Below are 57,671 nucleotides of genomic sequence, written 5' to 3'. Positions count from 1 at the left end.
CTTTGAGCAACCTCATAAATCTCATCCAGAAAATACATTTCCTTCTCTAGGTCATTTATCTCAAAAACGATAGCGACTTCTTTAGATGGCCACACCCAGGAATCTTGTTGATCAATTTCTTTGTAATAAAAATCAACACTCTTTCCCTCACGTTCCAATCCGCTCTTAATTTCTTTGATTTTACTGAAATATCTTTTCTCTGAATTCTGAAGGCACCATCTCTCAGCCGCGAAAATACGTTTTCGTGTACCGCCCTTCTTAGCTGCACGTATGACTGCATTCGTACAAGCAATCCTATCAAAGTCCATCTCATGCAAGATATTGGAAACAGCTTTCAAACGTTTTGATATTGCTATCAACGTTTCTTCGGGCTTTTTATCTACAACACGCCAAATTTCAGAGTTTCTGTACCTTTCTGATTGAGCAACAAGATCACTAGCAAAAACTGCAGTACCTTTTGTATTTTCACCATTTCCTGCTTTTAGCAAGCGAGGCAAAAGATTTCCGAGAATACCACTAATTAGAGAGCTAAAACTCTCATCACTCCACCTTTTTTCACCCGGCGAAAGCATTTTTTCGGCCACCTGTACTTGGCTTGCGTATGCATGCTTTTTCACTTCTTCCAATACATAATTTATCTCTGACGCGATTTGATCAGTGCCCGATATTGGTTTTCCTCTGATCCACTTTTCAGTGTACTTGCCAAAAACCTGTTCTGTTTTAACAAGCAGGTCGCTCATAACGAGAACGTAACTCGTTAAACTTTCTTCGGACACTTTCGCCAACAACATCTGCCTAAATGCGACATTCCAAGCAACTATTGTCTTTGGGTGTAAATTTTCACGCGGAATTTCCTTAGACCATGAAAGGCCTAAGCTATCATCTATCTTATGACCTAAAGGCGTAATAACCTCCGATGCCAAAACATCAGAGGTTGGCGAAATTGCCTTTAGCGTTTCACATATTTCAACGATTTTTGCATGAACATCATCTTGCTCTTCCTGAAAGATAAAATGATAATCTGCCCTCGCGATGATTTTACCTTCATCATTTTCTGTAATCTCCGGATAAGTGACCCAAGGAGTTTGTTCATAGAACCATCGAAATAGATTATCGTTCCCACCGAACGCTTGATGGAGAGCCTTTGCACAATCTAATGAGATTGTCTCTGCAACCGACAATAAATCGGCCACCTCATAGATTTCAAAATCATTCTTCAGCTCAATATCAGGAGCCATAGTAACGTTAATACCGTTGAGCCCCACAATTGGAACACAGCACGACATTAAGTGCAGTGTTTCCCCCAAATTCGAACATTGAGGAATGGCTGTATCTCTCTCAATTTTATTTAAACATTCTAGCCGGAAATCAACTTTGTCCTTCATCCTGTAAGCCAAAACAGCTTGCCGCAGGTTGCCCCATTCAACAAATTGATCCATCTCAGGAATATTCGTTTTAGGGTCAACAAACATTGACGCAAAACTCCATAACGAACGTGGTACTTCGTGTCCAACAAGACATTCAATAAATAAATCAACACAATATGAAATTGCAGCTTGGCCCACGCCTGTCAGAATTGCTGAGAACCCCTCAGCACTCTCAGCATCTTCCAGAATTTTCCCGACCGCTGTGTATGTGTACTCTAAATCTTCAGGCGGCACCTCGAAAGCTGAGCGCACGATAAAAGGTATCGTTTCTTTAGTCGCTGCACCGATAGAACTCCAGTAAGTATCACGCCATCGATATATCAATTCGTCATGAGAGGCGTTTCTGAGAGCAAGGGAACGCAATTGATGAGCTCCTCCCAAAACTCCCGGCCTATTTTCAAAAATCAAATGCTCATCAATCAACCTTTGAAGAGCTTTTCGTCCTTGTTGCTTTGAAAGCCCTATTTGAACGAGAAGCTTATCAATATCTACTTCTGCACCTTGCGAACATATTACTGAACAGCTCCGGATAATCGAGAGTTCATCCTCCCTATCTTCTTTTTCACGTTGGAGAATTTGCTGATTAATCACCTTTTGCAGCCGTTCACCTTTCGTCAACAAGTGAACATATTCCAACATCAAACCATCTGAGTTTTCAAATGGTTCCCTCCAGTGTTCCCAAGGGCTTGAGCCCTCCACTTTGAGTTTTTCCCAAATTGATTTCGCCAAAGTCTCTGAGAGGGCTATAGACTCAAAAGAGATATCGGCTGAATTTCGGATCAAAAACTTGTCTTCTTCACGGATAGAACCCAACAAATACACCTTTGGAATACATGATATTTCTTCATATAGAGCGTTAAATGCATCTTTGTTCACGCTTCCAATCTCATCAAATGCAATACCAATGGGAGCCGATGTGACAGCAATCTTACTTTTGATAAAACTCACTACAGATTGAACAGCATCGACATCAAGATTGATATTGATACTAAACCATCTTATTTCCCTCGTGAGTTTTGCGCATGCAGACCATAAAAATGCGGATTTCCCAGAACCCGACGGCCCGGAAATCAGAAGAAATCTTTTCTGCTTTAAAGTTCTTTCAACTATTTGGTATTCTTCCGGCCGCTCAACAATAAGGTTTTGAGCAATATGCCCTGGTTGTGCTTTCACGCCTAAATAAAAGCTAGGTTCTTGCAGCGGTGTCTTGAAATCAATCGGCTTAATAAAATGCCTTTTAAGCGCTTCTTCAATCACTGAAGGATCAGATGCCTCAAGCAAGTTAACAATTCTATTTTCAATATCAGAAACAGAAATTCGTCCCCTTAAATCATAACTCAAACTCGCATTTCGCTCTGATATTTCCGCAACGTAGCGATATATATCACTTATAATTTTATCGGCAATTACATCATCTATATTTAAAGTTGAAATTATAATTTCAAGAGCTTCTTTAACTGGCGAAGAACATACAATCAATGAGTCGGCTGGAGCTTCATGCAAATTATCAAAAGATTGTTCAGAGCAATCAGAGCAACTTTTCTCAGCAACAATTAAATGCACAAATTGCTTCGCCATATTTAGCGAAGAAGATTTCTCTCGCATTCCTTGATGAATACCTTTGATTTCTTGAGCTCTAAATTCACCTTCTTTTCTAGATTTGACCTGAATCCAGACCTCTTTCTCCGAGTATTCAACAACGCAATCCTCAAGTCCTTCAGGAATAACAAAACCACATTCGGCTTTCCCTGCCCATTGTCGAAGCAACAAAACTACAATTACCAAATGTTGATAGTGGAAACCCCGACCAGCCCAAGCCCCATGGCGGCTCTTTTTCCAGCTTTCTTCGAGATCAATTTCATCAACACTCATACCACGGTCTCTCCAAGCAAATTCAAACGTTCGCAAAACATTCATAAGAAATATTATGCACAATAAAACCACCTAAGATATAATCAAATTTAATTCCTACTAGACATCAATTTAGAAGCTGCCTATCTCAAATAAGTTAATCCGGTGTGGCTTTGTCGTAGACCTGAGGCATCGCCATGACTCCCTATTGGGAGAAATCCGATGTCACAGTTCGAAAAACGCTATTACGAAAAAATATCAGGTGTCTAGAATACTAGGGGCTTGCCAGATCCAGAATTCTCGAGTAATTCAGCGAGGCTTGCATTAATTGAAACCCGACTACACTCTAGTACGCCCCATCAAGTTTCAGTCTTACCTATAGTTTTAAAATCCGCTTTCTCGAATGAGGACAGCCCCCATGGTATCTATGAAGCCTTTCAAGATGCTTTCTTGACGAACAGGGAGTGAGACACTGCCGAAGGTGACTTGATCAAGACTCGGAAGGTTTTCTATGGGTTCAAGCCGAATTTTATAGATACCCTCCGTGGGGGTATAAAGGCCTTTTCCGATTTCTCTCGCAGCGAGCTGTCCGCCAAATTTTTCTATGAGAGCTGGGTGTTCCACGGCATTGGTATTTACCTGTGCAACTTCAACAATTTTCAACTCCACAGAAGAAGAATAAACGTTTTTAGGCGTAAAACGGGCCGTCTCCCCTTTTCTCAGCCTGTGATAGTCACGTTCTCCAACATAGGCCAAGATCTCCTGCTTTTCTGTGTTTACCAACCTGAAAACACTTTGTTCTTTTGATAGCCAGCGTTGGCTATGAAGGTGAGGTGAAATATCATAAACAACACCTTGGTGGGGCGCCCTGACAATCAACTGTTCTTGTTGATTTATTAATCCATCAAGGCGCGTTTTTTCCTCACGTATTTCGCGCAAGACAACTGGCCACCTTTCTGTTTCAGCCCTATTTGTGCCCAGTCTTTTGAGCATTACCTGCTTTGCCTGAAGGCGGCGTTGGCTTTGCTGAATCTCATACTCAAGCTCCGGTGAATATATCTCGAGTAGTTTTTCACCCTTTAAGACAGACTTGCCATCCACTAATGCGTGATAACGCAATTGACCTGATATTGGGGGAAAGACCTGGGTATATTGAGCACTGCGTATAAAGGCAGGGGCTTGGATACTTTTTTGCCAGGGAACGGCAAGAAAAAGGATCAAAGCTAGGACAAGAAATAAGCTTCGAAGGGCTGCCTTAGACAACCCAACCGTTTTGCGTAAAGACCACCACACTTTAATTTCTGTCCAAATTGGTTTTCCAATAAAAAATATAAGTTCAACAGCCATCAGGAATATGCCCAGAACTTTGAAGAACATGAAGTATACAAGCAAAGCAATGCCAAGAAAAAGGAGAAGCCTGTATACCCATGTAAAAAAGGCGTAAATTACCAAAATGTGCTTGAGGTGCTTTGGAAAACTTTCAGGTGGCGGGGCACCTAGGCCCAAGAACCATTCCCTCATGCGCCATTTAGCCAAAGCAAAAGATCTATCTTGCAGGTTCTCAATCCCTAAAAGGTCTGAAAAAATGTAATATCCGTCAAACCGCATGAATGGATTGAGATTAATCGCCAATGTCATCACCCAAGCAATCGTCGCTAAGATAAAAGTAGCATCTTTTAATCCACTTTCAGGCAGCAGGGTCCATAACAAGGTCGCCAAAAGGGCTAGAATAAGTTCGGAGATCATTCCTGCACTTGCAACGAGAAGTCTCTCCTTCCTGCTATTTAGGCGCCATGTATCACTCATGTCGGTATAAAGAACAGGCCACATAACCATAAAGGCCACCCCCATTGTTGGTACCCGACAGTTAAAACGCGCCGCCGTATAAGCATGGGCAAATTCATGTAAAATTTTAGAAAGGCCTAATGCCACCATTCCCCATAGGGCATTTTGAAAAGAGAACATATCAGGAACAGTACGGGTAAATTGCGTCCATTCGCGCAACAATAAAAATAAACCAACCAGTCCTAAGGCAAGCATTCCCATATAAAATACAGGCTGATAAAAGACATCCGTATAGCGTTTGGACTGTTGTAGAAAACGATCAGGATGAATCAAAGGAACTTTAAAGAAAAGATAGTGATGCAGAAATTTTTTGTACCATGCTACGTTTAAAGCGTCATGATGCGCCTTTAATTGCTGAATCCCCTCTCTTCCTGACTTCATAAGAAACTCATTGCGGGTCAGGATAACAAGTAGAGACATGACATCGTCTTGATGAATATCCTGAACTAAGGATGAGTTTATACGCTCTAACACGTCTACAATCGGGCCAGGCTTCCAATGTCTGATGATCTCGAAGCCCACAGCATTTAATCGCAAATAACGACTTTTTGCAGGATCGTAAATGCTCCAGGTTGGCGCCCCTGCAAAGTCCGTCGGCCCCTCTTTTAAGAGGAGGTCTTCTCTTAACGGGGGAAGGTCCGTATTCCCCATACTACCAACCAAACCGCATACGTAAGGCTGAAAACGGTTTTCTAAAGATATAGAGTCCGAGCAAAGTGCCTTCACCGTAGACTTTGGCAGTCCCTCTTAAACCGATACGGGGCGCGTTTTCACTGTCTTCAAAGTTGGCCATTAACTGAAAATCCAACCCCTGGCCATCAGGTGATAGTTGGGTTTCATAGGCTGTTCGAGATAGAGTGGCGCTATAAGAAGATAACGGATCAATATCGAGAAATAGCCGAACTTTTGCACCTTGGTTCAAGGTAATGGCATCCCGAACCGGAAGATCAATGCGCAATTGCTTTTTTTGGGGATCTGCCAATAGCATAATTTTTTCACCCGTTTGTGTCGGCTTGCCCATCCAGTCATTTACATCCCGAAAAATGGCGACCCCATTTCTTGGGGCATAAATCGTATTGCGTTCTAAAAGGTTTTCGGCATAGATCAGCTCCGCTCTACGTAAATCGACCTGCGCTTCTAAAAAAGAAAGCTTTGATTGGCTGTCAAAATCGTGAAAAGCGCTTTGGCGGGTTGTCTGTAATTTTGCTTTTGTGACTTCCAGGGTCTCTCTTGCAATATCAACTTGATTGCGCAACACCGTTTCATCAAACTTTACAAGTGCCTGGCCTTCTTTTACGCGTTGATATGGTTTAACAAAAACATCGGAGACAACACCTTCCATGGGCGCGGCAATAACGAACGGGTTTTCAGGAACAACTTCCGCAGGCGCTAATGCCGATTGTTGAACCGGAACAAGCCCAAGCAAAGCGACACAAGCCAGGCTGGCAATAATGATTTTTTTATTTGGTCTAGCGAATATTTTTTTTCTTATAGATAGTGCCCCCCAAGCGTGAGCATAACAATGTCCCAATCTCTCAAGCAGAACAGTATCCCTGTCCTGCCATGGTGTTCCACGCGATAAGATAAGCCCCCCGATCAGACGACCATTGCCGGATAATAGCGGTACCCACAAGACATGCTTGTGTGCCCACTCCACCCACTGTTCTTTTAAATCTTGCGGAAGATCATTCGGTTCAATTTCTTTGATTTTTTTCTTAAACGGTCTGGATAAAATGGTTTGAACAACCTTTTTAAGAAGCAGGCAAAACGGGCCATTCAGGTCCGGAGCGGCAACGTCGGAGACACTTTCGATCTCAGCCCTATCATTAGGTGTTACAGAAAGAAATATCGCTTGATAATAGGGCGTGATTTCTCTTGTACGGGTGACGATGTGATACCCAAGAACGGCTTTTGTTTGCGCATCGCGGGCGTCCCTCTCAACCTCCATAAGCTTAAGAAGACTTTGAGTTTTATCAACAGCCATTTTAGTTCTGTATATTTATATTAAACAAAGCGTTTCCACTCATGCCTGGTAACAGGTTATCGGCTTTCTCTGGCCTAGCCATAATATTAACCGTTTGACTAACTGGGTCAATACGGGCCCCAATACGTTCAATCGTCGCTTGGAAAACATATCCGGTTTCATCAATTTTAACTTTGAAGGGCAGGCCTACTTCAATCCAGCGCAACCAATTAGAGGGTACAACAAGCTTGATCTCCAGACTTTCATGGTTCAGGATTTCGACAATGGGGCCCCCAGGGGAGACACTTTCATGACGGCGTGCATGTCGGACAACAACTTTCCCCGAAAAAGGAGCCTTGATCTTACATTGCTGGGTTAAGACTTCGGCCTGCTGTCTAAGCCCTTTACTTCGCTGAACATCAGAATTTGCCAGGTCAATATCCAGTTGAGCAGCAGACCCCAGTTTATAAAGTCGCTTTAGGTTCATGAGTTTTTTTTGCGCGCCCAAATATCCAGCATCTTCAACAGCTAACTGTGCCTTAAAGGCACGACAGTCAAAGCTAACCAACAGATCGCCCTTATTAAAGATGTCACCGTCAGAAAATGGCATTTCGGTGATCTTTCCAGCAAGTTCTGACGATAGAAGTGCCGTATTCTTTGGCTCGATCAACGCGCGAGCCTTAAACTCTGACACTCCCTGCGCGCGACTATTCTCCACTGAAAAAGCTAAAGCAAGACAGGCAAGTGCCCATATCCGAAATACGCGTGTCATGCTTACCTATCAAGATTTAAGCCAAGAAAACCAGCTTGAGCCTGAGCTTAAAGGTTCTTCTGGTTTCGTATCTACTTCATTTGCGGATGTATTGATCGTCTGGGAGGGATCAGCTGGGCTCATCCGACCAGCATACCAACCTTCAATTCGCGCCTTTAAGGCTTTGGACAATGTCTTGATGGAATAATCCTTCACCGTATCGGGAAGAGGGTCAGCCCCCACAGAGACAAAAATACGCCCCGCAGCATTCAACATTTCAGCATAACCTATATCCCGTTGCAACTCAGCCAAGAGACTGTTGAGCTGTGCCTCAATTAATCTTAAGTCGTCCTGTCGTTGGGTCTGTGCTGCATTGCGGGTTTCTCTCAAAATCCCGGTATTTACATCATGTAAATCCGCTGTGGTGATAAACTCATCTTTGACTTGTTGGTAGCGTGTGTAAGCAATGTGTACTTGGCTTAAAACAGCCATGGACAAAGCAAGCCGACGTGTTTCCACGACCTTTAGCTGGTCTTCTGCCTGTTTAATCGCAGCCGGACCTTCAGTGAAGCTCTTGAGCAGGTTATAACTAATTGATGCCCCCCAACTATTCCAGTTACTCGCATTGTTGAAAGAGTTAGAGTCGTAATTCAGGTTATAATTAAATTCCAGCCCGGGAATTAGTCCCATCATGGCGCGTGTTACATCTTTTGAGGAAATGCGTTTTTGATAGGCTTCCTCGCGCAATTCCGGACGGTTGATTAAGGCAATCGTTTCCAATTCTTTTAACTTAATCTGAACATCCGGTATGGAGAAATCGCCACTCCCGTCTGCAAGAGTATACTCTGTGCCCGGTTGAATATTCATGAGGGTCGCAAGTTCAATCTTGGAAGAAACCAGCTCGCGCCCAAGCATTTTCAGCTGACGCAAAGCTTCTAGCAAATTTCGGCGGTATTGAAGCGTTTCAAGCGCGGGCCGCAAACGTGCTCTAGAAATTTCTTCGGAACTCTTTAAAGCCTTGGTGATTTGTTGTTGCAGGGGGGTAATTTTATCCAATAAGCGTTGTGCAGAAAGCGCACGCCAATAACTGGCCCGAACATCCTGCACAATATTATGCACCACCTTACGACGGCGCTCCGTAGTGATCATGTAACGATCTGCGACCTGTTGTGCGCGAATATAGCTCAGACCAAAATCAAGGACGTTCCAGCTTAGACCCAGGTCGGCAGTAATTAGGTTTTTATCGTCGGAATAAGAATATGATGAGGACTTAACACCTGTATCAAGGTTCTCGCTGTTACTTGCATCTGGTTCTGAACGACCAGAATATCCGGCATTAGCAGTCAACTTTGGCAAAAGCCCCATTTTCGCAACGGTCAGCTGTTGACTGGAAAGCGCTTCTTCCATAATTTTCAGGCGATTATCCATATTGTACTTCAAAGCTCTAGCCATTGCTTCGTACATTGTAATCGGTTCTGAAATTTTTTCTTGGTCCGTATAAAGATTGCCCAGATCTTCTTTGATCCGTTCTTCATGCTCTGCCGTTGTTAAAGGTTCTGGTGTAATGGAACAACCAGCCAAGGTGAAAGCCAAAAGAGATACACCAAGAATGGACCGCTGCCTGATTTTGATCATTGATTTATTGCTCATTAAATTATTACCCCCAACCTCTAGATCGCTCTATCGGCTATTCTTATACTAGCAGTGCTTTTGCTAATTGTTCCGTTTGATGATTGGTGCTGCCATTGGCAAGCTGTTCTGTAAAACTAGAGACGTGGATCGCAGAGACATCAAATGTCTGCATCAGGTCTAGCGTATTTTGCCCATCACCTATTTCGACGATTTGATCTTTATTTTTACTTTCCGCTAAATCTGCAACATTAAACGGGTTTAATGTTGGGCCAGACAACTTAGCTTGGTTATCTGGATCACCAGCCGGGTCGCTTTGAGGCGCTTGCCCTTCCGGCGCCCCTTGACCTGCATCCGGTGCAGGTGCGCCATTTATACCGTCTTCGAAGGCATCACCAGCTTGACCGCCCAAGCCCCCACCAATGCCTAAGCCCCCACTGCCAAGGCCGCCTCCTAAACCACCATTCAGGGCACCAACACCACGTCCAGTTAAGGTTGTTCTGTTTGCGAGGCTTAAAGAGGAATTGTCACCTGTTTGGCCTGAAAATGAAGAAGTCGCACCGTAGAAGCTATTAAGTGTACTATTATCCCCTGTAACAGCATTGCGAACAATACTCATGGCGTTCACACCAGCCGAAGGGTCAGTGATCGTGCCCGAACTGGTTAAGCCTGTACTTGTCTTCGCAGACATCACTTGACCAACTGTAATGCTTTGAATGTTTTGATTTGGGGCTGTATTGCCAATTGAAACCGTACTCACATCTCCTAACAAGGCCTTATCCCCGACAAGGCCTTGGTTCAACAGACCGCCACCGTTAGGAGAACCAGTACCATCGTCAGAGGCTGAGCCTTGATTATCACCTGCACTACTGACAGGGGGATTTTGCTCGACCGGAGCTGGAAAGCTAAGAGAGACTGAATCTGGGGTCCCGTTTACAGTGCCATCATTGGGTGTAACAGTGAGTGTCGCATTTGTTGACCCATCCGGCGTAAATTCAATTTTTGTCGTATCATTCAAATACGTATTTAAGTCCGCGACGCTCCCTTGTAGCGTCATGCTGGCACTCCCACTATTGGAAATGGTCACCCCTGCCGTTGTGCCGTTCCCGTCGGTTGCGGCGAGATCCCCACTATCAACAACAAGCGTTAAGGTAACGGTATCGCCTTCAACATCAGCAATTGTATATGCTGAAAGGTCGACCTTATTTGCTTGTCCGGCAGTTAAGGTAACATCTGATGCGCCACTTCCAAGAACAGGTGCATCATTTACAGAAGCGATATCAATATTGCCGCTACCGACTTGCGGGTTCACTGTGCCATCATTGACATTGATGGTATAGGTTGCAGCATTATCACCATCAACATTCGATGCGCCTGTATATTTAATGTTACTTACCGTATCCAGATAGGTATTGATGTTTGCTGCTGTTCCCTGCAGCGTCAAGCTTCCCGTACCGTTCCCGCCAATAGTTACGCCCCCGCCCGAACTGGCGCTATAAGTGCCGGCCGAGGCGGCAAGCGTGACTGTTAAGGTATCACCATCAACATCGGCAAATGACACAGCAGAGAGATCAAAATTGGAGGCTGTATCTTCTGTTACAGACACGTCAGCAGGGACACCCGTCACAGTTGGTGCATCATTCACAGCTGTAATGTTGATTGTGACCGTATCGGCACTCCCTGTTATATTGCTATCCTTTGGCGTCACCGTTAAGGTCGCAGCTGTATTGCTGTCAGCAACAGGCGTATAAACGACTTTGGTTGCGTCATTTAGGTAAGTATTCAAGTCAGACGCCGTCCCTTGAAGGGTCATTGACGCACTACCACTGTCTGCAATGGTGACTCCGCTTGTCGTTCCATTACCATCTGTTGTCGCAACTGTCCCTGCATTAACGGCCAAGGTCAGGGTGATGACGTCATTATCAGCATCTGAAATGTTGTAGGCCGATAAATCAATGGCAGTTGCCGTATCTTCATTAATTGTTGCATCAACCGGTGTGCCCCCGAGCACGGGCGCATTCCCAAGTGTCATGGTGAAATTGGCCGTCGTATCCTGATCTCCACTATTCGCAGTCCCATCCGCATCACTTAGCGTTGCTGTAAAGGTTTGCGCACCTGTGCCAGCAGAGGCAGACCAGGTCAGATTCTGCATTAAGGTCTGAACCTGCGCATTCGTTGCATTGGCATTGAAGTCGATTTGCAAAGTGTTGCCACCTTGCCCGTCATTGGTGGCATGGACTGTACCGATTGTAACACCGCCCACTGCGATACTTTCACCCGCCGTAATTGTCGCATCGCCGCCAGACGTTACATTGGTCCCATCTACAGCGAAATTGCCATTTGCGGTATTATTCCCGCCTGTATCTGTAATGATCAGGGAGCCACCGTTATAATCGCCGGAGTCTGCGTTAGTGAGTGTTGCATCACCACCATTATCAATGTTCGCGGTGTTGCCAGGTTCCAAGACATTATTATCACCATTTAGGTTTCCGATGACGGGAGCATCGTTTACGCCTGTCAAGCTGATCGTACTTGTTAAATTAGGTGCGGCTGAGTTGTTGCCGCCACCACTTGTGCCCCCATTATCAGTAACACCCGTAACAGTTACAACGCGGTTGCCTGCAGTTGTTGGGTTATCCGATGAATTACGATAAGTAAGTGAATCAATAAGGGTTTGCATCTGCGCACCGGTTAGTGATACCCCCGAGAAGGACACCGTTGCGGTCGTCCCAGTCACAGAAACAGAAATATTAAGATTGTTAACGCCGGTATTGACCGAATTGCCATTTGTTAAAGCGAGATCCGTCCCATCAATACGCAGGATTTCTGAAGCACCATCAGATACATTCGTGACCGTTAGGCTCATTGAACTGAAACGATCTGCGGCTTCAACAGTACTGGCTGATACAGCGGAGAAGAGGTCAGAAGCTGCTGCGCCCTCAACATAGGTTGGATTTTGACCGGTTGCACTTAAGGTTGGTGCATCATTTACATTGGTGTTGCTAACCGTAACTGAACCGGAAGCTGTTCCCGGATTATTCCCTGTTCCCTGCGCGTTGCCACTGTTGCCATCAGAAAAGGTCCAATTAATCTGGACCGAAGAGGAGGGATCATTTGAGCTATTGGAATAACGGATGGCCTGCATCACCTCATTAACTAGGGCCGTTGTTGGTACCGTCCCGTTATTTTGGAAAGTGACGGTTAACTGCCCCGCTGAGCTTGTGTCAAAGCTGGCAATAACATTCCCACCGGCAGAGATCGTACTCCCTGCAACGGTTAAGCTCCCACCTGTTTGAATAGAATAGGTATCTTCACTATTGGCACCGCCATTGCGAACCAGCAAAAGTGTTGCGCCTGCATAATTCCCATTGCCACCTTGTAGACTATCAAGTTCTAGGTCAGATACTGTGACATTGGCATCCAGAATTGTCGCAGAACCATCTTCTGTAAAGGTCGGCGTCCCATCTAGGTTTGCAAAAACAGGCACATCGTTTGCGGCCGCCACATCAATATTAACAGATGGGTTCGATGCCAGATTACCACCATTGCCGTCCGTTGCGCTCACGGTTATGGTTGCTTGATCTTGACCACTCACATTGGATGCTGCTGTGTATTTAATATTGCTCGCAGTATCCAGATACGTATTGATATCTGCCGCTGTCCCCGTAAGGGTGATCGTTGTCGAATTAACCAGCGTTTCGCTCACGCCACTCCCGACACCGGCGCCATCAGCAGGTATTGAGAAAGTCCCCGCGCTGGCTGTGAGGGTCACAGTAAGGCTGTCACCATCAACATCTGCAAAGCTCATGGCAGAAAGGTCAACATTACTTTCTGTATCTTCTGTGACACTAACGTCACTGGGGGCACCCGACACCGTAGGCACATCGTTTACCGCTGTAATAGAAATGCTAACCGTATCAGCCGTTCCATCGCCGGCACCATCATTTGGAGTAACTGTTAATGTTGCGGACGTCGTGTCATTGGCTGCTGTGGTATAAGTGATTTTGCTGGTGTCATTGAGGTAGCTATTCAAATCAGCTGCCGAACCGGACAAGGTCATGGATCCTGTCCCCGAAGCACTCACCGTCACCCCAGATGTGGTTCCATTCCCATCTATTGACGCAATCGTTCCTCTGTCCACCGCCAATGTCAGCGTAATGTTGTCCCCATTGCCATCCGACACATTATATGCAGATAAATCAATCGCTGTTGCCACATCTTCTGTTGCGGTATCGTCCGCGGGGGTGCCGCCAAGTTCAGGAAGGTCATTAGACGTCGCAGCAGCGACAATAGCTAAATCGTCAAAATACATAGTCATACTGACTGCCGAGCTGGCAGGTGATATGCGTATTTCATCAACATTCGTAAAACCACCCGCTGTCGCGAAATCAATTGTATTTGCGGCTGCAGAGGTATATGTGGCCGTAATACTTCCTGAAGTCGCAACCCCATCCTTATAGCCCGTAATCGTAATAGACTGGGGGCCAGACCCAGTATTCATTGCAAACTGCATGGACGTAATCCCAAATTCAGACCCGTCATTACTCGAGAATGAAATAGAATTAAATTTCCCACTTTGGCTCGTATTATCAATTTTGAGCACATAGTCAGAGGCGTTTGAAGAAATACCACCATGTAGAGCTGTCAGAATACGTGTGTCATCGGAAGCATCATCCACGGACACATCCAACCCGGAAGACAAAACGTTTGAAACTGACGGGTTATCTGTTGAGTTTTGGAGCAAAACCTGTGAGGAACCAAATGTGACCGTCCCCGGGGAAGGAGCCGCCAAGGTCCCTTGAAATGATGCCGACGTATGTAAGCTGAAAGGAACTCGCGTTTCAATGTCACCGACCTGAACCTCTAGATCCCAATCAGCGTTCAGGGTTTCATGCCCCGTTAAATCATCAGATCCGGCAACATCCGCGTTTGTGGCGATGGCCAAAGCCTCCAAAAACGCTGCGCCTTGCCCATCGGTGCCAACATTACACCCATAGAGCAACAGGTCACCGGCAGGACTCATGGCTTGCCCAATTATTGCCAGAGTTTCTTGATTCGCCGAAATATCTTGTAGCGTAAAAGACCCACCGGAAAAGTTGAGAGCCCCCGTTGATCCGTGGGTGAACACATGAACCGCATCTAAGTCAGAATAGTCTTTAAGAATATCTGCAATATCATCAATACCAGAACCTTCTTCCAGTACAATCACTTGCATACTTGAGGGTATATCCTTGAGCAGAGATTGATAATCTTCAATGCCAGCGTCAATGACAGCAACTTCATGTCGACCAGAAAAGAGCGCCACTAAATCTTCTGCAGGTGAAGCCTCATTGTTGCTGTCGTCTGTTTCGGTGGTTTGCTCAAGGGGCGTTTGATCGAATGTTTCAACTACTGTTGATACAGCCGCCGCATCAAACATAATCCGCGGCTCCAGCATATATCCCAAGGGTTTTTTATTACCTTGAATTGTCCCGTTTTCCGAGCTCTTGGAAGCGCGGTCATACATCCACTTTCTAACTAAATTCATATTGCCCCTACTACCCCAAGCATCAAACGCTTTCAATCTTGCATTGAGCAACACAACCATATGATGCGGCACAAGTCTACAATAAATATAAAATTTTATGAAAAAGGCATTTAAAAACACTGCATTTTATCGTTTCAACCCTTTTTTCAATCAATAGTAAGCGCCCATCAGCCTTACTTTAATTTTCAGGCACTGCGTTAATTAAGTTATGCTTGCGAATAATTTTCTGTCTCTCACCCGTTTCAACTATGTAGGTTGCTTTACTGCACATGTACACAAAAAGTGGAGTGTGTCTCACTCATTTAGGCAGCCCGTCTATCACACTTGATGGGGCTAACGGCAGCGAGCATTGTAGAACCCGTTTATATATTTGAACAATTCCCCGTGCCGGACATAGACTGTTCAAACTTTTTTTGCCAACAGTTTACGGAATTTTTTGAGCAATATTGACTACCGCAATCCGAATGGAAAATAACGCCTTTTGCAGATTTTCGAAGAACAATAGCTTTGTATGCCACTCCTCCTAATCTTCGCTCACAAAAAAGGCCTCGCTAAAGCGAGACCTTCTTGAGAAACTTGAAAATGGTCTAACGACCTTAATCACAAGCCGCCGTAATGATGATTTCAACCATTAAAGCTTCACGGGCCAGCTTGGCCTCCCCACAGGCTCTGGCTGGGGCGTGCCCTTCTGGGACCCATGCATCCCACACTGCATTCATGCCCTGAAAGTGCTTCATATCCGACAGCCAGATCACTGCTTGCAAGATGCGATCCGGTGAAGACCCCGCTTCTTCCAGCAACGCTTCAATGCGACGAATACACTCTTCAGTTTGTTCGGTAATAGTCTCACCCTCACCGACTTGACCGCACAAGTACACAACCCCGTTATGTTTAACGATTTTGCTGCGGCGTTCGGTTGTATGGAAACGTTCGATCATTTTTTATCCTTTATTCTGGGTGGTGACACCGGACCATGCCGTCTTTATAGGGCATCAGGTCGGGCATCACCTTGGTACAGTGTTCAGTTGCTTTGGGACAACGGCCATGAAAATAACAACCGCTGGGGAGGTTGGACGGTGACGGGAGTTCACCTTCCAGCACATTAAAAGTCCTATCCGGATCATATGACGGGACCGGCGAGGCTTCCTTCAACGTTTTGGTATAGGGATGGGCGGGGCGTTCAAAAATATCCGGTACGGACTGGATCTCGACGATTTGGCCCAGATAGGCCACTGCCACACGATCACAAAAATACCGGATCACCCCCATATCATGGGAGATGAAAATGTAACTTAGGTCGCGTTGCTGCTTCAGATTTTTCAGCAACAACAGAATTTGCGCCTGAATAGACACATCAAGGGCTGAAACCGCCTCATCCGCAACGATCAGATCAGGATTAAGGATCAGAGAACGTGCAATTGCAATCCGTTGACGCTGACCACCACTGAATTCATGCGGGAACTTCCAAAACGCCTGTTCAGGTAGGCCAACTTCCTTGAAGATATCTTGAACGATCTCTTCAGCCATCTCTTTATCTTTGGCAATTTTGTAAACCAGCAACGGTTCCATCAAGGTCGGGCCGATGCGTTTACGCGGGTTCAAGGACGAATAGGGGTCCTGAAAGATGATCTGCAAATCCTGTTTCACTTGCGCTCGATCTTCCTTGGACAGGTTGCGCAGGTTTTTGCCTTTAAAGGTCATCTCCCCATCATCAATGGGGATCAGGTCCATAATACATTTACCAATGGTCGATTTGCCGCAACCGGACTCACCGACGATGCCAAATACTTCCCCTTTTTTTACCTGAAAGCTGACGTCATTGACCGCACGCACTTTCAATACTTCAGGGTTTATAAAACCTTTTTTGCTGTGAAATGTTTTATTGATCTTTTTTACATCAAGGATGATTTCGTCTTGTGTCTGCATTGTCAGGGCCTCCTACACATTCCAGCAGCGATAATGGTGGGACTGCTGCCCCGCGACTGTGTTAACATCCGGGGTCATAGCGCATTGATCGCTGACCAACTCGCATCGGGTCGAGAAACGACAGCCGCTTGGCATCCCTGCTAAAGTGGGCACCTGACCGGGAATAGAGGTCAAATGGTCGATATGACGATCCGGTCTCGGGATCGCATTCAACAAGGCTTTGGTATAAGGGTGGTTCGGGGCTTCAAACAGGTCTTTACAAGAACTGTTTTCAATCACCTGCCCGCCATACATAACCAAAACCTTATCCGCCACAGATGCGACGACGCCCATATCATGGGTGATCATCACCATGGACATTTTGGTTTCTCTGCGCAGTTCTTTCAACAAATGCAACACCTGCGCCTGAATGGTCACATCCAGTGCTGTTGTTGGTTCATCCGCAAACAAGACTGTTGGTTTACATGCCAAGGCAATCGCAATCATCACCCGCTGGCGCATCCCGCCACTAAACTGGTGCGGATATTGCGAAAAACGTTTTTCTGCTTCCGGGATCTTGACCTTATTTAACAACTCAATCCCGGTTTCGCGCGCTTGAGCTTTGGTCATGGATTTATGAACAAGCAAACTTTCGGTGATTTGCTCCCCCACCGTCAAGACGGGGTTCAGGGAGGTCATCGGTTCCTGAAAGATCATGGACAAATCATCGCCGCGATAATCATTCAGTTCTTTTTCCGTCAAATCCAGCAGATTCACGCCTTTGTAGAGCACCTGACCTTCGATATGGATATTCTTCTTTTTAGGCAACAAACCCAGACAGCTCATGGCCGTAATCGATTTGCCACACCCCGATTCACCCACAATACAAAGTGTTTCGTTTTCCATCAGGTCAAAATTGACGTTTTGCGTCGCCTGACACCATTTACCGTTTAACTTAAACGAAATGGATAAATCTTTTACGCAGAAGACCGGTTCAGTCATTCTTATTCACCTCGCAGCTTAGGGTCAACGGCATCACGAACACCATCACCGATCAAATTCAAAGAGAAGACGACAACCAACACTGCCAGACCGGCATATGTGGCAATCCACGGGGCATCAAGGAAATTGTTAAACCCCTCCCGGATGATCCCGCCCCACGTCGGGGTTGGTGGCTTGATGCCCAGACCGATAAAGCTCAGGGATGCCTCAATGCGAATGGCGGTTGCGATCCATAAAGACCCGATCACCAGCACCTCGCCAAAGACGTTCGGTAAAATGTGAAAGACCATAATGCGGATATCTGAATATCCAAGGGCATAACACGCCTCGATATATTCACGTTTTTTTACAGACAGGGTGGGTGCACGGGCAACACGGGCAAACTTTGGGATAACCGTCAACGCAATCGCGATCACCAAATTCGTCATGGACGCGCCCAACATCGCCACCACAATCAACCCCATGATGAGTGTCGGGAAGGACAACATGATATCCATGACACGCATGATCATCATATCGACACGTCCGCCATAATATCCGGCAACAATCCCCAAGGCACCGCCGATAATCATCGCTGCCACAACCGCAACCACGCTGATAAACAGAGAAATACGCGCGCCATACAGCATCCGGGTCCAGACGTCGCGTCCATAACTGTCTGTTCCCATCCAGTGAAGGGCCGATGGCTCCTGCAATACAGCCAACGGATCTTGGGAAATCGGATCGTACGGTGTGAGGTACGGTGCAAAGACCGCCATCAAGGTAACAATCACGAAAATTAATGTCCCGATCCAGGTGAGCTTGCTGCTTTTCAGGATCTGGTAGGTCGAAACCGTTGCAGTTTTTACATTTAGGGCAAGGGTATTAATCATTGTTTTTTACTCGCGGATCTACCAGACCATAGGAAATATCGGTAATCAGGTTGGCCAAAACGATGAAGAAGGCATAGGTCACGATCAACCCCTGAAGCATGGTGTAATCCCGGCTTTCCAGCGACCCCACGATCAAACCTCCCAGACCGGGCCGGTTAAACACAATCTCGGTGAGCACGGAGTTCCCCATCAGCAGACCAAGATACAAGCCAGTCAGGGTCAAAATCGGAATTAACGCATTTCGAAACCCGTGTTTAAAGACCACCATATTGCGGGGCAATCCTTTTGATTTAGCGGTACGGATATAATCTTCGCCCAAGACTTCCAGCATGGAAGAACGACTGGTACGCGCCACATATCCAATCATGATCACCCCCAGACTTAAGGCGGGCAGTGCCAGATGGTATAGGCGGGTTAACGGGTCGGACCACGGAATATACTCACTAAAGACCGGGAACCAGTCCCACTCAACGGACAGATAGATCATAAACAGAATGGAGATGTAAAAGGCCGGAAAGCTAAGCCCTAACAATGAGACCATCCGTGCCAAATAATCAAAAAAGTGATTTCGATAAATGGCGGAGAAAATACCAAGCGGGATACCAAAGACCACACCGATGATAATTGAGGCAACGGTGAGTTCCAGCGTGTAGGGCAACACGTTGGACACTTCCTCGACAACCGTTTTACCAGTTGCCATGGACAGCCCCAGATTTCCTTGGAGAACATCTCCCATAAAGACCAGATATTGTTCCCAAAGAGGCTTATCGATCCCGATGGACTTACGAAATTCCTGAATGACTTCTTCGCTTGCGCTATCCCCCAACACGGCTAGAGCCGGGTCGCCGGGAACAATCCTGACCAGTACAAAAATAACGGTAAGAACGGCAAAGAGCGTTGGTATGGAAGCCAGCAGGCGCTTTAAGGTAAAGACAAGCATCTTTGGGAAACTCTTTCTACTTCTTCGTGGTCTGTTCGTTGAACATCGGGCCGAGGCTTACAGAACCATTAAATTCATACCCGAAGTCAATGTCCTTGGAGATACCCCAAACCTGCATTTGTTCAAACAAAGGCACAGAACAGACATTCTCTGAAATCTTGATTTGCGCCGTTTTCCAATAGTCCAGCTGCTTTTGCTGATCCGTTTCAACACGCGCTTTCTGAATTTCATCGTCCGCGACATCACAGTGGGAGAAGTTGGTCACGCCTGTTGGGGTGCCAACCGTGCTTTTTGACTCATAAAACTGTGTCAAATACGTATCCGCAACCGGAAAACGGGCCGCCCCATAAAGGACCATCGGGCTTAAGTCTTTACGGATTTGCGCATGAAACGCCGGATGCTCAACCACATTCATCACAAGGTTGATGTTCGCCTTTGCCAATTGCGCCTGCACAATTTGCATGGGCTTCAGCAACGCTTCGTTTTTGGTAATGATGATCTCTAGCGTTACACCATCACCATAGCCTGCTTCGCTTAACAGGGCTTTGGCTTTATCCAGATCATGTTCATATTGCGGGACTTCCTGCGTATGCCCCAAATATCCAACCGGAATAACCGATGTGTTGGGACGGGTCACCGAATTGCCGATAATTTGTGTGATGGCCTTACGGTCGATCGCATGGGCAATCGCACGGCGCACACGCACATCCGCCAACGGGCCTGACTTTGTATTCAAGTGAAGGGTCCGCAATTCCCCTGGTGCAAAAACAGCAATATTGATGTTTTTATTGCGTGACATCCGGTTCACCCAGCGTTCCTCGCGGGTGCCGGAAAACGCATCAAGCGTCCCTTTTTTAAAGGCAAGTTCGCGTGATGTATTCACAGGGACATAGCTATAAACAATCTCGTCAACCTGAGGCGCGCCACGGAAATACTCTTTATGTGCCGCCAGTTTTACATATTGCTTGCTTTTAAATTCCACAAACGCAAAGGGACCAGTACCAACCGGATGGGTTTTAAAGTCCCCTTCCATGTCCGCTTTTTTGGAAACCACATTGCCGCCATGATAGTTTGCAACCAGCCCCAAAAGGCTTGGTACCGGGTTATTCAATGTAATTTCAACCGTATACGGGTCCAGCGCCTTTACGTCTTTAAAGGACTTATAATCACTGGCAACAGCAGATGTTTTCGGATCTTTTGCACGATTGAGGGAGTAAACCACATCTTCAGCCGTCATTTCGCCAAAACCTGCGTGGAACTGCACCCCTTTGCGCAGCTTGAACGTCCAAACCAAACCATCAGGGCTAGATGTCCAGCTTTCCGCCAAATCTGCTTCAATATTTGCCGGGTTGGTATCGCCCGGTTTAAAGCGGACCAGACCATTAAACATCATGCCGAAGATGTTTTTATCCTGACTTTTTGTCGAAAAATGGGGGTCCAGACTACCGGCATTGGCGGAACCGTAGGCCATATTGATGGTTTTAACTTCTTTCGCTTCGACCTGTGCGGCTGTCATTGCAGCCAACACCGCTAAAGAAGAAACCGTCTTCGTCACAAACTTCTTCATTACATCTCCTGCTTAAGCTCATTTAGTATCTGTTGCATTTATTTATGAAACAAAAGTTACACAGCGAAAACATAATCTCAAATACGTTTTTTATATTCACATATAATCAAATGTTATATAACATCTCCTTAGTTGTATTCTTATTAGATAGAGGCCCGTTGTGAGAATTACCATCCGTCAAGTTGAAGCTTTTCACGCCCTTATGGAAGTGAAGACCGTTGGCGGCGCTGCTGACATGATGAATATCTCCCAACCCGCCGTCAGCCGCCTGATCTCAGATTTGGAAGCCGAAACCAAACTTCGTCTGTTTGACCGTATACAAGGCAGGCTGGTCCCCACTGCCGAAGCAGAAGAACTGTTAATCGAGGTCGAACGTTCCTTTGTCGGACTAGAACAGATCCGCCAGACCGCGACCTATCTCAGTAACAACAATATTGGCGTCTTACGTATTTTGGCCATGCCATCCATGAGCGGGGATATCCTGTGCGAAAGTGTCGCCCGTTTTAAGCACGCCCACCCTAAAGTCGATATTTTGTGGGAAACACGCCCCAAACAGCGCGTCCTTGAATGGCTCACCTATCAAGGTTTCGACCTTGGCTTTATTACGTTACCCTGCGCTGATAAAGCCTTAGGTAAAAAAGTCCTGACCAACAATATGCCATGCTATTGCATCTTACCTAAAGGCCATCGTCTTTCTGATAAAGACTATATCACAGCGCGCGACCTTGAAGATGAAAATATGATTACCTTCCCACTAGGTTCAGAAATTCGCCATGTGATCGACAAATCCTTTCAAGAGGTCAACAATCACAAGTCCCGCATTGAAGTCAGGAATATCGAAACTGTCTGCTCTCTCGTCGCGAAAGGGACCGGGGCATCCATCCTTTACTTCTTTGATAACCTGCAAGACTGGATGGATAAAATCGACATCCGCCCTTTTAAACCCGATATTAAAATCGGCTTTGCCGTGGTTTATCCTCAAAGCCGGATTATGTCGCGTAATGCAAGAGGCTTCCTGGACATCTACCAAACTGTCCATGCAGAACGTATGGCACACTTTGATCAGATCATATCGCATTAAGTTGTATAATATTTAGTTATAAATAAATCACTCAATTATCTTTGACGTTAAGTCCTTCTTCTCCATATTCTTGGGCATCATTTTAATACAGGCATGATGTTTCAAGGAAAATTAGAACAATGACTATTCTTAGCGATTTTTTAGTGGTTGGCGGTGGCCTTATGGGCAGTGCCGTAGCCTCGTCGCTCGCCATGAAAAACAAGCAAGTCATTATGCTTGATGAAGGCGACCTCGCCTTTCGCGCCTCACGTTCCAACTTCGGTTTAATCTGGGTGCAGGGCAAAGGGGTCGGCATGCCCGATTATGTCTCCTGGACCCTTCAAGCCTCAAGGCGTTGGAAAAAAGACTTCAATGACTTTTTACAAGAAGAAACGGGCTACGACCTGCACTTGCGCCATAAAGGCGGCCTTGTCCTTTTGCATGGGGACAAAGAAGTTCAAGAACGAAAAAAACACCTCGGCACAATCGAACAGGAAGGCTATGACACGCCAACCATTTCCTTTCTCAACAGAAAAGAAACTCAAGCTCTCTTCCCTGATATCAAGCTCGGCAACCGTGTCCTTGGTGCAAGTTATTGCGAAGAAGATGCCGACCTAAACCCGCTCTATCTCTTAAAAGCGCTGCATCAACTGATGATCAAATATGGCGGGCAGTACCATGCCAATCAAAAGGCCATCAACATCAATTACGACGAAAAATCAAAGATTTACACCGTCAAAACCCAAAACGATGTCTATCAAACCCCAAAACTGATCATCACGGCTGGCAACCACAGTGTCCCCCTTGCCCGTCAGGTCGGCATCCCACTGGAATTGCGCGCAGAACATGGACAAATCCTTGCTTTGGGACGCACAAAACAAGTCATCCCCTACCCCTTAAGCGGCATCAAGCAAAATGCCGAAGGGTCTATCATATTGGGGGCAACGAAAAATGATTTCGGGTTCAACGACACCAGTGTCGCCGGCCTGTCCCAAAAATTGGCAGAACGGGCGATAGCCTCTTTCCCGGATTTTAAATCCCTCAACCTTGTGCGCACGTGGGCGGGGCTTCGCGTCCTCACGCCCGACAGCTATCCCGTCTATTGCGAGTCAGAAAGCCACCCCAACAGCTATGTTCTGATCTCCCACAGTGCGGTGACATTGGCACCTAACCATTTCCACCAGATTACCAACTGGATTTTAAACAATAACGAAAAACCGCGTGAACTCGACAGTTTTCACTATAACCGGTTCCAATAAGGATTAATCCATATGTTCAAGCTCGTTCGGCCCAACACGAACCAATCCGTCACCATTTATTTTAATGGGGCTCCGTTGACCGCCTTTGAAAACGAGACGGTTGCCGCCGCCTTATTGCGTCAGGGGAAAAAAGAATTTCGCACCACCCCTGTTAAGCAACAGAAACGGTTGCCCTTTTGCATGATGGGCACCTGCTATGACTGCTTGCTCACCATCGACGACCTACAGGACGTCCAAGGTTGTGCAACTTATGTCCGCGACGGCATGCAAATTAAAACCCAACATATCAACGAAAAGCAAGGCTCGGACCATGAGTAAACAAACCGTTGTGGTTATCGGCGCCGGTGCCGCAGGCATGGCCTGTGCATGCACATTGGCACAGCACGATATTTGCGTCACCCTGATTGACGAACAACCCCAAGCAGGCGGGCAGATTTACCGAAACCTTACAGAAAACCAGCACATGCCCGCTGATTTTAAAGACCTGCTGGGCAGCGATTATTTTAAAGGGGCGGACTTAATTAAAGACTTGGACCACCCGCAGATCACCCATCACGCCCGCTGTGTCATCTGGCAAATTGATGAAGACGGCACGGTCTATTTTAGCGTTGATGGCAAAGCCCAATCCATCAAAGGGGACTATGTGGTTGTTGCCACTGGTGCACTGGAGCGTCCGACCCCCGTTAAAGGCTGGACCCTTGCCGGTGTCATGGGCGCAGGTGCCGCCCAAGTTGCCATGAAACGCGATGGTATTGTGCCATCTGGTGACGTTGTCCTTGCCGGATGCGGCCCCTTGCTGTTGCTTGTTGCCCAACAACTGGCAAAAGCGGGATGTCAGATCAAGGCATTGCTGGATAGCACGACCACCAAAGACCATGTTAACGCGCTGCCCTCTCTCCTCCCCGCCTTAAGCAACATGAGCTTGCTGAAAAAAGGCATGGAGATCAAGGTCAGCCTCAAAAAACTGGGTATCCCTCACATTACGGGTGTTGAAAAGATCGAAATGTCCGGTGATACTGCCTTAGAACAGATCACTTACCACAAAGACGGCAAATCCCATACGCTGGCTTGTGATACTGTGCTTTTGCATCAAGGTGTGGTGCCCAATATCCAAATCTCAAGGCAACTCAATCTGGATCATCAATGGGATGAGTCTTTACGATGCTGGCACCCGACCACCGATGATTGGGGGCAATCCAGCAATCAAAACATCTTTGTCGCAGGTGATGGCGCCGGAATCATCGGTGCCTTGGGCAGCCAATATAGCGCCACACTTAGTGCTTTGAAGATCAGCGTCTTGATGGGAAAACTGCCCGAAAGTGATTTGTTGAAACAGGCTGCCCCCATCCGCAAAAAACTAAAAGCCGAACAAGCCGTTCGCCCCTTCATCAATACCTTATTCAAGCCTAAATGGCTGCGCCCTGATGATGAGGATGTGGTTGTTTGTCGCTGTGAAGAAACCACGGTAAAAGACATTAAACGATCCGCCGATATCGGATGCAGCGGCCCCAATCAGCTTAAGTCCTTCACCCGCGCAGGCATGGGCCCGTGTCAAGGGCGATACTGTGGCCTCAGCGTTGTTGAAATTTTGGCCCATGCGCAAAAGACCACACCAGATAAGCTTGGGTATTACCGTATTCGCCCGCCTCTCAAGCCCTTGCGCTTAAGTGAAGTCGCTTCCCTCAATACTCTCGATCAAAAAGACGCTTAGGCCATGTCCCTCTTCAGCCCCATCGCTACATTTGAACTGTTTCACCTGCAAATACCGTTGGCGAAGCCCTATAAGCTGTCGCGCCTTTATGGTATTAAAGCCACCGCCGACGTCATTATCCTTAAAGTTACACTGGAAGACGGTACCGTCGGCTATGGTGAAGCCGATCCGCACACACCTTTTACGGAAGAGACACCGCAAAGTATCATCAGTGCCATACGGGATTATTTTGCACCAAAACTTATCGGGTCCTTCCCCCAAACCATCCGCGCCCATAACGAACTGATGGATGCTCTTTTACCATTAAACTATATGGCAAAAGGCGCTGTGGACATGGCCCTGTACGATCTCTGTGGTAAATGCCTAAACATCCCGGCTAGCCAGTTGTTAGGTGGTCGCATCCATAATCAGATCCCCCTTCTCTGGCCCTTGGGGAATGGAACGGCACAAGACGACCTTCCCCTCATTGAAGAAAAACAGGCTCAAGGTTTTCAATCTTTTATGCTTAAAATGGGCAACAGCCCCATCGCGCACGAAATTACACGCCTGGAAACGCTGTATGACCATTTTGGCGACGATCTTGCCCTTGTTGTAGATGCCAATCAGGGCTGGTCCTTAAAAGACAGTTTACTGTTTACCCAATATGCGAACCAAACACCGTTGATCCTGCTGGAACAACCCGTCAGGAAGCACCTTACCCATGACCTGAAATCCGTCAAAGAAAACGCCTCTTTCATGGTGTCTGCCGATGAATCTTTGTCCGGAAAAGAAGAAATGATCGATCTGGTTCGCAACGATTGTGTCGATCTTTTCAGTCTGAAGGTCAGCAAAAACGGTGGGATCACCAAAACAAAATGCCTCGCTGATATCGCCTATGCCGCCCATAAACCGGTGTTGATGAACTCTATGCTAGAGTTTGGTATCACCCAAGCCGCCAGCCTGCAACTGGGGCAAACGTTGCCTCACCTCAACACAAGTTTGGGCCATGCCTATATGTCGGTTTTACGTATGTCCGATGACTTTACAGACCTTAACACCCAAATTGACAACGCAACCATAACCCCCAATGATGAACCGGGGCTAGGGATTGCTGTGGATGAAGAAAAAATTCACCGCCTCGCCTTCCAAACCATCTTCATAGAGAACTCAAGCCATGCAATATGATTTTCTCATCATTGGCGCAGGCATTCATGGCAATAGCATCGCCTTCCACTTAGCCAAAAAGGGAAAGCGGGTCTGTGTGTTAGAAAAAGACAGCCCGTCTCGCCATTCCTCCGGCGTTAATGCCGGTGGTGTACGCCGTTTGGGACGTGACCTGCGTGAAGTTCCTCTCTCCTTAAGAAGTGCGGAGCTTTGGTATGATCTCAAAAAATTGATCGGCATCGATGGTGGCTTTGAAGCCGTCGATCAAATCCGTATTGCCGAGAATGAGAACGAACTTGCCGATTGCGAAAGCAATGTGCGCACCCTCAGCGACCTTGGCTATACCCATGAAGAAATAATCTCCGCAGCCGAGCTGAAAAAACGCTTACCTGATATCAACTGCACGCTGGCAGGCGGGATTATTTGCAAGGGGGATGGGTTTGCCCTCCCCTATCAATCGACCATCGGTTTCTTTGAAGCCGCCCAACGTGCCGGAGCGACCTATCATTCCAATCAAGAAGTCCGTCATCTTGAGAAAAAGGACGGGCTTTGGCATATCAAAACACAAAATCACGATTTTAAAGCCAGCATAGTCATCAACTGTGCTGGAGCGTGGGGAGCTGACCTTGCAGCGTTAATCGGTGACAGCCTGCCCCTTGAAACCATTGCGCCGCAGATCATGGTGACCCAACGCCTACCTTATTTTCTGACGCCCGTTTTAGGCTTAAGTGGGCGTGTTCTGTCCTTTAAACAGATGCGCAACGGCACCTTGATCATTGGTGGCGGGTATCGTGGGAAAGTGCGACAAGCTGAAAACCGCGGCATTGCGTCGCTCCCCACGCTTGCAGGTCTGGCAGATACCGCCCTTGACCTGTTCCCCCACATCAAAAACGTCAATATTGTACGCACATGGTGCGGTCTGGAAGGCAAGACACCTGATGGCGCCCCCATCATCGGCCCCAGCCTGTCGCACCCTGATGATTTTTATCACTGCTTCGGCTTTTGCGCCCACGGCTTCCAACTCGGCCCCGCCTGCGGAGAAGTCGTGGCGAACATCTTGTGCGGTGAGGAAAACCGGATCGACATCAGCCAGCTTAGTGCAAGTCGATTTTAACAACAAAACACAATGTCGCTAACACGCTATATTTGGATTACAGGAGAGGAGCAACTGTATCAACCGACTATGTATTTCCGGTTAGGTTTCCAAGGAAAGTGCTGACGGCTTTGCGGAGCGCTTCTGATTGGTCGACGACGTTTTTACTGGTGGTTCCAACCCTCAGGGCAGATTGGTTGGTGTCTTGTGCGGCTGACAAAACATCGACAATATGCCCATTTACTTTTTCCGTCCCACGCGAGGCACTGACCACACTAGAAGCGATTTCATCGGTGGCGCAGGATTGTTCCCGGATGGCGTGAACCGTGTTTTCATTGATCTGATTAATCTGTGACAGTAGCTCGGTACTCTCCCCGATCGCCTGAACGGCTTGGTGGGTAGCCTCTCTCATCTGGCTAATTTGCGCCGTAATCTGTTCCGTCGCCGTGGATGTTTGTTCAGCAAGTTTTTTCACTTCCAACGCCACCACGCCAAACCCTTTGCCCTGATCACCCGCACGCTGTGCTTCAATAGTGGCGTTGAGGGCAAGCAAGTTCGTTTGTTCCGCAATGTCACTAATCAAACCGATGACAGAAGCCACCTGATTACCCACTTCTTCCAGACTTTTAATGCGATGGGTCGATGTTTCTGAGGCCTGCAATGCATTTTCAAATACAACCTTGGACAAATCCATATTCTGTTCGATTGAACGAATAGAAGCCGATAATTCCTCACTGGCACTCGCCACCATCTGAACATCTGTTTTTGCCTGCTCCGAAGCAGTTGAGACATGATTTGCCTGCGCTTGTGTCAAGTCCGATAGCTTGATCAGGGAGGACGCATCCGTACAGGCTCCTTGCCCGGCCCGCATCACATCTTCCAGAATATGCCCGACCTGATTTTCAAAATCGTTAGACATTTTAATCAAGCTCGCTTTTTTCTCGGTTTCCAAGCGGCGATCATTTTCTTCCTTTTCCCGCTTCAAGGCTTCAACTTGAAGGGCGCTTTGCCTGAAAACCTCCAGACTGCGGGCCATCCGACCAATTGCGTCGCTTGAAGTATCTTCGACCTTCACATCCAGATTACCTTTTGAAAGGTCATCCATTGACTGGCTCAATCGTTTCAAACGACGATTTAAATGCCTGATTACAAACAAAAAAATCAACAAAAGACTAATGATCACGCTGGCAATCACCACCCCCCAAGTGACCTGTGTCATCACCTGGCCGATCTGTGTCGCCTCAGCAGCTGAAACCGCAACCGCCTGACGCGAAGATCGCGTCACTTCCGAGACGATTTGGGAGAGCCCTTCAGAAAGCTGATGGTTTTGAAGGAGAAGCTGCGCTGTTTTCTGCTCGTTCTGCAAAGCCGCCAGTCGGAGCGCAATCAGTCCCCGTTCCCCATAAAACGTGTTTGAGAAGGACGAGAGCTGCTTGGCATAATAAGCCGCAATACCTTCCGGCAGCGCGCTCAGTCCCTCGATTGCTTTTTCAAGAGCAGAGGTTGCTTCAAACGCCTTGCTTTTAATCTGTGTTTCATCTGTCAGAGTGAGGATCGCTTCTGCCCCAGAAAGGCTGGCCTCACTGCTGGAGCGCACGGAGCTAAGCGCAAACAGCTTTGCGCTATTGGAGATCAACTCCTGCATTTTACTTACCTCGACCTGATCGATGCCCGCAACAAAATCAACAATCTGATCCGAAAATTGACGTTCCACATCAATATCCGTACTGACATCCAACCGCACCTGATTGAGATTTTCCCCCGTGTTTTCCAGAAGCGTGCGCATTTCATTTCGATACATCACAGAGGCAGAAAGAAGCGATCTGATCTCAGCGATCTGTGTTTTTAGATCAGAAAGATAGCTTTGCAGCTGTCCCCTTTGTGCGTGATCAAGCCCTTTTCCCTGCAACGCCTGCAAGGCAGTATCTGCCTGCTTTAAATTGGCCTCCACCTGTTGCCAGTCTGCTTGCGCGCCCCCTTCTTTATTCTGTACAATTCGTGCCAGTGCCGACAAAGCACCATCAACGGCGGTTTTCATCAACAGAGCTTCAGACATGGCAGGGACACGTTCCACCACCACCTCATCCAAAGCGGTTTTAAAGGCTCGAATGGAATAGAAGCTCACCGCAGACGAAATCAGCGTCAGGGAAACGATCACCAAAAATGCCGAGATCAGCTTAGCACGTATACCAAAATGCATTTTCATCTCCAAAAAAAGAGGGCAAGAGAAGGTGAAAGGAAGAAGAGGCCTTCTCTTGCCCAAGTGGCACTCGAAAGTTATCTAGGGAGAGCTTTCGGGTGTGAAATCGTTGCGGTACAAGAAAAACTACGCCCAGCGCGCGGGCGTTTTGGTTAAAAAGGCATCAATCCCGTGGGCTGCTTCTTCGCCTTCCCAGGTATCGGCGAGCATAGCAATGGTCTGATCAATCACGGCCGCATCAATCTTCGGTCCCAGCAGACGCGCCAGTGCCTTTGAACGTCCAACCGCAACAGGCGCAACAGACAAATAAGGCGCGACTTCCGCTTCAACAGCTTTATCCAATTGATCCGCCGCAACCGCTTTGGAGACAATGCCCAGCTCTTGCGCTTCATCCGCACCAAATATCCGCGCCGACATAAACACCCGTCGGGCATTACCTTCGCCCATGCGAGCAAGGACGTAGGGGCTGATGGTCGCCGGGATTAAGCCCAGCTTTGTTTCCGTCAGGCCAAACTTGGTGCTGTCATCTGCGATAATGACATCACAGACGCAGCACATCCCGACCCCGCCGCCAAAGGCGCCCCCATGTACCCGACCGATCAAAGGTGTGGGCATTTCGTTAAGGGCATTGAGCATCTCAGCCAGTTTGCGCGCTTCTTTCATTCGGGTTGGACGGTCCGCATTAATCTGCTGTTGCATCCATTTAAGATCACCGCCTGCACAAAAGACTTTTCCCGCCCCCGCCAAGACGATGGCGCGAATATCATCGCGGGCGCCCAGATGTTCGGCCATATGAGTCAGCTCTGCAATCATCTGTGCAGACAAGGCGTTGCGGCTCTCCGGCAGGTTTAGGGTCACATATGCGACAGAACGTTCATCAATTTTAATATCCAGCGTGTCATAAGTCATCACGCAGCACTCCTTAATGTCTTGGCATGGTTTGCGATTTCTAAAAGTTTGGTCAGGTCCAAACCGGTTTCATACCCTAGGGAGTGAAGCATTTTTGCAACTTCCTCGGTTGCGACATTCCCTTTCGCACCGGGCGCATACGGACAGCCGCCAAGCCCGCCGATGGACGCATCAAAAACACGCAAGCCCGCGTCCAGACTGACTTTGATATTGTCCAGCGCATGGCCTTTCGTATCATGGTAGTGCCCGGCCAGTTTATCAGCGGGCAGATAGGTCAAGACAGCGTTTAACATGGTTTCGATCGTATCCGGTTCCCCCGCACCGATCGTGTCGCCCAGACTGATCTCATAGCAGCCCAGCTCCATCAATTGTTCAGCGACCCGCGCCACATTTTCAGCCGGCGTGGCCCCATCATAGGGACAGTCTGTCACGCAAGAGACATAGCCCCGCACAGGGACCGCGTTTTCACGGGCGGCCTGCATCACGGGTTTAAAGCGATCAATACTTTCTGCAATGGAACAATTGATGTTTTTTTGGCTAAACCCTTCAGAAGCAGATGCAAAAATCGCAACTTCACTGGCCTGTGCCTCCAGTGCGGCCTCAAACCCTTTCAAGTTTGGGGTCAAAACAGCATAAGATACGCCTTTTTTACGCTTGATCTCCGCCATAACCTCGCGTGCATCCGCCATTTGGGGGACCCATTTGGGGCTCACGAAACTGGTCACTTCAATCTTGGAAAAGCCAGCATCTGACAGACGATCAACCAACCCGACTTTCGCCCTCATGGGGATATGGTTTTTCTCGTTTTGTAGGCCATCACGCGGCCCCATTTCAAAAAGGGTGACTTTTTTAGTCATCTTCTTTCTCCAAGGCTAGTAATACCATGCCATCGCTCACTTGTGCATTTTCTTTCGTCAATACTTCGGCCACGACCCCATCGCGTGGCGCAACAAGCGTGTGTTCCATTTTCATCGCTTCCAGAATAAACAACGGATCCCCCTCTTTGACCGACTGCCCGGCCGAGGCCATCACCGCACGGACCAAACCGGGCATGGGCGCAATCACCGCATCTCCGCCCGCCTGTTCATTTTCAGCAGACGCCAGCGCATTGGGGAGATCAAATCGAAAACTCCCCTCCTCACAAAAGACGGCAACGGATTTGGGTTGAACCACCACGTCCATCTGGGACTGCACACCATCACAAAAGACCTTGAAGCGGTTTTCCCCGAGTGCGTTGGTTCTTACCTCCACAGCAGTGTCCTCAATGTCCAAACTAAAGTGGGCGTCCCCTAAAACAGAAACAGCGACTTCCAAACGCACCCCGTCCTGTTCCAAAACCACATATTGCTTGGCGTCCGTCCAATGGCACCAGCCGACAAGACGCTCCCATGGCTCGTTAGAGGATTTGCCACTCAACAGACCAAGCCCGCCAAGCGCCGCCAGCGCAACAGATTTTAGGGGTGCCTCGCCTTGAACGGTCAATTGAGCCTGATCGCGCTCAATCAATCCAGTATCCACATTGCCTTGGTAAAACCCTTCATGACTGGCAAGGGCTGACAAAAATTCCAGATTGGTGACGGAACCGACGATATGGCAATCGCTTAAGGCTTTGCTCAACATATTCAGAGCCGCCGTGCGGGTCGGACCATGGACAATCACCTTGGCAATCATCGGATCATACCACGGGCTGATCTCATCCCCACTGCGCACACCGCTGTCAATACGCACAGCCCCGCGCTCAAATTCACTGCCTTGCGGGAATTTAAGATACTGTAAGGTGCCCGTCGCCGGCAAAAACCCTTTTGGGACATCTTCTGCATAAACCCTTGCTTCAAAGGAATGACCCGTGATCGACAAATCGCCCTGTGTAAACGGCAGGGCTTCCCCACAGGCGACGCGCAGTTGTAATTCAACAAAATCATAGCCCGTGATCGCTTCTGATACGGGGTGTTCCACCTGTAAGCGGGTGTTCATCTCCATAAACCAAAAGCCATCTTCGCGCAGGCCGTTTGATCCATCCACGATAAATTCAACCGTCCCCGCCCCTTCATAGGCAATAGCTTTGGCAGCTTCCACCGCTGCCTTACCCATTGCATCGCGGACATTTTGCGGCATACCGGGGGCGGGTGCTTCTTCGATCACTTTTTGATGGCGCCGTTGCAAAGAACAATCACGTTCAAAGAAATGCACCACATTGCCATGGGAGTCCCCAAAGACCTGAATTTCGATATGTCTGGGTTGGGTGATATATTTTTCAATTAGACAAGCAGGGTCACCAAAGCTTGATTGGCCTTCCCGTGCGGCACTTTCAAAAGCACTTTTAAAATCTTCGGGCCTTTCGACCAGACGCATCCCCTTGCCGCCGCCGCCAGCACGCGCTTTGATCAAAACCGGATAACCGATTTTGCCCGCTTCCTCTGCAAGATAGTCCACATCCTGACGATCGCCATGATATCCGGGGACGACGGGAACGCCTGCCTTTTCCATCAAAGCCTTCGCTGCATCTTTCAACCCCATCGCCCGAATGGCCGACGCGGATGGCCCGACAAAGGTCAGACCTGCGGCCTCCACAGCTTCCACAAAATCTGGATTTTCTGACAAAAAGCCATAACCCGGATGGATCGCCTGCGCCCCTGTTTTCAGCGCGGCTGCAATAATCACATCCCCTTTCAAATAACTTTCGGCCACAGCCGCCGGTCCAATATGAACCGCCTCATCCGCCAACTGGACATGCTTTGAGGCTGCATCGGCATCTGAGAAAACGGCGACCGAACGGATGCCCATTTTTTTCGCCGTCTCAATGACGCGACAAGCGATTTCGCCACGGTTGGCAATCAGTATCTTCTTAATCATTTTATTGCCTTTACATTCTAAAGAGGCCGAAACGAGTATCTTCGATCGGCGCATTAAGCGCTGCAGAGAGAGAAAGGGCTAAAACTTCGCGGGTTTTACGCGGGTCAGTAATGCCGTCGTCCCAAAGACGGGCTGAGGCATAAAGCGGATGGGCCTGTTTCTCAAACTGATCGATGGTCGGCTTTTTAAAGGCAGCTTCGTCTTCTACTGACCAGTTCTCGCCCTTACGCTCCAATGCATCGCGGCGCACAGTTGCAAGCACGCCCGCAGCCTGTTCCCCCCCCATGACGGAGATACGACTATTCGGCCAGCTCCACAGGAAGCGCGGACGGTATGCCCGACCACACATCCCATAGTTCCCTGCCCCAAAGGAGCCCCCGATCAAGAAGGTAATTTTCGGGACATTCGCGGTTGCAACAGCATTCACCAGCTTGGCGCCATCTTTTGCGATCCCGCCGGCTTCATAGGTACGGCCGACCATAAAGCCTGTAATATTCTGCAAAAACACCAACGGGATTTTACGCTGACAGCAAAGCTCGACAAAATGCGCGCCCTTAACGGCAGACTCAGAAAAGATGACCCCATTATTGCCGATAATCCCGACAGGCATTCCCATCACATGGGCAAATCCGCAAACAAGTGTCGTGCCGTAACGGGCCTTAAACTCATCAAAACGTGACCCATCCACCGTGCGCGCGATGACTTCACGCACATCGTAAGGCGTCTTCAAGTCCGCAGGCACCACGCCCAAGATTTCTTCTGGATCATAAAGCGGCTCTTCGATCTCTTGGCATTCAAGCTGATTGGATTTGACGCTATTGATATTGGCAACCGCCAGACGGGCCAATGCCAGTGCATGTGCATCATCATTGGCAAGGTAATCCGCCACACCGGATAAGCGGGTATGGACATCCCCGCCCCCCAGGTCTTCAGCCGTTACAACCTCCCCCGTTGCCGCTTTCACCAAAGGTGGTCCGGCAAGAAAGATCGTGCCCTGCTCCTTAACAATAATTGTGACATCCGACATGGACGGCACATAGGCACCACCCGCCGTACACGACCCCATCACGACTGAAATTTGCGGAATGCCTTTTGATGACATTTGCGCCTGATTATAAAAAATGGCGCCAAAGTGATCACGGTCGGGAAAGACCTCGTCCTGATTAGGCAGGTTGGCCCCGCCGCTATCGACAAGATACACACAAGGAAGATGGTTTTTCTCCGCAATTTCTTGGGCGCGCAGATGTTTTTTAACAGTCATAGGGAAATAGGTTCCCCCTTTGACCGTGGCATCATTGCAAACGATCATGACTTCCCGGCCTGACACCCGTCCGATCCCAGTGATGATCCCCGCAGACGGGCTCGCGTTGTCGTACATCTCATGGGCCGCAAAGGCACCCACTTCCAAGAAAGGGGAACCGGGGTCCAGCAACCGTGCAACGCGCTCTCTCGGCAGGATTTTGCCTCTGCTGACATGGCGTTCATTTGCCTTTTCACCACCGCCATCCACGGCATTTTTAAAGGCTGCGTGTATCGGAAGCATGGCAGCTTCATGGGCCTCGCGGTTTCCAAGAAAGGACTCGGAATTCGGCGAGATGTTCGAGTGCAACTCGGTCATCAGGTAACACCTTTGATAGTAATTTATTTTAAGAAGAGGTCTTGAGACTACCTAGCTCATCACCACATAACGCTTGTCAGGAACAAAGTGATATCCGGGAACAGAACCAATAGAATGAGAACGATAATCTCGGTGATGATAAAGGGGGTTAACCCTTTGAACACGGTATTCAACGGCACGCCTGTTTGTCCGGCCGTCACATAAGCATTCAAGCCTAACGGCGGTGTAATCAGGCCGATTTCCACAGTCTTTGTGACAATAATGCCCAACCAGACCGGATCGTACCCAAAACTCATCGCTGTTGGAAACAGCACGGGCATCGTCAGCGCAAGGATTGCCAGTTGGTCCATCATCATGCCCATTAAAAGCAGAACTAGGATCATAATGCTCAGGATCACCCAGCCCGGAATATTTGCATGTTCCACAAAGCCGAGGACGGATTGGGTCACGCCCGTAAAGGCGAGAAAGTTTGCAAAAATGTGGGAACAGGCAATGATCGCGATAATCATGACGGTGGTACGCACAGCACGACTCACACTGTCATTAAAGCGCGCCATCTTTAACTTACGCTGCACAAGCCCCAGCAAAATCGCACCGCCAACACCCAGCGCCGCTGACTCCGTCGGTGACGCAACCCCCGTGTAAATCACCCCAATAATCAGCGCCATCAGTGCCATGGTCGGCCAAACGCCCAAGGAGCTTTTAACAGCATGTTTAAATTGGAAGGGAACGCCCGGAGGAGCCATATCTTTTTTGCGAGCCAGAATTTGGACGGTAACGACCAAACCTAGGGCGGTCAAAATACCCGGCACCAAACCTGCAATAAACAGCTTGCCAATCGAGGTTTCCGTCAAGACGCCATAGACCACCAAGACAATACTGGGGGGGATCATCACCGCTAGGGTGCCGCCCACGCTGACAATTGCGGTTGCCAGACGTTTATCATATTTATAACGCAACATTTCAGGGAAAGCGGAAGCCGCCATCGTCGCAGCAGATGCCGTGCTGCTCCCCACCAGGGCCGCTAAAAACACCGAAGCACCAACAGTCGCAACCGCCAAGCCACCACGGATGTGACCGATCCAAGCCTGACAGGCATATACGGTGCGTCTGGTAATATCGGCTGCCGTCAACAGTTCCGCCATAAAGATAAACAAGGGAACCGACACAAGGATGAACGAGGATGACGTATCAAAATAGGTGCGTTCCAACACGGCAAATGCCGGGGAAAATCCAAGTTCAAAAATCAATCCAATCAATCCTGCAATACCGGTGGCAAACGCGACAGGCATGCGCAAGAAAAGAAGGACTATCAACAAGAGGGATGTAATCAGAAGAGACACAGGAGAAAACCTCGGACAAAAAGGAGGGGGTGGTTGGCACTGTCAGTAGGGGACGTCAGTGCCAACCAGAAAAGGGTTTAGTGTGAGATCACAGCTTCATAGCTCGACAAAACACTAGAAGCTTTGGGGTTTTGTTTCCCCACACGTTCAACCCAATCCTTTTTCACATCCGTAATTGCAGCGCGCAGTTGGGCTTGCTCTTCAGCGGAGAACTGAAACATCTCCACACCGTTTTTCGCCCATTCTGCAGTCAGGCCAGCGATCGATTCATCCTGCGCTTTTGCCACATGGATCCCGATCTCTCGCCCCGCATCCAGCATAATTTTCTGAACTTCTGGCGACAGCTTATCAAAAATGTCTTTTTTGAGGATCAACGTGAAGCTATACCCCCCAAAAAATCCATTTGTTGAAATTGAAGACGATACTTCCTGCAAGTTATAAGAAGGCACTGACGACAGCGGGAAGAAAACGCCGCTGACACGACCACGTTCCAGAGCCGAATAGGTTTCCGGACCCGGAATGCTGACACCTGCCCCGCCCAGCGCACGCGCTGTCATCGCCTGTGTAGACCCGGCGGTTCGGATGTTCATTCCTTTCCATTCCTCCAGCTTACCGACTTTGGCATCTTTCAGCAGAATGTTGTAGGGCGGTAGAACAAAAGGCATGATCGGCATGACACCTTCGGCGACAAATTCGTCATGTAGCGGTCCCTCAGCCACCATCTCCTGCAAGGCCTGACTGCCTTCTTGCGCACTACTGAAGAAACCTGGCAGGCCAATGACGGAATTCAATGGCAAACGGTCTGAGTGATAGAGCGGACCGATCAAAGCCGCATCAATAATTCCCTTTTTAACCGCATCGAGCAGCCCTTTTGATTTTGCCGCCTGTTGAGACGGGAAATGCTTGAAAGTGACTTGACCACCGGTGCGTTCTTCAACCGTCTTCATCCATTTAACCGTTCCTTCTTTAGAAACGATATGGGTGGTGGATTGAAAATCACCGAGCTTGATTTCCACAGCTTCCGCGTTGGCTTGCGTACAGGCCAAAGAGAAAACAGCCGTGTATAGTGCGGATTTTAGATATCCTTTGAAAAAACTCTTCATATTGAAACCTCCTGTTTTGAGAATAAGGGCTTTTTGCCTCTTTATTTATTCTGAAATCTGACCCATATGTTCCGAGCGATCGACCTTGCCTGTTACAAGATCATGAATGAAATCGTGAAATAATCTGAGACAGAGAGTGCCGCTTCCAAGAGGACCGGACAGATAGGCCAGCCACATTTGCCAGTCATAAATGCCGATGTAAATATCCTCGGAAACAAAAGCGTTATAGGTATACAAGCCGGATTGCCACGTGATCCCGGCAAACAAAACAATGGCCAGAGTAAGGTTCATGGCATTTACAAAGGGCCATGTCCGACCAAATTGCCGTGTTGTGAAAATCTCGATTGCCAAATGCGCTTTGTCACGAAAGACCCGCGATAAAGACAGACTGGCCACGGCCGGCATTAAAAACAGTTCCGTCAATTCAAACTGAACTTGTAATGGCACGCCAACCAACAGTCGCCGCAATGTATCGAAAATAATCAATCCCGCAATTACGAGCAAACAGAGACATCCGATCGTATGAAGCAGATCTTCCCATTTTCTCAGTAAAAGGCTGAAACCGTTTTTTTCGATTTGGTCATCAGACTTCTGCATTCCTCACTCCTTTTTGCGTGTCGAAAAAGTGCAGACCTGAGCCTGCACTTTTCCCGCCTCTTTAGCGCTTAGGCAATTCAACAACACCCGTTGCACGCGCTGACTCTTCGCCGTCCTGTTGAACAGCTTTCTGAGTGATCTTGACGAAATGACGATCACCTTCAGAATATTTCTCAGTAACTTCACCATCGATGAGGATCATATCGCCAGCAGGGTTGTGGCGACGGACTTCACAGGTAGTTTCCGCAAGAAAACCATCATCACCCATCCAGTTTGTCAAGTGATGCATCATCCACGATGTACGTTCCGGCCCATAGTCATACGCACCCGGTGCACCAACTTTAAGGGCAAACTCTTCTTCCCAATGGACACGTTCCGGACAATCCGGAATGCCTTGCGCATTAGGGATACCAAGGCCTGGGTGGCTGGATGACTGGCGCCATGCCAGTTTATTGGCACGAATATAAAGACCGCCCCAACCCTGTGCATAAGCAACGAAACCAGTTACAGTCATCGGACCTTTTGCCATCGTCGGCAGCTTGTCACCGACATTCACATCATCCCAATAGCGTGTATTTGCACCACGGATTTCTTCTTTTTCGTAATATGCAAAAAACTCGTCGAGTTCTTCTTTCGTGTACACACGCGGTTCACGTGAACGCACTTCTGTGTATTTGGTCCCGTTTTCACGCGCCTGATCACGGTCCGTACGGAAGCACCAGCTATCAGCCTCGGCCACCTTGTCGCCTTCCTGGTTAAAGAAGTTTACGGTGTAAATCTGTTGAACAGCTTTACCGGCAAAACGAGTGTCGTGCTCGATCAGGTCTTTCAACCAACATTCTGTAGAGATAACGTCATTACGTTTGATCGGTTTGTGGAATTTCCAGTTTGCACCGGACCACATAGCGTGAACGCCCGGCAGGCCACCCACATAACCGGAAACGATGCGGCTTGTAGAGAACAGAAAGCTCGGCAGCGCAATCACGTCGCCATACTTTGTGTTCTTGGCATATTCCGGATCACACCACAGCGGGTTGTCATCGCCGATACCATGTGCATAATGACGGATGTTATCTCGCGTGGCTTCGTAACACCAAGGCTCGACGGTGTTTTCGATTTTCACGCCAATGCGTTGACGCAGGTCGTTGAGGCCTTCCTCAGTGATTTTCGGGAAAAGGCGTTTTGATTCAGCATTCATTGTTTGAACTCCATGTGTGCTAAAATGTTTTTTTCTGGAAAAGCGGGTAGCATGTCGCCTATGTCGCAGTAGCGGCATGCTGCTCGCGCAATATTTTTCTGTGGATTTTACCCGCAGGTGTTTTAGGCAAGTCAGATACAAATTCGACCTGACGGGGATATTCATGTTGCGCTAACCTTGAACGCACCATGTTCTGGATCTCTTCAACAAACTCGTCATTGCCATCACGCTTGGAGACAACGAACGCCTTTACGATTTGACCACGTAATTCGTCCGGTACACCGATCACCGCTGCTTCCAGCACGTCATCATGTTTCAGGACCGCATCTTCCACTTCCACGGAACTAATCGTCCAGCCAGCGGAAATAATGACATCATCGGCACGTCCGCCATGATAGAAGTATCCTTCTTCATCCCGGCGCCCCAAATCCTTGGTGCGATACCATTCACCACCGCGCATCACCACCAGCTCACCGGCTTCATCGGGGTCACACTCGGTATTGTCGGCACGATGGACCTGCACCTCAACACCCGGCACGGCTTTGCCTAGCGAGCCATCCTTGACTTTAAAATCATCAGCCCCCGGATAGTTGGCCAGAATGACGCCAATTTCGGTGGTCCCATACATGCTGCAAACAGGGAGATGGAAAACTTCTTTGATAAATTCACCTGTTGCCTCGTCGATCGGCTCTCCGGTGAAAGATAGTTTTTCAAGACTATATTTATAGTTGCCGGCGGCTTCAGAATTTTTAGCAAGTCGATAGTGTGTCGCAGCTGCGGAAAGGTTTGTCACCTTCAAATCCTGAAGGACTTCCAACAGTTTTTCACCATCAAATTTGCCACAAAAAGTGCCGGTGGTAATGCCGAGCGCCAAAGGTGCCAGCGTCCCGTGCCACAGCCCATGCCCCCACGCCGGTGAGGACGGGCAGAAGAAAATATCATCCGGGCGAAGACCTGTCCCGTAAAGGGCCGCATTCATCAACGTCACAATAGAACGGTGCGTATGTTTCACCGCGTCCGGCAACTGCCGTGTCGTCCCAGAGGTATATTGAAAGACAGCAAGATCTTTGCCTTTTGAATCAACCTGGTAAGTGGACGGGTATTTTTCCAACCCTTCAAACCAGCTCTCATTCGCCACAATTTTCGCCAGACCATCTACTTCTGGTGTGATCGCGGCTTTTTCAGCGTTGGTAACAAGTAATTTTGGTTTGCAATCGTTAATTCGCAGCAAAATACCATCAGGACCAAAGAGTGTGAACATAGGGACCGCAATCGCGCCCATCTTCATCGCCCCAAAGAGTGCCACATAAAAAGCCAGACATGGCTCCAACATTACCGCAACACGATCACCCTTCTGGATGCCACGTGCGACAAGTTCATGCGCAAACTTCGAAGAGAGTTCCGAAATCTCTTTGAATGTCAGTGAAATGGTATCTGCTTCGGTGGATACGATGTTAATCGCAACCTTCTCCCCGTTAACATGACGATCGATGCATTCGTGCGCAATGTTGATCTGTTCTCTGTTGCCATCAAACAAATCCCATAACGCCTCTTTCGAGTAATGCTTCTGAGCGTCAGCATACGTGTTGTAATCCGTAAGCATTTTGACAATGACCTTTCGCATTGTTTGGTTCGTTTCATTTGTAACCTAAGCATGAGGGGCGATTATTTTATTGTCAATATGTTTTTTCTATTGTATATAGACAATGAATTTAGGAGGAAGAAATGACCGCACACACCCCAGAAAAAGACGAGAAAACTGCCAAAACAAGACAGGTTCCCGCCCTCACACGAGGTATAAAAATACTACGCAGGCTTGCCAGTTCCGATCAGCCTTTGGGCGTAAACCAGATTGCACGGGATACAGATTTAATCCCCAGCACATGCCTTCACATCCTGCGTACACTGGTAGAAGAGGGATTGGCCGATTTCGATGAAGAAACCAAAAGATATAATATCGGAATCGGCATTTTGCCTCTCGCACGGACCGTCATTCTCAAAAACGGTTTTACCCAAGTTGTGCAACCGCATCTTGATGAACTTGCCGAAGACTTCGCGATTACATCCATCGGCGTGCAAACATCTGGTCGCAACCAGATGATCGCCGTTGCCATTGCACGCACGCAACTCCCCTTTCGTTTGCAAGTAGATATCGGCAGCCGCTTTCCGGCTTACATCAGCGCGACAGGCCGGTGTTTTGCCGCCTTTAGCGACTTGCCGAAAAAGACATTAGAAAGTCATTTCAAAAAACTGATCTGGGATAACCCACCCAGCTTCGATACCTGGATGGACCAAGTCAAACAAACCAAAGAACGCGGCTATGGCATTGATAACGGCGAATATATTCGCGGCATCACAGTCCTATCCGCCCCAGTCTTCAACAAAGCGGGGGCCGTGTCTCACGCGATTGTTTCTGTCGGCGTCAGCGAGCAAATGGAAAACCAAGGAATCGATTCGTTGGCAGAACGCATGCTGAAAGCTGCCCACGACACCAGCAATTTTTTACTTAACTAGTCCCCGTTTACGGGTGTTTCAAAAATGGAGAAAAAATGCAGAACGACTTACTCAACAATGGTTGGAAAACCCGTAACGCCGTCGGCCTGATGGATGCCATCGGCCCGCTTTGGGCACGTAAAAAGGATGATGGCTGGGCCTACGGCCTGCTGACAACGCAAGCTCATGTTAATAATGCAGGCATGATCCATGGCGGCGTCCTCACCGCCCTTGCCGACCACGTCTTAAGTATTCTCGCATGGGAAGCGATGGATCGACAGGCGTGCGTCACCCTGCAACTGGACACCCATTTCATCGCGGGCGTAAAGCCCGGTGATTTTATCGAGGTACGCGGTGAGATCGCATCGAAGACACGATCCACCTTATTCTTAAACGCTCACCTCACGGTCGGGGATAAAAAAGTCGCTCAAGCCACAGGGATCTGGAAAGCCGTCCCTACTAAAAAAGCAGGATAAAAAAAATGACAGACCAACAAAAACAGGGATGGAAAGGACCGCTTGAAGGAGTACGTGTTCTGGATTTTACACGCGTTCTATCAGGCCCTTATGCAACAATGATTTTGGCCGATATGGGGGCTGAAATCATTAAAATCGAATCTGTTGAAAAAGGCGATGACACCCGTAACTTCCCCCCTTTCGTCAATGATATGAGCCACTATTTTATTGCCCTCAACCGCAATAAAAAAAGCATTTCTCTCAACCTAAAAACCCCGGAAGGCGTCAAAATCGCAAAAGACCTTGCCGCACAATGCGACATCGTCATCGAAAACTTCCGCCCCGGCGTTATGGACAAACTGGGATTAGGATATGACGCCCTGAAAGAAGGCAATGACAAACTTGTCTATTGCGCCATCAGCGGGTTCGGTGCAACAGGTCCCATGCGCGACAACCCCTCTTTCGACATCGTGGCGCAAGCCCTCTCCGGGATTATGAGTGTCAATAGAGAACCGGATCAAACCCCGACCAAACTCGGTATTCCCCTCGGCGATATGGCCGGCGGCATTTTTGGGGTCTTCGGTATCTTAGGCACCCTTCACGAAGCCACGCGCACTGGCCAAGGGCGCAAACTCGATATCTCTATGCTCGACAGTCTTTTAGGGATGTTAGGCTATCTCTCACAAATCTATTTTGTAACGGGCGAGACCCCGAAACCTTTTGGCACACGTCACCCCAACCTTGTTCCCTACGGTGCCTTTGAGACCTCTGACGGACATATTATCGTTGCCTGCCTCACCGAGAATTTTTGGTTCAACCTTGCGCGTGCGATTGAACGGGAAGACTTGATCGACGATCCGCGCTACGGCGAATATCTCGCGCGCATTGAAAATCGTGCTACCCTTGAACAAATTGTCGCTGACGCCATGAAAAAGCGCAGCACGCAAGAGTGGGAAGCCCGACTAGATGAATTTGACGTTCCCTTCGCCCCGATCTTAAGCGTTCAAGAAGCCTTGGAGCACCCCAACACCCAAGCACGCGAGATGGTGCGCACCGTAGAACACCCAGAAATCGGTACACTAAAGGTCGTTTCCAGCCCCATTAAATTTGAAGGGGAAAACATCGCGCCCATGACCGCCCCACCCACATTAGGCGAAAATACAAACGATATCCTGACCGATCTCCTTGGTATTTCCCCACAAGAGATTTCCTTGTTGCGAAAAAACGGCGTACTGGCGAAGGGGAAATAGAATCATGAAACCGAATAAAACCGTTCTTGTAACAGGTTCCACAAGCGGCATTGGCCTGGGCATCGCCCGGGTCTTTGCTCACGCAAACTACAACGTGGTCCTCAATGGTCGGACAAAAAGCACCCTGACGGAAAAACTGTGTCATGAGCTCGATCAATTAGGCAACGCAAGCGTCCAATTTTACCCAGCGGACCTGAGCAAACCAGATGATATTGACCATATGATGTCCGCACTGCCCGCCATCGATATTCTGGTAAACAACGCAGGTATGCAGCACGTCAGTCCCATCGAAGACTTCCAAACTGAAAAATGGGATCTCATCTTGGCCTTAAACCTGAGTGCAGCTTTCCACACCACGCGCATGGCTCTCCCTCATATGAGAGAACAAAACTGGGGACGCATTATCAACGTCTCCTCCGTCCACGGCCAAATCGCCTCACCCCAAAAGTCCGCCTACGTCGCGGCTAAACACGGGCTCATCGGTCTCACGAAAGTCTGCGCCCTAGAAACAGCAGAGACAGGGATCACAGCCAACGCCCTCTGTCCCGGTTGGGTCCTCACGCCGTTGGTTGAAGAACAAATCCGGCTTCGCGCAGAAAGATCCGGTAGAACGATGGAAAAGGAAAGCCAAGCCCTACTGGCCGAAAAGCAACCCTCAAAAACCTTCGCCACGCCTAAACAACTGGGAGAAACCTGCCTCTTCTTAAGCAGCGACGCAGCCAGCCAAATCACAGGCACCTCCCTAACCATGGACGGCGGCTGGACCGCCCTATAGTCGCCTCCTCAAAAACAACGAAAGTAAGTTTCTAAAAAAACAGGGGTCAAATCGTTGCCCAAAAGGGCATTTTTCAACATGACTTTTGTGCCCAGTGACGGACTAGACGGTGATAATTGTTTCAAATCAGTCCATGAGGTAAAAACTCTGAACCTAAAGCATTTCCTATGCTTACCGATTAAAAACGCTCTTCACCACACAACACTATTTAGATCGACGGAGCTTCGGGAGGCAGGGGCTCTTTTATCCTCACCCTGAAGAAACTTAACCAAACCGCGCCCTAGTCAATTGAGACGGGGCGCCCTTCTTCATCGACAGCGACCATGACAAAGTCGCTTTTTGCGCACAGGCGACGCTCCCCTGTCAAAAGATTTTCGGCTTCCATCACAACGGAGACGGTTAACGAGGTCCGACCGGTTTTGATGACTTTACCAGTTAACTCCACAAGTTCCCCCACATAAGCCTTTGCCGTAAAATCATTGCGCAAGGAGGACGCCATGACAAAGACCTTTCGTGCATACCGAGTCGCTGTGATAAAAGCCGCCTTGCCCATCATATTCAACGCATGCCACCCAAACAAATTGCCGTAATGGTTGGCCTGATCGGCAAAGACCATCTCGACAAATTGACATTCTGCCGGTTTTTCCAAAGGGTCTTCGGTGACTTCAACCGGTGTAAATTCCGGTAAATTTCCGCGGTCTTTTTCGGTCGCAACCATATTAAACACGCCGCAGGTACAACGGATGCGTCGAGGCAACAACAGATCTTCAGCATACATATCGACCTGAATACGGGCCGAGCGCCTTCCCGCAGAAATAACACGTCCCACATAATCGATAATTTGACCGCAAGAGGCCGGGCCTTCAAAGTCCAAACGTTCACATGATGCCGTGACAAAATGACGCTGCCCAAAGCGCGAGGCAACAACAAAGGCGACCTTATCCATTTCCGACAGGGCTTTACCGCCAAACAGGGTGCCATGGTGATTGGTGTCACCGGGAAAGACAATATCAATTAAATGTGTTTTTTGATGAATTGGGTTCGTCATAATCTATTCCTGAAAAAAGAAGGCAGAGTGTGCCAGGACGTTCCCCTTTGGAATGGGAAAGACACACTCTGCCTAGATTGGTGCATTCTACTATCAAAAATGCACCGGGAGAAGTTTAACGGTTCTCTTTCACTAGATGGGTGCGGAACTGATCTCCCCAGTTCCCCGTACCGTTATGATAGCGCGAGGTCCGAACCAATTCGATCGTGGCCCCCGCATCAACCAGTTTTTTCACCGCTAAATTCAACTGGTCGACCTGATAACTCATCCAGGACGACGCTTCGTGGATATCTGTCGGCTGGGGGCAAGTGCCTGCCCCCGGAATTGCCAAAATATGTTCATCATCCATTCGGGAAACCTCCTATTCTGCCGCAGAACCAAACTGGTTCATCGTGTTATTATGGCCACCTGCTTTCAAGGCACGATCACCACTGACCATCTCTTTAAACGTATCACCAAGATCACTGCCCACTTCATGCTGATGTTTCACCGCACTGATGCCACGGCGGATTTCTTCGCGCTGAATTGTGTTTACATAAGCAAACATTTTGTCGTCGCCAAAATATCCACGGGCCAAATCATCCGTTGCCTTCGCTGTCATATGGAATGTGGGCAATGTAATCAGATTGTGGAAGACGCCAGCCTGTGTCGAAATATCCACCTGGAAGCGACGCAGACGTGCATCGGCTTCCAACCCCAGCTCGGTCTCATCAAAATCCGCTGACATCAATTCCGCCCCAGCCGGGTAATCGGTTTCACTGATCTTACCGGCCTCAAGCCAATCGGCGCGCACCTGTTTACGCAGATTTAATGTCCAGTTAAAAGACGGGGAATTGTTGTACGTAAGCTTGGCAGTCGGCACCACTTTGCGAATTTCATTCACCATCCCGGCAATTTCCGCAACGTCAGGTGTATCTGTCTCAATCCAAAGTAAATCTGCGCCGCCTTGTGTCAGACTTGCCACACAATCTTCAATCACACGGGCGCGCCCTGTCCCTTCCTGAAACTTGAACAAGCCATTGGCCAAACGCTCCGGTCGCACGGTCTTCCCGTCGCGAATGAGGACCAGTTCATTTTCACTTGCACGGTTAATATCCGTGATTTCTTCTGTCTTCAGCCATTTAATATATTCTGCTGACAAATCCCCGGCTTGCTGGGAAACCGGAATTTTCTGCGTCAGCCCCGCGCCGAGACTATCTGTACGCGCGACGATCACCCCGTCGTCCACACCCAATTCTTCAAAGGCAATACGGCACGCACGTAATTTTTCGATAAAGTCTTCCCGCGGGACCGTGACCTTGCCATCTTGGTGGCCACATTGCTTGGCATCTGACACCTGATTTTCAATCTGCAAGCAACAGGCCCCCGCCTTAATCAGTTCTTTTGCCAACAAATAGGTGGCGTGTTCATTGCCGAACCCGGCATCAATATCCGCAATAATCGGAACCACATGAGATTCAAAGGCATCAATCCGGGCAATGATCTCATTTATTGTCACCTCACCAGCGCCTTGCTCACGTGCGCTACGCAGTTCTTTAAACAGATCATTCAGTGCCACTTCATCGGCCTGACGCAAAGACACATAAATCTCTTCAATCAGATCAGCCACCGCAGTTTTTTCATGCATACTCTGATCCGGCAAATGACCAAAACGGTTTCGTAACCCCGCAACCATCCAGCCGGACAGATACACGTAAGCCCCCTTGGTTGTGCCGCGCAGGCGTTTAACCGACTTAATCATCTGCTGTGCATGAAAGCCGGACCAACACCCAAGCGACTGGGTCGAACGGTTGGGATCTGCATCATACGCCGCCATATCTTCGCGCATAACAGAGGCCATTTCTTTGGCAATATCCAGATGAGTGGCATAGGTGTTCTGAATTTTCAGCTGAGCAATTTCATCAATAGCGATCCCGCTGGGTGTGACCCCTTCGGGGTAGCGCGCCAAAAGGTCTGCGTGAATTTGGGTATAGCTTTTACGGGTACTCATTGAGACATCTCCTTAACTTTATAAATGGCTTCTATCCAATCTGCTTTCTTCAGCAGAATTTTGTAGGCAGGGGTGGTCAGGAAGGGTTCCAGCTCGCTTGACAGGCACAATTCCAAAAACAGTTTGATGGCCTCTTCAAACATGCCCCCTTTAAAATCTTTGGTTTCTTCCGCAACAATCTGCACCAGAAGGAAACGGGTCAGGCCACGGTTGGTGTCCGCGAAAAATGCCCCGTGTCGCAACCATTGCCAGACCTGCGTGCGGCAGATTTCTGCCGTGGCGGCATCTTCCATCAGGTTGTAAAGCGGCACACATCCTTGCCCGCGCAACCAAGCTTCCAGATAGGAAACACCCACACGGATATTGCCGCGCAATCCCTCTTCGGTAAGGGTGCCTTCTGGACAGGCGGTCAGATCAGCGGCACTCACCTCGACATCCGGGCGCTGTTTTTCAAGCTGATTGTCCTGATCGATATACGCGTTGAAAGCTTCAAAAGCGGTGTCGATCAAACCGGGATGGGCAACCCATGTGCCATCATGACCATTGCTGGCTTCGCGTTCTTTATCGGCGCGCACCTTGTCAAAGGCCTGTTGGTTTGCCGCTTCATCCCCCTTAATCGGGATCTGCGCGGCCATACCGCCCATGGCATGTGCCCCGCGACGATGACAGGTCTTAATCAAGAGCTGACTATAGGCACGCAACGCCGGCGCGGCCATGGTCACTTGTTCGCGATTAGGGACCAGAAAATCCGGTTGCTTCCCCAATGTCTTAATCATGGAGAAAATGTAATCCCAGCGACCACAGTTCAGCCCGACGATATAATCACGAAGTTCAAATAAAATCTCGTCCATCTCGAAGGCAGCAGGTAAAGTCTCGATCAACACAGTTGCGCGGATTGTCCCCTTCGCCAGACCCAACACCGTTTCGGCTTCCCCAAAAATATCGTTCCAAAGACGGGCCTCCAGATAGCTTTCCATCTTAGGCAGATAAAAATAGGCCCCTGTGCCTCGTTTTGTTAATTCCTCTGCATTGTTGAAAACAAACAATCCAAAATCGACCAGGGCCGCAGACAGGGCTTGGCCCTCAATCTGCAAATGCGCTTCTTCCATATGCCAGCCCCGTGGGCGAACAATCAAAACCGCAAGCCCGTCTTCTTTCAACGCATAGGCCTTGCCCGATTTTTCATCTGTGAAACGGATGGTGCGACGAACCGCATCATAAATGTTCACCTGACCGTCCAACATATTGTCAAATGTCGGGGTCGAGGAATCCTCGAAATCTGCCATAAAGGCCTTGGCACCGGAATTCAGCGCATTGATAATCATTTTGCGATCAACCGGACCCGTAATTTCCACACGGCGATCCAGCAAATCTTGCGGAGCCGGAGATACTTTCCAATCAGCCGCTCTGATCTCGGCTGTTTCTGGATGAAAACCCAGTTTTTCTTCCCCACGATCAAGACGGGCCTGACGCTCTGCACGGGCTGCCACCAGCGACTTGCGGCGCTCCCCAAATTTTTCTTCCAGCAGAGTGACAAAACCCAATGCTGCCTCGCTCAAAATATGATCGTGAGCAGAACGGGTTTCGACCAATACCGAAATGCGATTTGTAAAGTCTTCACAATCCTGTTTCTGAAGTGCGGCACTTATTGTCATGTCATTTACCTTTCCATATTGCCCTGCCGAGAAAGTGTTTCTCCAAGGCGTCTTTGCATTTACTTAATTTACATTGCGGACGATTGCTGCAAGTGCTAAAAATTGAAAAAAGGTTTTAAAGTCAATGGATTGACAAGAAATTCACGCATTATGTAAATTTTGTAAATGGTATAAAACATGGCTGAAAGAAAGATATTTGCAGGCCCTCGCCTGAAAAGAACACGCCAAGGGCTGAGCATCAGTCAGGCCCAAATGGCACGTGATCTGGGCATCTCGCCAAGTTACCTTAATTTGGTCGAACGCAATCAGCGCCCCTTAACAGCGCAGCTTCTTCTCAAGCTTGCCGACACCTATAATCTTGATTTGCGGGAATTAAGTGGGGACAGTGAAGAACGCCTCGCCTCAGAAATAACGGAGGTCTTGTCGGATCCGGTTTTCTCCGTCCCCCTGCCCACTTCAGCGGAAATTCTCGATGTTGCGAGCTCCAGCCCCAAGTTTTCAGCGGCTTTGCTCCACCTCTATCAAACTTATCAGCGTCAGATAAACCAAGAAGACCCTCTCAATGAGAGCCTTTCTGAACGAAATCGGCGCTTGCCCGATGACAAAAACCGATTCCCGATTGAAGAAGTGCGCGATTATTTCCATGCTCGACATAATTTTATCGAAGAACTCGATCTTCATGCGGAAAATCTCTATGACACACTCAAACAGACGGACAACCTCTTTACAGCCTTACGCACTCACCTGAGCGAAAAACATGGCATTCGCATCAGCATCTTGCCGTTACACGCCATGCCTGACACCCAAAGACGGTTTGACCACCACAACAAGCGCCTGTTTTTGTCAGAACTTTTGCCGTTGCCTAGTCGCATTTTCCAAGCTGGCGTCATGATCGCACAACAAGAACAAAGTCAGTGCATCACCCAACTTACAGAAGAAGCAGGTTTTGATACTGAAGATGCCAAACAACTCTGTCGGATCGGCCTTGCCAACTATTTTGCCGGCGCCCTGATGATGCCCTATTGCGCCTTCATCGAGTCCGCACGGTCTTTAAGATATGATATTTCAATTCTATCCGCGCGATTTGGGGCCAGCATCGAACAAGTTGCCCATCGGCTGTCTACCCTACAACGCACCAACAACCGGGGTGTGCCGTTCTTTCTCTTGCGACTTGATAACGCTGGAAATATTTCTAAGCGATTTTCGGCGGATGGATTTCATTTTGCGAAATTTGGCGGCACCTGTCCCAAATGGAACGTCCATGATGCTTTTGCCACGCCTGGACAAATCATTGTGCAACCCGTGCAATTGCCGGACAGCACCTCTTATTTAACCATGTCACGCACCGTCGATACCATCAACGGCCCCCACCCAGAACCTGCACGAAAACTGGCCATCAGTCTGGGGTGCGAAATTGGATATGCCGATCAAGTCGTCTATGGGGATGGCTTACAGCTTGATAACCCCTCCGCCCTCACCCCAATCGGCGTGACCTGCCGTATGTGTGAGCGCCACAACTGCACCTCCCGCGCGTTCCCCCCCATGACACAACCGCTAAAAATTGATGCCAACCTTAAAAAACTCTCCGCTTTCGAATTTCACTAAGCTTCATCAAGGCGATCATTGCTCATACTCTAGCCGTTAAGCAGCCACAAAGAATGGGCTCGGTCAGGAGATAGACACTTGTGAAGAAAATATAAAACAAGTTAATGTGATCTTTCTGTGTAACGTCTATTCTTTAGGCCTGCCAAAGATCATCTGACGACGCTTCTAATTTTGCTGGAGTTTTTTTTATGGGTAAATGGACACTTAATGATGCGCATAGCCTCTACCGTGTTGCACAGTGGAGCAATGACTATTTCAACATCAGTGACTGTGGAAACCTTGTTGTTCAACCCTACCCGACAAATAAAAAATTCCAGATAAAGATACAGGATGTTGTTGATGAACTTCGACAACAAAACGTGTCGTTCCCTGTTGTGATGCGCTTTCATGACATCTTGAAAGACAGGGTGGTGAAGCTGAATGAAGCGTTTGACAAGGCCATCAAAGATCATTCTTACGCGGGCGAATACCGCGGTGTGTATCCCATTAAAGTCAATCAAATGCGAGAGGTCGTTGACGAGATCGTTGATGCGGGCATGCCTTTTCACTATGGGCTAGAAGCGGGTTCTAAAACAGAACTCATGGCCGTTCTCAGTTTCAAAACCTCCCCTCAGGCCTTGACCATTTGTAACGGATATAAAGACGAAGCCTTGTTGCGACTTGCGCTTAGTGGCGTGAAGATGGGGCGCAAGGTCTTTGTTGTGATCGAAAAATACAGCGAAATCCCCCTGTTGCTCAAGCTTGCCGAGGAAATGAATGTTCGCCCCTTAATTGGTTTGCGTATCAAAATGCGCGTCACCACGGAAGGGCGTTGGAGTGGCTCCAGCGGTGAAAAGGCAAAGTTTGGCCTGACCATCTCAGAACTTATTCAAGCCATCGAATATACCGAGGAAAGAGGCTTCGCGGACTGTATACAGCTATTGCATTTCCATGTCGGCAGCCAACTTTCAGACAGCAGCTACATTACAAGTGCCGTTGAAGAAGGCACCCGCGTCTATGCCCGTCTTAAAAAACGGGGGGTCCCGATCAAATATCTTGATATCGGCGGCGGTCTCGCGATCGATTACGATGGTTCAGGAACAAGCCGACATTCCTCCATGAACTATAGCCTTGATGAATATGCCGTCCATGTTGTCGCCAGTGTCCAGCAGATGTGCCAACTTGAAAAAGTTTCAGAACCCAACCTCGTCACAGAGAGTGGACGGGCTATTACCGCGCACCATTCCTGCGTCATTATGCAGGTACAGGGTGAGATTTCACCCCAAGGTGTTGCACGTAAAATCCCAGAACCGGCTGAAGATGAACATTATCTACTCAGTAATCTACGCGAACTCTTGGACAATGCCCGCACGCAGGCCAATTCCGTTGAAGCCAAAGGTCAGGCCCGCACCACCTTTGACGACCTTTTGGTCGGCTTCAAATTGGGTGTTGTGCGCTTGGAAGAGGTTGCGACGGCTGAAAATATCTATTGGGAAATTTTGCGTGTTCTCGAAAATTGTGAACAGGAAGAAGACACAGAAGATGCAATGCATAATATGCTGGCGACACAATACCTGTGTAACTTTTCCCTTTTCCAATCCGCTGCGGACAGTTGGGCTATTCAACAACTTCTTCCCGTCGCGCCTCTGACTAATCTGGGTACGGAACCAACGAAACGGTGTACCCTTGCAGATATTACCTGTGACAGTGACGGTAAAATTGACCGCTTCGTTGCTGAAATGGGGGAAAGGCCAACTTTGCTGTTGCATGAGTTGGAAGAAAATAAACCCTACTACATCGGCCTGTTCCTAACCGGGGCCTATCAGGACGTGATGGGCGATATGCATAACCTGTTTGGTCGCTTGAACGAAGTCCATGTCTTTGCTGATGAACAAGACCCAAACAATTTCTATGTTGAAGAATATGTCAAAGGCAGCAGTGCCTCTAAAGTCCTGCGTATCATGCAATATAACCCGGAAAGTATGGCAAGTTCCGTCAAAAAGGAAGTTGATCAAAAAGTAAAAGAGGGCGTCATGAAGGCACGCGAAGGGGTTCAACTGGTCGATTTCTACGAAAAGTGCCTGAAAAGCTATACCTATCTAAAAGCTTAATCGGTCGATTATCCTATAATCGACCAACAGGGTGCGTTTCACACCCTTTCTTCAGGGCGAGCAAACATAGAATATCATGGGCAATCGTCGCGGCCGAAAGGGCCGTTACTTCTGCCACATCATAGGATGGGCAAACTTCAACCACATCAGCACCAACCAAATTGAGATCCCCCAACCCTCTCACAATCGCCAAGGCCTGCGCAGAAGATAATCCCCCGGGGACGGGCGTTCCCGTCCCGGGTGCGAAGGCGGGGTCCAGACAGTCAATATCAAACGTCAGATAGACCTTGTTTGATCCGATGCGCGATTTGATCGCTTCAATTGTTTTATCAACACCTTCACGGTGGACCCAAGGCGCTGTCAAAATGTCAAACCCATGATCGCTATCATTATACGTTCTGATCCCCACTTGGCAGGAGCGCGAGACATCGATCAAATTTTCATTTTTTGCCCGTAAAAACATCGAACCGTGATCAAAGCGTTTCCCATCATCCTCCCACGTATCGCAATGGGCATCAAAGTGCAACAAGGACACCGGGCCATGTTTCGCCGCAATCGCCTTCAAAATGGGATAGGTCACAAAATGGTCCCCGCCCAATGAAAGCGGGATAACGCCCGCGTCCGTGATTTTTTTAATATGACCTTCAATGGTTTCTATGACCGTCTCTGGATGATGCGGATCAATAAAACAGTCGCCATAATCAACAACGGACAGATGCTCAAACGGATCAAACCCGAAAGGAAAAGCTTTCAACTCAGCCAACTGCACGGACGCTGCCCTGATGGCGCGTGGTCCAAGACGACTGCCCGAGCGATACGTCACCGCACAATCGAACGGAATACCACTGACAGCAACATCGATATTTGCAAGGTCTCGACTGTAGCGTCGTCTCAAGAAACTAAGCGCGCCACCGTAGGTCATCTCGGGCCAGCGTCCCAACGCATCCTGCTTTAGAAAAGCCTGATCGCCAGTTTCACAATCGTTCTCTTTAGTTCCCATTTCACAAGCCCCAAATACCGTTTCATCCGTCAGATTTAGTATTAGCGAGAGTATGTGAAGTTCTGGTTTCTGACAATCAGAAAAAAAAGGACTTCACCAATTGAGTCTGGTTCCGAAACCGGCTTTGAAGACCAACGAATATTAATTTGACAAAATAGCAATTCATCGCAATATGGCTTGTCTACCCTTTCGTATTGAAGACTATCACGAAAGCTATAAACGCTTAAATATAGAGCGGATTAATCAGCGAACGACATCCCCCACAACTGCCTGAATTTGAGGTTAAAATCATGTCCAAAACAAAAAGAGAAAACCAACCGAAGCTGATCGTTCGCAATACAGAAATAGGTGACATCAAAAAAATACAAGCGCTCTATACAAAATCCTATCCAGACGTTCCGCCGTATTCAGCCTCCCAGATCAAAGGGCATATTCAGCAATTTGCACGAGGCCAGTTTGTCGTTCTGTTTGAAGATGAGATTGTTGGGTTTTGCGCGACCTGTATACTTCCTGAGAAGTTGGCTTTCTCAAAACATAGCTGGGACAGCATCACAGGGGGCGGTTATGCCTCCCGCCATGATCCAAATGGTGACTGGCTATATGGTGTTGAGGTGCTGGTTGATGCGGATATGCACGGAAACCGGATCGGGCAACGCCTTTATAATGAACGTAAACAGCTCTGCATGGATCTTGGGCTCAAAGGGATTGTTTTTGGGGGACGTCTTCCAAACCTTGCCAAAAGGTGGAAACAGGCAGGCAGTGCCGAAAATTATATTGAGCAAGTCCAACAGAAGAAATTCCGTGATCCGGTCCTTGGTTTCCAACTGCGACATGGTTTTGAACCCATAGGGGTCCTGCCACAATATTTCCCTGCTGACCATGCCTCCTTGGGGTTTGCCTCCCACATGGTTTGGAAAAACCATAAGTATGTGGAAGACTTACCTTCAAAAGCAACAAAACAAAGAGGACGGGTTGAGCAGACGGTCCGTGTCTCCATTGTTCAATATCAGCAACGAAAAGTCGCCTCCTTTGAAGAATTTGCAAAGCAGGTTGAATATTTCGTTGATGTTGTTGCCGATTACAAAGCCGATTTTGTCCTTTTCCCCGAACTATTTACGCTTCAATTGCTGTCAATTGAAAACCAGGAAATTCCTGCCTCTGAAGCCATTGAGACCCTGACACAATATACGGCGCCCTTAAAAGAACTTCTCAGCCGTCTTGCTGTGAGTTACAACATTAACATTATTGGCGGTTCCCATCCCACCCGCGATGAGGAAGGCAATATCCTCAATATTTGCTATGTCTGTTTGCGTGATGGGTCCATTCATCAGCAGGCAAAAATCCATCCGACCCCGAACGAGCGCTATTGGTGGAACATTGAGGGGGGCAATGAGTCACAAACCATTTTGACCGATTGCGGACCAATTGGCGTTATGATCTGTTATGACAGCGAGTTTCCAGAAATGGCCCGTCATCTCACCGATCAAGGGGCAGAGATTTTGTTTGTCCCATTCTGTACAGACGAGCGCCAAAGCTACTTGCGGGTTCGCTATTGTTCACAGGCAAGAGCAATTGAAAACCAATGCTTCGTCGTTATGGCGGGGAATGTTGGCAACCTTCCTAATGTGGCCAATATGGATATTCAATACGCACAAAGCTGTATTTTGACACCTTGCGACTTTCCCTTTGATCGCGACGGCATTGCGGCAGATACCACACCAAATGTAGAAATGGTCGCTTTTGCCGATTTGCGTTTGGAAGACCTGCGAGAAGCTCGCCACACCGGGACGGTACAAAACCTCAAAGACCGCCGCTTCGATCTCTACTCCGTAAATTGGAAAGTCATACAGTAAGATTCATTAAAGTCAGGGGTCCACATAAAACGCTCTACAATCGTTTTGTTCGTTGGAGCAAGAAGGGCGTTTTGGACAAAATACTTGCAGGTCTTGCGGCTGATCAGGGAGTTCCTGATCAGCTTCAAATTGATGCCACACCTTAAAGCACACCGCACGGCTGCCAGCCTACTCAATCTCCCTCACTTCGTTCGAAGAGACGATGAAAGGGGATGTTCCCCGCCGTATCGGGCGAACAAAAGGTGGATTGAATGGGGCGATAACACCTGAACGTCTCAGCCTTCTTGAGACCTTACATACCCGCTCAACATCAGGAAGCTCGCAAGGAAATAGGTCGCTTGCCACCATGTACTCCAGAAGGAGAAGTTAAATAAGCCTGTGCCCCAATAGGTCAGTTGAACCATAATAAAGATCAACAAACAGGCCGACTGTGTCGTTAAATAACGACGGACCGACGTAACCACAACATAGGTAACAAGCATCACAACAGGAAGCGTCGCAATCAATCCGCCATCAATCAGCATTTCCACCAACCAATTGTGCGGATGGGACGGAAGGGCCGTGATATTCTCAAACCCGCTCAGACTTCCGAAACGGCCCACAAAATACTCGGTTACAGGCTGGTTTGCCAACGGGTGATAGTTCGAGGCATTGAGACCAAATCCCACCCACGGGCTTTCTTGAAACAGTTCAAACCCAAAGGTCCAGATCAGTTGACGGTGGAAGTCGATCAGCCAGACAGGTACAGGTGTCATAGACATATTTTCCGCACTGCTTGAATACAGCTGACCAGGCAGCCACCACGCCAATATCGCGACCAAAACCGCTACCACTGCGACTGCAATCAAGATTGCCTGCTTTTTAGAAAAACGCGACAAGCTGAAAAGTGAAACCCCTGCCGACATCATAATCGCCATTCCCAACAAACTGACTTTGGACTGACTATCCAATACAGCTAAAATATAGAGAACCACCGACGCAACACCAACTCCCACCCACAAGGGGGTGCGGTCCTTAACAGATTGATAAACAACGATTGGCAAAAGCAGCAGCAACCCGTTGAGCAACAGTTTGTTCAGCTTGTGATCAACATGCAGCTGATATAAATTTAACGCGACCACACATAGAAAAGCCACAGCCATGACCTTGAAAATAAGCTCAAGGCGATCCTTCAGGCTAAAGCAGACAAAGCTGATCAGCCCCAACAGCAACCATGTCCGTCCCCAAGCCTCAAACGACAGCCCGATGCGCAGGGAGAACGGAATATTAACCGCGCTCGCCACCGCAACCACCCCCAGCAGCATCACAAAAGGACGCGACATTCGCCCGGTCATCTCTGACACAATCTGTTTAATCGGCACGGCGAATAAAATCGCGAGGAACGCAAGCCCCAACGTTACCCCCACCATGGCCCGACCAAAAGCCAATGACGGGACAGCCAGCGCCACAAACACAGCCGCAAAGGTCAAAAAGTGGGAGGTCGCTTTATGAGGTACCATCAAATTTCTATTTTATCTGATCAAAACTAAAGACCGCCTTTGCACGAAAGGCAACTCCCCTTCTTAAAACAGGTTTTTCCCGATTAGGCAACCATCACCCCTCGCCTAAAAGAAAAAGATGGAAAGGGGTATTTCATCCTTTCCATCTTTCCTCACAGATCAGGCTCATGGCTACAGAACCTTCGCATCTTAACTTTCTTGCGCCTGACAGACGAAGCCATCCGCGGGGGGACACATGGTTTCCACCTTTTTCAGGGCCTGCCGCTTATCGGCGGCCTGCACGATATAACTGCGCCCTTCGGCCCAATAATCTTCAAAACGATCATGATGTCTATTTTCTTTGACCAAGGCGCGCACCTCGGCATTAAAGACTTTGATCAAATAATCTTCCCCTTGCGGGTGCATATTTGCTTTTCCCATTTCCCTGCTCACACTTTATTTTTGTCGGAAACGTTGGGGATTAACCCAACTCTTTTTCCAATTCCGGTACGGCTTCGAAGAGATCCGCAACCAGACCGTAATCGGCAACCTGGAAGATCGGTGCTTCTTCGTCTTTGTTGATCGCGACGATCACTTTAGAATCTTTCATCCC

Annotated in this window: 42 protein-coding genes and 2 pseudogenes (1 of these 44 running past the window's edge); 14 read left to right on the top strand and 30 right to left on the bottom strand. The window is 48.4% G+C overall.

The window, feature by feature from the left end:
• The 12 genes from Q397_RS0112115 to Q397_RS0112060 form a co-directional block, all read right to left on the bottom strand.
• Window positions 1-3,299, bottom strand: partial view of an ATP-binding protein gene (locus tag Q397_RS0112115; RefSeq protein ID WP_028879649.1) — the 5' portion only. It extends 562 nt beyond the left edge of the window; 3,299 of the gene's 3,861 nt are visible here — the first part of the coding sequence; its start codon is at window positions 3,297-3,299; its stop codon lies off the left edge, out of view.
• 363 nt (window positions 3,300-3,662) lie between these two features.
• Window positions 3,663-5,774, bottom strand: coding sequence for a site-2 protease family protein (locus Q397_RS22300; protein ID WP_051609968.1), 2,112 nt, complete (start codon window positions 5,772-5,774; stop codon window positions 3,663-3,665).
• A gap of 1 nt (window position 5,775) precedes the next feature.
• Window positions 5,776-7,107 carry an efflux RND transporter periplasmic adaptor subunit gene (locus Q397_RS0112105; RefSeq protein WP_028879648.1) on the bottom strand — a complete coding sequence of 444 codons (1,332 nt, stop codon included), beginning with the start codon at window positions 7,105-7,107 and terminating at the stop codon, window positions 5,776-5,778.
• Window position 7,108: 1 nt separating this feature from the next.
• Entirely contained in the window at window positions 7,109-7,858 is a 750-nt protein-coding gene (locus Q397_RS22295; protein ID WP_084149044.1) for an efflux RND transporter periplasmic adaptor subunit, read from the bottom strand.
• A gap of 9 nt (window positions 7,859-7,867) precedes the next feature.
• Complete coding sequence (locus tag Q397_RS22290; RefSeq protein WP_051609966.1) at window positions 7,868-9,487, bottom strand: TolC family protein; 1,620 nt, start codon at window positions 9,485-9,487, stop codon at window positions 7,868-7,870.
• A gap of 43 nt (window positions 9,488-9,530) precedes the next feature.
• Complete coding sequence (locus Q397_RS22285; RefSeq protein WP_084149043.1) at window positions 9,531-15,113, bottom strand: DUF4347 domain-containing protein; 5,583 nt, start codon at window positions 15,111-15,113, stop codon at window positions 9,531-9,533.
• Between the two features lie 476 nt (window positions 15,114-15,589).
• Window positions 15,590-15,931 carry a RidA family protein gene (locus tag Q397_RS0112085; RefSeq protein ID WP_028879647.1) on the bottom strand — a complete coding sequence of 114 codons (342 nt, stop codon included), beginning with the start codon at window positions 15,929-15,931 and terminating at the stop codon, window positions 15,590-15,592.
• A 10-nt stretch (window positions 15,932-15,941) separates the two neighbouring features.
• Entirely contained in the window at window positions 15,942-16,919 is a 978-nt protein-coding gene (locus Q397_RS0112080; protein WP_028879646.1) for an ABC transporter ATP-binding protein, read from the bottom strand.
• A 12-nt stretch (window positions 16,920-16,931) separates the two neighbouring features.
• A complete protein-coding gene (locus Q397_RS0112075; protein WP_028879645.1) occupies window positions 16,932-17,900 on the bottom strand; it encodes an ABC transporter ATP-binding protein in 969 nt (322 codons plus the stop codon).
• A 2-nt stretch (window positions 17,901-17,902) separates the two neighbouring features.
• Entirely contained in the window at window positions 17,903-18,772 is an 870-nt protein-coding gene (locus tag Q397_RS0112070) for an ABC transporter permease (RefSeq protein ID WP_051609965.1), read from the bottom strand.
• Entirely contained in the window at window positions 18,765-19,712 is a 948-nt protein-coding gene (locus Q397_RS0112065; RefSeq protein WP_028879643.1) for an ABC transporter permease, read from the bottom strand. Before Q397_RS0112065 ends, Q397_RS0112070 begins: the two co-directional genes overlap by 8 nt.
• 16 nt (window positions 19,713-19,728) lie before the next feature.
• Window positions 19,729-21,279, bottom strand: a complete 1,551-nt coding sequence (locus tag Q397_RS0112060; protein ID WP_028879642.1) for an ABC transporter substrate-binding protein — start codon at window positions 21,277-21,279, stop codon at window positions 19,729-19,731.
• Window positions 21,280-21,439: 160 nt separating this feature from the next.
• Here Q397_RS0112060 and Q397_RS0112055 point away from each other — a divergent pair, with 160 nt between their 5' ends.
• The 6 genes from Q397_RS0112055 to Q397_RS0112030 all read left to right on the top strand — a co-directional run bounded on the left by Q397_RS0112055 (window position 21,440) and on the right by Q397_RS0112030 (window position 27,566).
• Complete coding sequence (locus Q397_RS0112055) at window positions 21,440-22,360, top strand: LysR substrate-binding domain-containing protein (protein WP_028879641.1); 921 nt, start codon at window positions 21,440-21,442, stop codon at window positions 22,358-22,360.
• A 119-nt stretch (window positions 22,361-22,479) separates the two neighbouring features.
• Window positions 22,480-23,598: an NAD(P)/FAD-dependent oxidoreductase gene (locus Q397_RS22280; protein WP_051609964.1), complete on the top strand. Its 1,119-nt coding sequence runs from the start codon at window positions 22,480-22,482 to the stop codon at window positions 23,596-23,598.
• A 12-nt stretch (window positions 23,599-23,610) separates the two neighbouring features.
• Window positions 23,611-23,916, top strand: a complete 306-nt coding sequence (locus Q397_RS0112045) for a (2Fe-2S)-binding protein (RefSeq protein WP_028879640.1) — start codon at window positions 23,611-23,613, stop codon at window positions 23,914-23,916.
• Window positions 23,909-25,309 carry an FAD/NAD(P)-dependent oxidoreductase gene (locus tag Q397_RS0112040; RefSeq protein ID WP_028879639.1) on the top strand — a complete coding sequence of 467 codons (1,401 nt, stop codon included), beginning with the start codon at window positions 23,909-23,911 and terminating at the stop codon, window positions 25,307-25,309. Before Q397_RS0112045 ends, Q397_RS0112040 begins: the two co-directional genes overlap by 8 nt.
• 3 nt (window positions 25,310-25,312) lie before the next feature.
• Complete coding sequence (locus Q397_RS22275; RefSeq protein WP_051609963.1) at window positions 25,313-26,473, top strand: enolase C-terminal domain-like protein; 1,161 nt, start codon at window positions 25,313-25,315, stop codon at window positions 26,471-26,473.
• A complete protein-coding gene (locus Q397_RS0112030; RefSeq protein ID WP_028879638.1) occupies window positions 26,463-27,566 on the top strand; it encodes an NAD(P)/FAD-dependent oxidoreductase in 1,104 nt (367 codons plus the stop codon). The genes Q397_RS22275 and Q397_RS0112030 overlap by 11 nt, the downstream gene beginning before the upstream one ends.
• A 67-nt stretch (window positions 27,567-27,633) precedes the next feature.
• Here Q397_RS0112030 and Q397_RS24185 read toward each other — a convergent pair whose 3' ends face one another.
• The 10 genes from Q397_RS24185 to Q397_RS0111980 form a co-directional block, all read right to left on the bottom strand.
• Window positions 27,634-29,745 carry a methyl-accepting chemotaxis protein gene (locus Q397_RS24185; RefSeq protein WP_028879637.1) on the bottom strand — a complete coding sequence of 704 codons (2,112 nt, stop codon included), beginning with the start codon at window positions 29,743-29,745 and terminating at the stop codon, window positions 27,634-27,636.
• A gap of 126 nt (window positions 29,746-29,871) precedes the next feature.
• On the bottom strand, window positions 29,872-30,654 hold the full coding sequence (locus Q397_RS0112020; protein WP_028879636.1) for a crotonase/enoyl-CoA hydratase family protein: 783 nt from the start codon (window positions 30,652-30,654) through the stop codon (window positions 29,872-29,874).
• Window positions 30,654-31,511 carry a hydroxymethylglutaryl-CoA lyase gene (locus Q397_RS0112015; RefSeq protein WP_028879635.1) on the bottom strand — a complete coding sequence of 286 codons (858 nt, stop codon included), beginning with the start codon at window positions 31,509-31,511 and terminating at the stop codon, window positions 30,654-30,656. The genes Q397_RS0112020 and Q397_RS0112015 overlap by 1 nt, the downstream gene beginning before the upstream one ends.
• Window positions 31,504-33,507, bottom strand: a complete 2,004-nt coding sequence (locus Q397_RS0112010) for an acetyl-CoA carboxylase biotin carboxylase subunit (protein ID WP_028879634.1) — start codon at window positions 33,505-33,507, stop codon at window positions 31,504-31,506. Before Q397_RS0112010 ends, Q397_RS0112015 begins: the two co-directional genes overlap by 8 nt.
• A gap of 10 nt (window positions 33,508-33,517) precedes the next feature.
• Window positions 33,518-35,125 (bottom strand): carboxyl transferase domain-containing protein, encoded by a 1,608-nt coding sequence (locus Q397_RS0112005; RefSeq protein ID WP_028879633.1) that lies wholly within the window; start codon window positions 35,123-35,125, stop codon window positions 33,518-33,520.
• A gap of 59 nt (window positions 35,126-35,184) precedes the next feature.
• Window positions 35,185-36,468, bottom strand: a complete 1,284-nt coding sequence (locus Q397_RS0112000) for a TRAP transporter large permease (protein WP_028879632.1) — start codon at window positions 36,466-36,468, stop codon at window positions 35,185-35,187.
• A gap of 77 nt (window positions 36,469-36,545) precedes the next feature.
• The gene (locus Q397_RS0111995) at window positions 36,546-37,571 is read right to left on the bottom strand and encodes a TRAP transporter substrate-binding protein (protein WP_028879631.1); all 1,026 of its coding nucleotides are present in this window, start codon (window positions 37,569-37,571) and stop codon (window positions 36,546-36,548) included.
• Window positions 37,572-37,616: 45 nt separating this feature from the next.
• Window positions 37,617-38,168, bottom strand: coding sequence for a TRAP transporter small permease (locus tag Q397_RS22265; protein WP_051609961.1), 552 nt, complete (start codon window positions 38,166-38,168; stop codon window positions 37,617-37,619).
• A gap of 61 nt (window positions 38,169-38,229) precedes the next feature.
• On the bottom strand, window positions 38,230-39,366 hold the full coding sequence (locus Q397_RS0111985) for an FAS1-like dehydratase domain-containing protein (RefSeq protein WP_028879630.1): 1,137 nt from the start codon (window positions 39,364-39,366) through the stop codon (window positions 38,230-38,232).
• 58 nt (window positions 39,367-39,424) lie between these two features.
• Complete coding sequence (locus Q397_RS0111980) at window positions 39,425-40,969, bottom strand: acetate--CoA ligase (RefSeq protein ID WP_038013766.1); 1,545 nt, start codon at window positions 40,967-40,969, stop codon at window positions 39,425-39,427.
• Window positions 40,970-41,091: 122 nt separating this feature from the next.
• Between Q397_RS0111980 and Q397_RS0111975 the strand changes: the two genes are divergently transcribed.
• From Q397_RS0111975 to Q397_RS0111960, 4 genes are read left to right on the top strand one after another with little or no spacing between them, the layout of a single operon-like run.
• The gene (locus Q397_RS0111975) at window positions 41,092-41,880 is read left to right on the top strand and encodes an IclR family transcriptional regulator (protein WP_028879628.1); all 789 of its coding nucleotides are present in this window, start codon (window positions 41,092-41,094) and stop codon (window positions 41,878-41,880) included.
• A 35-nt stretch (window positions 41,881-41,915) separates the two neighbouring features.
• Window positions 41,916-42,335 carry a PaaI family thioesterase gene (locus tag Q397_RS0111970; RefSeq protein WP_028879627.1) on the top strand — a complete coding sequence of 140 codons (420 nt, stop codon included), beginning with the start codon at window positions 41,916-41,918 and terminating at the stop codon, window positions 42,333-42,335.
• Between the two features lie 5 nt (window positions 42,336-42,340).
• Entirely contained in the window at window positions 42,341-43,564 is a 1,224-nt protein-coding gene (locus tag Q397_RS0111965) for a CaiB/BaiF CoA transferase family protein (protein ID WP_028879626.1), read from the top strand.
• Between the two features lie 4 nt (window positions 43,565-43,568).
• Window positions 43,569-44,339 (top strand): 3-hydroxybutyrate dehydrogenase, encoded by a 771-nt coding sequence (locus Q397_RS0111960; RefSeq protein ID WP_028879625.1) that lies wholly within the window; start codon window positions 43,569-43,571, stop codon window positions 44,337-44,339.
• 280 nt (window positions 44,340-44,619) lie between these two features.
• On the opposite strand, the gene Q397_RS0111955 is transcribed toward Q397_RS0111960, so the two are convergent.
• The 4 genes from Q397_RS0111955 to aceB all read right to left on the bottom strand — a co-directional run bounded on the left by Q397_RS0111955 (window position 44,620) and on the right by aceB (window position 49,032).
• The gene (locus tag Q397_RS0111955; protein ID WP_028879624.1) at window positions 44,620-45,387 is read right to left on the bottom strand and encodes an acyl-CoA thioesterase; all 768 of its coding nucleotides are present in this window, start codon (window positions 45,385-45,387) and stop codon (window positions 44,620-44,622) included.
• A 115-nt stretch (window positions 45,388-45,502) separates the two neighbouring features.
• Window positions 45,503-45,736 carry a hypothetical protein gene (locus tag Q397_RS22260; RefSeq protein WP_038013736.1) on the bottom strand — a complete coding sequence of 78 codons (234 nt, stop codon included), beginning with the start codon at window positions 45,734-45,736 and terminating at the stop codon, window positions 45,503-45,505.
• Between the two features lie 12 nt (window positions 45,737-45,748).
• Window positions 45,749-47,377, bottom strand: coding sequence for an isocitrate lyase (locus Q397_RS0111945; RefSeq protein WP_028879623.1), 1,629 nt, complete (start codon window positions 47,375-47,377; stop codon window positions 45,749-45,751).
• Window positions 47,374-49,032 (bottom strand): malate synthase A, encoded by a 1,659-nt coding sequence (gene aceB, locus Q397_RS22255; RefSeq protein ID WP_051609960.1) that lies wholly within the window; start codon window positions 49,030-49,032, stop codon window positions 47,374-47,376. The genes Q397_RS0111945 and aceB overlap by 4 nt, the downstream gene beginning before the upstream one ends.
• A gap of 177 nt (window positions 49,033-49,209) precedes the next feature.
• On the opposite strand from aceB, the gene Q397_RS0111935 reads away from it, so the two are divergent.
• The gene (locus Q397_RS0111935; protein ID WP_028879622.1) at window positions 49,210-50,637 is read left to right on the top strand and encodes a helix-turn-helix domain-containing protein; all 1,428 of its coding nucleotides are present in this window, start codon (window positions 49,210-49,212) and stop codon (window positions 50,635-50,637) included.
• A 188-nt stretch (window positions 50,638-50,825) separates the two neighbouring features.
• Window positions 50,826-52,727 carry a biosynthetic arginine decarboxylase gene (gene speA / locus Q397_RS0111930; protein ID WP_028879621.1) on the top strand — a complete coding sequence of 634 codons (1,902 nt, stop codon included), beginning with the start codon at window positions 50,826-50,828 and terminating at the stop codon, window positions 52,725-52,727.
• Window positions 52,728-52,740: 13 nt separating this feature from the next.
• Here speA and speB read toward each other — a convergent pair whose 3' ends face one another.
• Window positions 52,741-53,727, bottom strand: a complete 987-nt coding sequence (gene speB, locus Q397_RS0111925) for an agmatinase (protein WP_028879620.1) — start codon at window positions 53,725-53,727, stop codon at window positions 52,741-52,743.
• A gap of 290 nt (window positions 53,728-54,017) precedes the next feature.
• On the opposite strand from speB, the gene Q397_RS0111920 reads away from it, so the two are divergent.
• Together Q397_RS0111920 and Q397_RS25415 are read left to right on the top strand one after the other, a co-directional pair.
• Complete coding sequence (locus tag Q397_RS0111920) at window positions 54,018-55,580, top strand: carbon-nitrogen hydrolase family protein (RefSeq protein ID WP_028879619.1); 1,563 nt, start codon at window positions 54,018-54,020, stop codon at window positions 55,578-55,580.
• Window positions 55,581-55,597: 17 nt separating this feature from the next.
• A pseudogene (locus Q397_RS25415) lies at window positions 55,598-55,833 on the top strand (IS5/IS1182 family transposase); the annotation flags it as partial.
• Between the two features lie 22 nt (window positions 55,834-55,855).
• Here the strand turns inward: Q397_RS25415 and Q397_RS0111915 are convergent.
• The 3 genes and pseudogenes from Q397_RS0111915 to Q397_RS24720 all read right to left on the bottom strand — a co-directional run.
• Entirely contained in the window at window positions 55,856-57,079 is a 1,224-nt protein-coding gene (locus Q397_RS0111915; protein WP_028879618.1) for an O-antigen ligase family protein, read from the bottom strand.
• Window positions 57,080-57,268: 189 nt separating this feature from the next.
• Window positions 57,269-57,499 (bottom strand): hypothetical protein, encoded by a 231-nt coding sequence (locus tag Q397_RS0111910; protein WP_051609959.1) that lies wholly within the window; start codon window positions 57,497-57,499, stop codon window positions 57,269-57,271.
• 40 nt (window positions 57,500-57,539) lie between these two features.
• A pseudogene (locus tag Q397_RS24720) lies at window positions 57,540-57,671 on the bottom strand (electron transfer flavoprotein subunit alpha/FixB family protein); the annotation flags it as partial.

This window comes from Terasakiella pusilla DSM 6293, assembly GCF_000688235.1.
Classification (GTDB): Bacteria; Pseudomonadota; Alphaproteobacteria; order Rhodospirillales; family Terasakiellaceae; genus Terasakiella; species Terasakiella pusilla.
The sequence above is the reverse complement of the archived record's forward strand: the minus strand, read 5'-3'. Positions and strand labels throughout refer to the sequence as shown.

Excerpts from the sequence above, each read along its gene's own strand:
- Q397_RS0112030 (WP_028879638.1), top strand. The coding sequence starts at position 26,463 with ATGCAATATGATTTTCTCATCATTGGCGCAGGCATTCATGGCAATAGC.
- speB (WP_028879620.1), bottom strand. The coding sequence starts at position 53,727 with ATGGGAACTAAAGAGAACGATTGTGAAACTGGCGATCAGGCTTTTCTA.
- Q397_RS0111970 (WP_028879627.1), top strand. The coding sequence starts at position 41,916 with ATGCAGAACGACTTACTCAACAATGGTTGGAAAACCCGTAACGCCGTC.
- Q397_RS22290 (WP_051609966.1), bottom strand. The coding sequence starts at position 9,487 with ATGAGCAATAAATCAATGATCAAAATCAGGCAGCGGTCCATTCTTGGT.
- Q397_RS0112060 (WP_028879642.1), bottom strand. The coding sequence starts at position 21,279 with ATGAAGAAGTTTGTGACGAAGACGGTTTCTTCTTTAGCGGTGTTGGCT.
- Q397_RS0112020 (WP_028879636.1), bottom strand. The coding sequence starts at position 30,654 with ATGACTTATGACACGCTGGATATTAAAATTGATGAACGTTCTGTCGCA.
- Q397_RS22300 (WP_051609968.1), bottom strand. The coding sequence starts at position 5,774 with ATGGGGAATACGGACCTTCCCCCGTTAAGAGAAGACCTCCTCTTAAAA.
- Q397_RS0111910 (WP_051609959.1), bottom strand. The coding sequence starts at position 57,499 with ATGGGAAAAGCAAATATGCACCCGCAAGGGGAAGATTATTTGATCAAA.
- Q397_RS0111960 (WP_028879625.1), top strand. The coding sequence starts at position 43,569 with ATGAAACCGAATAAAACCGTTCTTGTAACAGGTTCCACAAGCGGCATT.
- Q397_RS0112070 (WP_051609965.1), bottom strand. The coding sequence starts at position 18,772 with ATGATTAATACCCTTGCCCTAAATGTAAAAACTGCAACGGTTTCGACC.
- Q397_RS22280 (WP_051609964.1), top strand. The coding sequence starts at position 22,480 with ATGACTATTCTTAGCGATTTTTTAGTGGTTGGCGGTGGCCTTATGGGC.
- Q397_RS24185 (WP_028879637.1), bottom strand. The coding sequence starts at position 29,745 with ATGCATTTTGGTATACGTGCTAAGCTGATCTCGGCATTTTTGGTGATC.
- Q397_RS0111920 (WP_028879619.1), top strand. The coding sequence starts at position 54,018 with ATGTCCAAAACAAAAAGAGAAAACCAACCGAAGCTGATCGTTCGCAAT.
- Q397_RS0112080 (WP_028879646.1), bottom strand. The coding sequence starts at position 16,919 with ATGCAGACACAAGACGAAATCATCCTTGATGTAAAAAAGATCAATAAA.
- Q397_RS0112065 (WP_028879643.1), bottom strand. The coding sequence starts at position 19,712 with ATGCTTGTCTTTACCTTAAAGCGCCTGCTGGCTTCCATACCAACGCTC.
- aceB (WP_051609960.1), bottom strand. The coding sequence starts at position 49,032 with ATGACAATAAGTGCCGCACTTCAGAAACAGGATTGTGAAGACTTTACA.
- speA (WP_028879621.1), top strand. The coding sequence starts at position 50,826 with ATGGGTAAATGGACACTTAATGATGCGCATAGCCTCTACCGTGTTGCA.
- Q397_RS0112040 (WP_028879639.1), top strand. The coding sequence starts at position 23,909 with ATGAGTAAACAAACCGTTGTGGTTATCGGCGCCGGTGCCGCAGGCATG.
- Q397_RS0111980 (WP_038013766.1), bottom strand. The coding sequence starts at position 40,969 with ATGCTTACGGATTACAACACGTATGCTGACGCTCAGAAGCATTACTCG.
- Q397_RS0111955 (WP_028879624.1), bottom strand. The coding sequence starts at position 45,387 with ATGACGAACCCAATTCATCAAAAAACACATTTAATTGATATTGTCTTT.
- Q397_RS0112010 (WP_028879634.1), bottom strand. The coding sequence starts at position 33,507 with ATGATTAAGAAGATACTGATTGCCAACCGTGGCGAAATCGCTTGTCGC.
- Q397_RS0112045 (WP_028879640.1), top strand. The coding sequence starts at position 23,611 with ATGTTCAAGCTCGTTCGGCCCAACACGAACCAATCCGTCACCATTTAT.
- Q397_RS0111945 (WP_028879623.1), bottom strand. The coding sequence starts at position 47,377 with ATGAGTACCCGTAAAAGCTATACCCAAATTCACGCAGACCTTTTGGCG.
- Q397_RS0112085 (WP_028879647.1), bottom strand. The coding sequence starts at position 15,931 with ATGATCGAACGTTTCCATACAACCGAACGCCGCAGCAAAATCGTTAAA.
- Q397_RS0112075 (WP_028879645.1), bottom strand. The coding sequence starts at position 17,900 with ATGACTGAACCGGTCTTCTGCGTAAAAGATTTATCCATTTCGTTTAAG.
- Q397_RS22275 (WP_051609963.1), top strand. The coding sequence starts at position 25,313 with ATGTCCCTCTTCAGCCCCATCGCTACATTTGAACTGTTTCACCTGCAA.
- Q397_RS22260 (WP_038013736.1), bottom strand. The coding sequence starts at position 45,736 with ATGGATGATGAACATATTTTGGCAATTCCGGGGGCAGGCACTTGCCCC.
- Q397_RS0111995 (WP_028879631.1), bottom strand. The coding sequence starts at position 37,571 with ATGAAGAGTTTTTTCAAAGGATATCTAAAATCCGCACTATACACGGCT.
- Q397_RS22265 (WP_051609961.1), bottom strand. The coding sequence starts at position 38,168 with ATGCAGAAGTCTGATGACCAAATCGAAAAAAACGGTTTCAGCCTTTTA.
- Q397_RS0111975 (WP_028879628.1), top strand. The coding sequence starts at position 41,092 with ATGACCGCACACACCCCAGAAAAAGACGAGAAAACTGCCAAAACAAGA.
- Q397_RS0112005 (WP_028879633.1), bottom strand. The coding sequence starts at position 35,125 with ATGACCGAGTTGCACTCGAACATCTCGCCGAATTCCGAGTCCTTTCTT.
- Q397_RS0111965 (WP_028879626.1), top strand. The coding sequence starts at position 42,341 with ATGACAGACCAACAAAAACAGGGATGGAAAGGACCGCTTGAAGGAGTA.
- Q397_RS0111985 (WP_028879630.1), bottom strand. The coding sequence starts at position 39,366 with ATGAATGCTGAATCAAAACGCCTTTTCCCGAAAATCACTGAGGAAGGC.
- Q397_RS0112105 (WP_028879648.1), bottom strand. The coding sequence starts at position 7,107 with ATGGCTGTTGATAAAACTCAAAGTCTTCTTAAGCTTATGGAGGTTGAG.
- Q397_RS22295 (WP_084149044.1), bottom strand. The coding sequence starts at position 7,858 with ATGACACGCGTATTTCGGATATGGGCACTTGCCTGTCTTGCTTTAGCT.
- Q397_RS0111935 (WP_028879622.1), top strand. The coding sequence starts at position 49,210 with ATGGCTGAAAGAAAGATATTTGCAGGCCCTCGCCTGAAAAGAACACGC.
- Q397_RS0111915 (WP_028879618.1), bottom strand. The coding sequence starts at position 57,079 with ATGGTACCTCATAAAGCGACCTCCCACTTTTTGACCTTTGCGGCTGTG.
- Q397_RS0112015 (WP_028879635.1), bottom strand. The coding sequence starts at position 31,511 with ATGACTAAAAAAGTCACCCTTTTTGAAATGGGGCCGCGTGATGGCCTA.